Source organism: Halalkalibacter oceani, assembly GCF_023715705.1.
GTDB lineage: Bacteria > Bacillota > Bacilli > Bacillales > Bacillaceae_D > Halalkalibacter > Halalkalibacter oceani_A.
The window spans coordinates 1-57671 of sequence record NZ_JAMBOS010000004.1; the positions used below are offsets into that span (position 1 = coordinate 1).

General features: G+C 48.6%; 52 protein-coding genes, 1 pseudogene and 2 riboswitches (1 of these 55 running past the window's edge). Of the genes and pseudogenes, 13 read left to right on the forward strand and 40 right to left on the reverse strand.

Annotated features, from left to right (window positions below; all coding sequences use genetic code 11):
* Positions 1–299: 299 nt before the first annotated feature.
* Positions 300–452, reverse strand: a riboswitch (FMN riboswitch).
* A gap of 111 nt (positions 453–563) precedes the next feature.
* The 16 genes and pseudogenes from M3212_RS05060 to M3212_RS05135 form a co-directional block, all read right to left on the reverse strand.
* A complete protein-coding gene (locus tag M3212_RS05060) occupies positions 564–710 on the reverse strand; it encodes a YycC family protein (protein ID WP_251192874.1) in 147 nt (48 codons plus the stop codon).
* The gene (locus M3212_RS05065; protein ID WP_251192875.1) at positions 707–1213 is read right to left on the reverse strand and encodes an SMI1/KNR4 family protein; all 507 of its coding nucleotides are present in this window, start codon (positions 1211–1213) and stop codon (positions 707–709) included. Before M3212_RS05065 ends, M3212_RS05060 begins: the two co-directional genes overlap by 4 nt.
* Before the next feature lie 54 nt (positions 1214–1267).
* Positions 1268–1999, reverse strand: coding sequence for a P-II family nitrogen regulator (locus M3212_RS05070; RefSeq protein ID WP_251192876.1), 732 nt, complete (start codon positions 1997–1999; stop codon positions 1268–1270).
* Positions 1977–2723: a DUF1538 domain-containing protein gene (locus tag M3212_RS05075; RefSeq protein ID WP_251192877.1), complete on the reverse strand. Its 747-nt coding sequence runs from the start codon at positions 2721–2723 to the stop codon at positions 1977–1979. The genes M3212_RS05070 and M3212_RS05075 overlap by 23 nt, the downstream gene beginning before the upstream one ends.
* A pseudogene (locus tag M3212_RS05080) lies at positions 2720–3412 on the reverse strand (DUF1538 domain-containing protein). The gene M3212_RS05075 and the pseudogene M3212_RS05080 overlap by 4 nt, the downstream one beginning before the upstream one ends.
* Positions 3413–3616: 204 nt before the next feature.
* Entirely contained in the window at positions 3617–4387 is a 771-nt protein-coding gene (locus tag M3212_RS05085) for a class I SAM-dependent methyltransferase (protein ID WP_251192878.1), read from the reverse strand.
* Between the two features lie 105 nt (positions 4388–4492).
* Positions 4493–5476: an aldo/keto reductase gene (locus tag M3212_RS05090; protein WP_251192879.1), complete on the reverse strand. Its 984-nt coding sequence runs from the start codon at positions 5474–5476 to the stop codon at positions 4493–4495.
* A gap of 66 nt (positions 5477–5542) precedes the next feature.
* Positions 5543–6655, reverse strand: coding sequence for a PQQ-dependent sugar dehydrogenase (locus M3212_RS05095; RefSeq protein WP_251192880.1), 1113 nt, complete (start codon positions 6653–6655; stop codon positions 5543–5545).
* Positions 6656–6850: 195 nt separating this feature from the next.
* Positions 6851–7888, reverse strand: a complete 1038-nt coding sequence (locus tag M3212_RS05100) for an ABC transporter substrate-binding protein (protein WP_251192881.1) — start codon at positions 7886–7888, stop codon at positions 6851–6853.
* 21 nt (positions 7889–7909) lie between these two features.
* Complete coding sequence (locus M3212_RS05105; RefSeq protein WP_251192882.1) at positions 7910–9181, reverse strand: acetylornithine deacetylase; 1272 nt, start codon at positions 9179–9181, stop codon at positions 7910–7912.
* A 99-nt stretch (positions 9182–9280) separates the two neighbouring features.
* Positions 9281–9385: riboswitch (TPP riboswitch) on the reverse strand.
* Positions 9386–9464: 79 nt separating this feature from the next.
* Entirely contained in the window at positions 9465–10550 is a 1086-nt protein-coding gene (locus M3212_RS05110) for an FUSC family protein (RefSeq protein WP_285874083.1), read from the reverse strand.
* A gap of 148 nt (positions 10551–10698) precedes the next feature.
* Positions 10699–11802, reverse strand: coding sequence for a mandelate racemase/muconate lactonizing enzyme family protein (locus M3212_RS05115; protein ID WP_251192884.1), 1104 nt, complete (start codon positions 11800–11802; stop codon positions 10699–10701).
* 196 nt (positions 11803–11998) lie between these two features.
* Positions 11999–13384 (reverse strand): dihydropyrimidinase, encoded by a 1386-nt coding sequence (hydA, locus tag M3212_RS05120; protein ID WP_251192885.1) that lies wholly within the window; start codon positions 13382–13384, stop codon positions 11999–12001.
* A gap of 11 nt (positions 13385–13395) precedes the next feature.
* The gene (locus M3212_RS05125) at positions 13396–14628 is read right to left on the reverse strand and encodes a M20 family metallo-hydrolase (RefSeq protein ID WP_251192886.1); all 1233 of its coding nucleotides are present in this window, start codon (positions 14626–14628) and stop codon (positions 13396–13398) included.
* Between the two features lie 292 nt (positions 14629–14920).
* On the reverse strand, positions 14921–15685 hold the full coding sequence (locus M3212_RS05130; protein ID WP_285874084.1) for an SDR family NAD(P)-dependent oxidoreductase: 765 nt from the start codon (positions 15683–15685) through the stop codon (positions 14921–14923).
* Between the two features lie 194 nt (positions 15686–15879).
* The gene (locus tag M3212_RS05135) at positions 15880–16875 is read right to left on the reverse strand and encodes an LLM class flavin-dependent oxidoreductase (protein ID WP_251192887.1); all 996 of its coding nucleotides are present in this window, start codon (positions 16873–16875) and stop codon (positions 15880–15882) included.
* Between the two features lie 121 nt (positions 16876–16996).
* On the opposite strand from M3212_RS05135, the gene M3212_RS05140 reads away from it, so the two are divergent.
* Positions 16997–17137, forward strand: a complete 141-nt coding sequence (locus tag M3212_RS05140; protein WP_251192888.1) for a hypothetical protein — start codon at positions 16997–16999, stop codon at positions 17135–17137.
* Positions 17138–17384: 247 nt separating this feature from the next.
* Here the strand turns inward: M3212_RS05140 and M3212_RS05145 are convergent, their stop codons facing one another.
* The 3 genes from M3212_RS05145 to M3212_RS05155 form a co-directional block, all read right to left on the reverse strand.
* Positions 17385–17720: a hypothetical protein gene (locus M3212_RS05145; protein WP_251192889.1), complete on the reverse strand. Its 336-nt coding sequence runs from the start codon at positions 17718–17720 to the stop codon at positions 17385–17387.
* Positions 17721–18287 carry an NADPH-dependent FMN reductase gene (gene ssuE / locus M3212_RS05150; protein ID WP_251192890.1) on the reverse strand — a complete coding sequence of 189 codons (567 nt, stop codon included), beginning with the start codon at positions 18285–18287 and terminating at the stop codon, positions 17721–17723.
* Positions 18288–18527: 240 nt separating this feature from the next.
* Positions 18528–18803, reverse strand: coding sequence for a DUF2325 domain-containing protein (locus tag M3212_RS05155; RefSeq protein ID WP_251192891.1), 276 nt, complete (start codon positions 18801–18803; stop codon positions 18528–18530).
* A gap of 444 nt (positions 18804–19247) precedes the next feature.
* On the opposite strand from M3212_RS05155, the gene M3212_RS05160 reads away from it, so the two are divergent.
* The 8 genes from M3212_RS05160 (at position 19248) to M3212_RS05195 (ending at position 27325) form a co-directional block, all read left to right on the forward strand.
* Entirely contained in the window at positions 19248–19412 is a 165-nt protein-coding gene (locus tag M3212_RS05160) for a YezD family protein (RefSeq protein ID WP_251192892.1), read from the forward strand.
* Between the two features lie 91 nt (positions 19413–19503).
* Positions 19504–20562, forward strand: coding sequence for a sulfate ABC transporter substrate-binding protein (locus M3212_RS05165; RefSeq protein WP_251192893.1), 1059 nt, complete (start codon positions 19504–19506; stop codon positions 20560–20562).
* A 132-nt stretch (positions 20563–20694) separates the two neighbouring features.
* A complete protein-coding gene (gene cysT / locus M3212_RS05170; RefSeq protein ID WP_251192894.1) occupies positions 20695–21534 on the forward strand; it encodes a sulfate ABC transporter permease subunit CysT in 840 nt (279 codons plus the stop codon).
* 14 nt (positions 21535–21548) lie between these two features.
* The gene (cysW, locus tag M3212_RS05175) at positions 21549–22424 is read left to right on the forward strand and encodes a sulfate ABC transporter permease subunit CysW (protein WP_251192895.1); all 876 of its coding nucleotides are present in this window, start codon (positions 21549–21551) and stop codon (positions 22422–22424) included.
* A complete protein-coding gene (locus tag M3212_RS05180; protein ID WP_251192896.1) occupies positions 22414–23484 on the forward strand; it encodes a sulfate/molybdate ABC transporter ATP-binding protein in 1071 nt (356 codons plus the stop codon). The genes cysW and M3212_RS05180 overlap by 11 nt, the downstream gene beginning before the upstream one ends.
* A gap of 283 nt (positions 23485–23767) precedes the next feature.
* Entirely contained in the window at positions 23768–25297 is a 1530-nt protein-coding gene (locus M3212_RS05185; RefSeq protein ID WP_251192897.1) for a flotillin family protein, read from the forward strand.
* Positions 25298–25595: 298 nt separating this feature from the next.
* Positions 25596–26006: a hypothetical protein gene (locus M3212_RS05190; protein WP_251192898.1), complete on the forward strand. Its 411-nt coding sequence runs from the start codon at positions 25596–25598 to the stop codon at positions 26004–26006.
* Between the two features lie 206 nt (positions 26007–26212).
* Positions 26213–27325: a metallophosphoesterase gene (locus M3212_RS05195; protein WP_251192899.1), complete on the forward strand. Its 1113-nt coding sequence runs from the start codon at positions 26213–26215 to the stop codon at positions 27323–27325.
* Between the two features lie 125 nt (positions 27326–27450).
* Here M3212_RS05195 and M3212_RS05200 read toward each other — a convergent pair whose 3' ends face one another.
* The 8 genes from M3212_RS05200 to M3212_RS05235 form a co-directional block, all read right to left on the reverse strand.
* Complete coding sequence (locus M3212_RS05200) at positions 27451–28392, reverse strand: acetamidase/formamidase family protein (protein ID WP_251192900.1); 942 nt, start codon at positions 28390–28392, stop codon at positions 27451–27453.
* 111 nt (positions 28393–28503) lie between these two features.
* Positions 28504–28914 carry a gamma-glutamylcyclotransferase family protein gene (locus tag M3212_RS05205; protein WP_251192901.1) on the reverse strand — a complete coding sequence of 137 codons (411 nt, stop codon included), beginning with the start codon at positions 28912–28914 and terminating at the stop codon, positions 28504–28506.
* 94 nt (positions 28915–29008) lie between these two features.
* The gene (locus tag M3212_RS05210) at positions 29009–29881 is read right to left on the reverse strand and encodes an SMP-30/gluconolactonase/LRE family protein (protein WP_251192902.1); all 873 of its coding nucleotides are present in this window, start codon (positions 29879–29881) and stop codon (positions 29009–29011) included.
* A gap of 24 nt (positions 29882–29905) precedes the next feature.
* Positions 29906–30955 (reverse strand): zinc-dependent alcohol dehydrogenase, encoded by a 1050-nt coding sequence (locus M3212_RS05215; protein ID WP_251192903.1) that lies wholly within the window; start codon positions 30953–30955, stop codon positions 29906–29908.
* Positions 30952–31947: a Gfo/Idh/MocA family protein gene (locus M3212_RS05220; RefSeq protein WP_251192904.1), complete on the reverse strand. Its 996-nt coding sequence runs from the start codon at positions 31945–31947 to the stop codon at positions 30952–30954. The genes M3212_RS05215 and M3212_RS05220 overlap by 4 nt, the downstream gene beginning before the upstream one ends.
* Before the next feature lie 16 nt (positions 31948–31963).
* On the reverse strand, positions 31964–32995 hold the full coding sequence (locus tag M3212_RS05225) for an ABC transporter permease (RefSeq protein WP_251192905.1): 1032 nt from the start codon (positions 32993–32995) through the stop codon (positions 31964–31966).
* Positions 32996–33000: 5 nt separating this feature from the next.
* Positions 33001–34527, reverse strand: a complete 1527-nt coding sequence (locus tag M3212_RS05230) for a sugar ABC transporter ATP-binding protein (RefSeq protein WP_251192906.1) — start codon at positions 34525–34527, stop codon at positions 33001–33003.
* Positions 34528–34599: 72 nt separating this feature from the next.
* Entirely contained in the window at positions 34600–35604 is a 1005-nt protein-coding gene (locus tag M3212_RS05235; RefSeq protein WP_251192907.1) for a substrate-binding domain-containing protein, read from the reverse strand.
* Positions 35605–35854: 250 nt separating this feature from the next.
* Between M3212_RS05235 and M3212_RS05240 the strand changes: the two genes are divergently transcribed.
* On the forward strand, positions 35855–36736 hold the full coding sequence (locus M3212_RS05240) for an AraC family transcriptional regulator (protein ID WP_251192908.1): 882 nt from the start codon (positions 35855–35857) through the stop codon (positions 36734–36736).
* Positions 36737–36831: 95 nt separating this feature from the next.
* On the opposite strand, the gene ybaK is transcribed toward M3212_RS05240, so the two are convergent.
* The 3 genes from ybaK to minD form a co-directional block, all read right to left on the reverse strand.
* Positions 36832–37302 (reverse strand): Cys-tRNA(Pro) deacylase, encoded by a 471-nt coding sequence (gene ybaK, locus M3212_RS05245; protein WP_251192909.1) that lies wholly within the window; start codon positions 37300–37302, stop codon positions 36832–36834.
* A gap of 7 nt (positions 37303–37309) precedes the next feature.
* Positions 37310–38539: a multidrug effflux MFS transporter gene (locus M3212_RS05250; protein WP_251192910.1), complete on the reverse strand. Its 1230-nt coding sequence runs from the start codon at positions 38537–38539 to the stop codon at positions 37310–37312.
* 190 nt (positions 38540–38729) lie between these two features.
* Positions 38730–39545: a septum site-determining protein MinD gene (gene minD / locus M3212_RS05255; RefSeq protein WP_251192911.1), complete on the reverse strand. Its 816-nt coding sequence runs from the start codon at positions 39543–39545 to the stop codon at positions 38730–38732.
* Positions 39546–39942: 397 nt separating this feature from the next.
* Here minD and M3212_RS05260 point away from each other — a divergent pair, with 397 nt between their 5' ends.
* Positions 39943–41046 (forward strand): response regulator, encoded by a 1104-nt coding sequence (locus M3212_RS05260; RefSeq protein ID WP_251192912.1) that lies wholly within the window; start codon positions 39943–39945, stop codon positions 41044–41046.
* A 56-nt stretch (positions 41047–41102) separates the two neighbouring features.
* Here M3212_RS05260 and M3212_RS05265 read toward each other — a convergent pair whose 3' ends face one another.
* The 6 genes from M3212_RS05265 to M3212_RS05290 form a co-directional block, all read right to left on the reverse strand.
* On the reverse strand, positions 41103–41840 hold the full coding sequence (locus M3212_RS05265) for an aspartate/glutamate racemase family protein (RefSeq protein ID WP_251192913.1): 738 nt from the start codon (positions 41838–41840) through the stop codon (positions 41103–41105).
* 1 nt (position 41841) lies between these two features.
* Positions 41842–43272, reverse strand: coding sequence for a cytosine permease (locus tag M3212_RS05270; protein WP_251192914.1), 1431 nt, complete (start codon positions 43270–43272; stop codon positions 41842–41844).
* Positions 43273–43300: 28 nt separating this feature from the next.
* Positions 43301–44551: a M20 family metallo-hydrolase gene (locus tag M3212_RS05275; protein WP_251192915.1), complete on the reverse strand. Its 1251-nt coding sequence runs from the start codon at positions 44549–44551 to the stop codon at positions 43301–43303.
* A gap of 49 nt (positions 44552–44600) precedes the next feature.
* Positions 44601–46367, reverse strand: coding sequence for a hydantoinase B/oxoprolinase family protein (locus M3212_RS05280; RefSeq protein WP_251192916.1), 1767 nt, complete (start codon positions 46365–46367; stop codon positions 44601–44603).
* Complete coding sequence (locus M3212_RS05285) at positions 46364–48445, reverse strand: hydantoinase/oxoprolinase family protein (RefSeq protein WP_251192917.1); 2082 nt, start codon at positions 48443–48445, stop codon at positions 46364–46366. The genes M3212_RS05280 and M3212_RS05285 overlap by 4 nt, the downstream gene beginning before the upstream one ends.
* 210 nt (positions 48446–48655) lie before the next feature.
* The gene (locus M3212_RS05290) at positions 48656–50359 is read right to left on the reverse strand and encodes a sigma 54-interacting transcriptional regulator (protein WP_251192918.1); all 1704 of its coding nucleotides are present in this window, start codon (positions 50357–50359) and stop codon (positions 48656–48658) included.
* Positions 50360–50573: 214 nt separating this feature from the next.
* Between M3212_RS05290 and nfsA the strand changes: the two genes are divergently transcribed.
* On the forward strand, positions 50574–51302 hold the full coding sequence (gene nfsA / locus M3212_RS05295) for an oxygen-insensitive NADPH nitroreductase (RefSeq protein ID WP_251193132.1): 729 nt from the start codon (positions 50574–50576) through the stop codon (positions 51300–51302).
* 87 nt (positions 51303–51389) lie between these two features.
* On the opposite strand, the gene M3212_RS05300 is transcribed toward nfsA, so the two are convergent.
* The 4 genes from M3212_RS05300 to M3212_RS05315 all read right to left on the reverse strand — a co-directional run bounded on the left by M3212_RS05300 (position 51390) and on the right by M3212_RS05315 (position 56687).
* Positions 51390–52757: an MFS transporter gene (locus tag M3212_RS05300; protein WP_251192919.1), complete on the reverse strand. Its 1368-nt coding sequence runs from the start codon at positions 52755–52757 to the stop codon at positions 51390–51392.
* Positions 52758–53092: 335 nt separating this feature from the next.
* Positions 53093–54049 (reverse strand): glycerophosphodiester phosphodiesterase family protein, encoded by a 957-nt coding sequence (locus M3212_RS05305; RefSeq protein WP_251192920.1) that lies wholly within the window; start codon positions 54047–54049, stop codon positions 53093–53095.
* Between the two features lie 197 nt (positions 54050–54246).
* Positions 54247–54948, reverse strand: coding sequence for a response regulator transcription factor (locus M3212_RS05310; protein WP_349774171.1), 702 nt, complete (start codon positions 54946–54948; stop codon positions 54247–54249).
* Between the two features lie 347 nt (positions 54949–55295).
* Positions 55296–56687, reverse strand: coding sequence for a hypothetical protein (locus M3212_RS05315; RefSeq protein WP_251192922.1), 1392 nt, complete (start codon positions 56685–56687; stop codon positions 55296–55298).
* 382 nt (positions 56688–57069) lie between these two features.
* Between M3212_RS05315 and M3212_RS05320 the strand changes: the two genes are divergently transcribed.
* On the forward strand, positions 57070–57671 hold the 5' portion of the coding sequence (locus tag M3212_RS05320) for an SIMPL domain-containing protein (RefSeq protein ID WP_251192923.1). Its footprint extends 157 nt past the window's final position; the window shows 602 of its 759 coding nt (coding positions 1–602); its start codon is at positions 57070–57072; its stop codon lies off the right edge, out of view.

Sequence of the window (57671 nt, forward strand, 5' to 3'; positions counted from 1 at the left end):
CTTCGATGATGAGATGAAGTGGTCGGGAAACCAACTTTATCCTATCATGAAGTGAGGTTTTTTTAATACCACGCTAGAAGCTCTTTTGAACCCCCGGCATAGCCAGGGGTTTTCTAAACCACTAAAAGAAAAAACCGCCCTTGATCCAAATCAGGGCGGTTTTGAGATAACGAAATAAACGTACAATTGTGAAAAATTGTCGTCCTATCATGTGCAGCTGCTAAAAAAGGACACACTTCTCCCGTGGAAAATAAGCTCTTTAAAAAAAGCTTACACAGCCTGCCTACAGCGGCACACGTTCGTTCCTTCTCCCATCCAGACTTTCACTGTCGGTCCCGGAGTTTCACCAGGTCCACCGTATCTGATTTACGAGATACGGGTCACGGACTAAGAAGCAGCATTTGCGCTTCATCACCGCCGGTCGGGATTTTCACCCGGCCCCGAAGGAATCGACCAATACGTGGTCTTATTCAACTAATGTTTAAATTGTATCTTTCCAAAATGGTTTCGTCAACTATTTCGATTTCAGAATAATAAATTCTGCGTTAATTTATTTGCCGGATCTATTCATCCTTCTTCTCTTTCTTCTCCAGCTCAGCCAGTTTGGCCAGCAAAATATGCTGCGGCATGTGCATGATTTGTTCGATCGGAACCTGTAGCGATTCCGCCAACTTTTGCGCGGTTTCTGCTGAAATCTGCAATGGTCTCATTCGGCTGTCCCTCCCTTCTTTTCCTTTTTTGATGGCGCGCGCTGAAACAGCTTGGCGGTGAAGTCTTCAAAGCTCGCGGCAAGACGGTACTCCTTCCATTCTGCTGAAACAGAGTCCCCTTCATTTGTCATGTAGATCACTTCCGGCTCTGCCAGATGTCGGTAATCGAGAGCAAGCCATGAATCAAAGTCTCCTGTCAACAAAACAAGTCCTTTCGGCAACCCGAATTGTTCCAGGAACAGTGGTGACATCCCGACTCCGCCCGCTGTATCCATTTCGTACAAATACGGAATAATCGCCGCCTCCCCATCATCAAACAATACATAACGATAGGCCAGTTCGCCGCCATTTTGCTCAAGCATATAGCGGACATACGTATCGGGCAGAGACACACCGAGAAGCTGTTCAACCTCGGTGATCCGCTGAGGCGTCAATGGAACGCCCGGTTTATATTCGGATGGGCTCTTCCAAAATGGGCCACCCTGATAAAAATCTAAGCTCATCTGAACGCTCCTTTCCTGCTCTCCCTTAGTATAGCGGAAAAAGCAAGAGCCGCGCTATTCTTCCTTCCGATTTATCCGCTCCTCCTGACGGATTTCCTCAATGAGATGATTGATGCCGATTACGCGCTCGACATCGATGATAAAGGCGATGCCTTTGCCGGATTGATTTAGCTCGACCCCCGTTTCAATCGCTTCGGCGACATGTTTCGTCAGCTGATGATGAATTAATGTCAGAACTATTTCCTTTTCAGGCTCGATTTGAATATTGAATAGCTTTGCTTTTTCGTGGATGCCGGAGCCGCGACCGGAAAGTATCGTCGCTCCTTCGGCACCAGCTTCCAGTGAGGAGTCAACCACTTTACTCGCATCTCCGCGGTTGACAATCGTCACAATCAGATCAAATCTTTTAGCTGGATCTGTCATTATTTGCTCCTCCTCCACTTGTTCATCCACCTTACTCCCCGGGGCGAGAGTAACGATCCCCAATACGTTTTCCACATTGATGATCATCCCGATCCCTTTGCCGGACTGATTCAACTGGACTCTCTTCATGACGCTGTCGGCAATCGTTTCCATCACCGGACCTGGAGCAATCGTTAAGACGACTTCCTTTTCATAACTTAGCGGGATTCCGAAAAAGCTTTTTTTCTCATGAATGCCGCTTCCCTTCGCTAATAACACAGTCGCTCCCCGCGCCCCCGCCTCTTTCGTAGCACGGACGACCTGTTTTCCGTCGCTTTTTTTGACGATCGTGATTAATAATTTATGACCCTGACTCGGCTTCATCTTTACCCCTGCCTTTCCGTTCATAAAGTATTCCTAACAGTAGCACTGACAAAATAGGCGCTAATGCGACCAACGCGATCATGCCAAAGCCATCCAATAACGGGTCTCTTCCTTCAATTGCTGAGGCTACACCAACGGCAATCGCCAAAATAAAGGTGACCGTCATCGGACCAGTAGCGACGCCGCCTGAATCAAAGGCGATCGCAATAAATGTTTTTGATACGAGCAGCATCAAAATCAGCACGAGCGCATAGCCAGGTATGAGATAATACCATAACGAAAAACCGAGGAGAATCCGCAGCATCGACAAGGCAATCGATACGCCAACACCGATTGACAATGTATAAAGCATCACTTTCTCTGAAATGTACCCACCCGAAATCTGTTCGACCTGTTCATTCATAATGCGAACGGCAGGCTCGGCAAAGGTCGCCACAAAACCGAGGACAAAGCCGATCGGCACAAGCACCCAGTTAAAGGACAGTCCGCCGAGATTCTCTCCTATCACCTCTCCGGCTGGAAAAAAGCCGACATGAACACCTTGCAGAAAGAGAGCTAAGCCGAGAAAGGAGAGCAACATCCCAATTAAAATATGGAGGATGCGCTTTTTTTCCAGCTTCAGAAAAAGCAACTGAAACACGATAAAAAAGATCAGCAACGGCAATAAAGCGAATGTTACTTCAAGCAGCACATGATGAAACCCTTCGAAAATGGTGACGTTCATCCATAAATCACCCCTAACACAAGAACGGCCAATATCGGTCCGATTGAGGCCAGGGCTACGAGTCCAAAGCTGTCGCTCGATGAACTTTTTCCACGCAGCACCGAGGTGACACCTACTCCTAGCGCTAAAATAAACGGGACTGTCATCGGTCCTGTTGTCACGCCGCCCGCATCGAAGGAAATAGGAACAAAATCGTCGGCTGTAAACGCGGCCAGGATGAAGACAGCCGCATATCCGCCAAGCAGGAGCCACTTCAATTCAATGCCGAAAATGATCCGCAGCATCGCCAGCGCGACAAAAATTGCCACCCCAATCGCCACAGCATAGATCAGCACCATTTGCGAAATACCACCGCCGGATACAGTCTCAATCTAACTGGACAGCACGCGGACATCAGGCTCGGCTATCGTCACAACGAATCCTACTATAAAGCCGACCAGAATAATCAGCCATACTTTATTTGTTTTCGACAACGTTGAGCCAATCATTTCCCCGATCGGCAGCAGCCCGATATGTACCCCGATTAAAAACAAAAATAATCCTGAGCTGACGAGGATCACACCGATTAGAAATTGGAGAAAGACATCCAGTGGCAGAGAGATTAACGTAAACTGTAAAACAATAATCACGGCTGTGATCGGTATTATTGCAAATACGACTTCTTTAAACGTGTCTTTTATGTCTTGCATCCATTTTCCCCTCCGGTCTTTCTTGGCCCTTTTTATCCTTCATTCCCATTTAGCGGCCTGTTTGAAACAAATGGACATGTAAAGCGCATTCAAAAAAGAAGAGACTGCTGAAAAAGTACGATTTTCACTCTTTCAGCAGCCTTTTCCTAATGAACGTAGCCACGAAAAAGGAAGTTTTTCAACGCCTCCCTTGATGCTGTTTTATCAGGTTTTTTCAGCCATAAGCATCAGTTCGTCAACCGTGACAGCATGAATCGTCCCGCCTGCTTCCTGCACGTGATAATAGGACTTACAAACCGGATCCGCTGACTCGATATAACGGTTGACCTCATATACTTGCTCGGCGTTCTCTGTCGTTCTTTTCACCCATACAGGATAGTCATATGTTTTCTTTTTCAGCTCTTTGCGCGTAACAACGAGCTGTCCGCCGCCAATCAGGCTGCTCCATTCTTTCTCAGACAAACAGCGGACATGGCTGTGATCGCGCTTTTTTTCAAATGTGTTCATGAAGGTTGCCAGCTGATCATCCTCCGGCACTACATTGTCGATAAGCAAAAAGCGCCCACCCGGCTTCAGCACTCGTGCCGCTTCCCTCACAAAGGCTTCCGGATCCGGAAAATGATGCGGAGCGATCCGGCATGTCACAATGTCGAAGCTCTGTTCCAAAAACGGTAGCGCTTCGGCATCGGCCAGCACGTAGAAAATATTTCCGATCTGCTGTAAATGCTGTCTCGTATTGGCGAGCATTTCCTTTGTCAGATCGGTGGCGACTACCTGTTTCACTGCCGTCGCCAGTTTTTTCGCCACATGGCCGCCACCTGTCGCAATATCCAATGCGATCTCGGCGTCATCTGGCTGAAGCCATTCAAGCAATTGATCGAGATCGCTGCTTTGGGCATGTGACCGGCTCTTCACATATTCATTCGCATTACGGCTGAATTGCTGTTTTACCCTGTTTTTTGCTTCTTCGCTCATCATTACCATCCTTTCTTCATAGCTGGCCCTACCATTACTTAATCTATATGTAGAAAGACTAAAAAACAGTAAGAATAGAACGATCACTGCTGAGAGCCTGCCAGTTTAGCGGGCGAATTTTTCAAGAAAACGCTGAGGATATTCACTTGGCAGCTTACTGACGTCATCAAGCTTCTGCCATTGTTCAGAAGTGAGCTGCCAGCCGGTACTGCCGAGGTTTTCTTCAAATTGCTCAAAGCTTGTCGCCCCGAAAATAGGGGAAGTGATCTCTTCCTTTTGCAGCAGCCAGTTAAGCGCAATCTGCCCTGGCGTTTTACCACTCTCGTCAGCTACGTCATATACCGCTTCAAGGATCGCAAAGTTTTTCTCAAGAGCGCGCTTCTCCCAGCTCGATTCGCCCACCCCTCTCGACAGCCGGCCGGATTGTGGGGTTTCTCCCTTTTGATATTTCCCAGTCAAAAAGCCGCCGCCGAGCGGCGCCCATGGAAGCACACCGACGTTTTCCTCTTTGCAAAGCGGAAGCATCTCCCGGTCCATTTCGCGGTTGATCAGGCTGTATTGCGGCTGAATCGAAATGAAGCGGGCCAGGTGGTGAAATTCGCTATACGACAAAGCTTTCATCATCTGCCACGCCAAAAAATTAGAGCAGCCGATATAGCGCACTTTCCCGGCACGGACAAGATCATCAAGGGCGCGGACCGCTTCTTCAATCGGCGTTATATTATCCCATACATGGAGCTGGTAAAGGTCAATATAGTCCGTTCCGAGCCGCCTAAGGCTCTGGTCAACTCCTTCCATGATCCGGTGACGGGAATAACCGAAATCATTCGGACCTTTACCAACTCGCATCCTGACCTTTGTCGCCAGCACGACTTCACTGCGTCTGTCTTTGATCGCTTTGCCAACAATACGCTCTGATTCTCCTTTGACATACACATCGGCCGTATCAAGAAAATTGCCGCCACGATCAAGAAAACGATGGATCATTTCAATCGAATCAGCCTCATTGACCTCATTGCCGAACGTCATCGTCCCTAGACAGAGCTCAGACACTAACAGACCGCTTTTCCCCAACTGATTATATCGCATCATAACCTCTCCTTTTCCTTCTTCTCCACTCCTTTTTAGCATAGTTGATTTTTCTACCTATTGCATCTATCTTTCTTGCTGTTCAAGATCGACTTTTATTAGATAATCGTCAGAATCTTGTGGAACCCCTCTTCCATCACGATTATTCGTGATAAAATACAGCGATTGCCCATCAACAAAAAGGTCACGAATTCTGCCGAACCCTTCGAGCCATGTGACAAATTCAGACGTTTGCAAGTTAAGCGCATAAATCGCTTCGCCCCGCAGTCCCGCCACATACAACACGTCTTTTGCAACCGCCGCTCCCGAAGGTGCCCATGTGTCCTCGCCAGAATGGATCAAGGGAGCGCTCAAGCCCTCTTCCGTCTCATCCCCTCTGACGATCGGCCAGCCATAATTCACGCCCGCTTCAATTAGATTGATTTCATCGTACGCGCTTGAGCCGTGCTCACTGCTGTATAGAGTGCCGTCCTCATCCCAGGCCAGCCCTTGCGGATTACGGTGCCCGTATGAATAGACGTAGGAATCCTCCCAAGGGTTATCATCAGGAACCGTTCCATCAAGCTCAAGCCGGAGTATCGTTCCCGCCATTGCCTCACGCTCCTGAGCCAGCTCCTCGATCCCGGCGTCTCCGGTTGTTGCGTACAGCTTTTCATCTGGTCCCATTGCCAGTCTGCCTCCATTGTGAATTCTCCCCCCAGGGATCCCGGCAAGCACTTCCTCCTCTTCTATCCATTGTCCGTCATCATCCGACTGGCTGATGACCGCGATCCGATTTAAGATTTGACCTTCTTCCTGATATGTGTGATAGACAAAAGCACGGCCATCCTCGGCGTAATCCGGCGACAGCACAAAGCCAAGCAGGCCGCCTTCTCCTTCAGCCAGTTCGTCATGCTCAAGCACAACCTCCGCTCTCGTATCACGTCCCTCTTCAATCGTCACAATGCTTCCATTCCGCTCGGTAATGAAGAGCGTTTCTCCTGATTTCTCAATCGCCCACGGCACCTCCAGCTGCTCGGTGACAACCTCAATCGGCTCCGGCTCTTCAGCTTGTCCAGCCTCCCCGTCAGTTGTTTCAGTCGCTCCCTCCTGAATCGGTTCCTCGAGGCTTTCTTCTGGTCCATCATCCGAGCAGGCCGCCAATCCAGCAATCAGTGCCATTATTAACAAATATTTCATTTTAAACACCTCCATTACGCTTATTCACCGCCAACCGGCTTGTTAAACGTCTTGAGTCCAGACGCAGCCGAAACAATGTGCAGGGGCATTCCTTATCAACTTCTTTGAAAAAAGCGCCAAAAGGCTGCTCCAAAAGGTTCATCTCCCTTTTGAAACAGCCCCGGCGCTTGTCCATGGTCCGTTAAACTCCCGGCATCACTCTTCTGCCAGATTTACATAGATATCAGCAAGCTCTGGAGCCTGTTCAATCAACTCATAATCGAGCATCCAGTCAATCGTTTCCTGCCATGCGGCTTCGTCCTGGCTGCCGAAGCCTGAGTCAGAGGCCATTTTCGGTAAAAGAATGTCGAGGCTTTCCTGCTCGACTTCCTCAATTAAAGGAAAATTTGCTTCATCCTGTTCAGCGAAGAGAATCGCTAACGCTTCATCCGGCTGCTCGGTCATAAATTGATACCCTTTTGTTGCGGCGCGCCAGAAAGCAGCAATATCCGCCTCGCGCTCCTGCCAGGTCTCATCGTTCGTGACGACAACAAGCTCATAATAGCTTGGCACTCCGTAGTCGACCGGATTAAAATAGCGGGTTTCATAGCCATTATGCCGCAGCACGGGCACTTCATGATTGATGTATGCCCCAAGGACAGCGTCAACCTGACCGCTTACAATCGATGACCCTAATTCAAAACCGACATCAATCATTTGCACCTCATCGGGATTTCCGCCATCATGCTGAACAATTGTTTTTAAAATTGATTCATTCAACGGAATACCTGGATAACCAACCTGCTTCCCCTCCAAATCCTTCGGCGACTGAATACTGCTATCCTCTAAAAAGACAGCATGATTAAGCGGTGAGCGGACAATCGCCGCCACAGACTTGACCGGAACATCCTGCGTTGCGCGGGCGACAACAACATCCGGTTGATAGGTGATCCCAAGAGTCATTTGTCCAGCAGCCGCTAAATTGATCGGATCGGTCGGGTTCGTCGGAAAATGAATCTCGACATCGAGACCTTCCTCCGCAAAGAATCCCTGTTCCTGGGCGACATAGAGGAAGCTGTGCACCGCATTCGGATACCAGTCGAGCATAATATCAATTTTGGCAAGCTCAGCTTCCTGCCCAGCTTCCGAATTTTGCCCCTCAGCCGCCTCCTCAGTTGGCGCCTGCTCTTCTCCGCACGCCGTTACCATCGCCATACTTACTGTAAACAAACCAGCTATAATCCATTTTTTCATCGTCTTCTCCCCATTTCTAGCTTACTTCTTCTGATGTGTCCATTGATAGATAAATTGCAAAAGAACCTTCGTATAGTTGACGAGCTGTTCAACCGCGACGCTTTCGTTAACAGCATGCGCATTCAGCAGATCTCCCGGGCCATAAATGACAGTTGGAATCCCCGCCTCGCCAAGCCAACCTCCATCTGTCACCGTTGGGCTGACATCAATTTCCGCTTCACGGCCCATGATCGTTTGATGCGAAGCGGCGAGCAGCCTAACGCCGGGGTCCGCTGGGTCGATTTCAAGCGAAGGAAAAATTTCGCCACGGTCTTCAATCATTGAGCTGCCGCCCCACGAAAAAGTCGGCGGGTGATCGCGCAGCCAGACATCTCCACTTGCAACCTTTAACAGATGCTCTTCAATCTCACGTGCCACCTCTTCGTGAGTTTCATCCGGATAGAAATGGACCGTAATCCAAAGCCGGCATTCATCGGCAATAAAAGCAGCATGCCGCCCTCCTTCAATCACAGCCGGGTTAATCGTGTTTGAGCCGGGCGCGAAGCCGGGATAGCTTTTCGTAATTGCCCAATGTCGCTCCAGCTCCTGCAAACCGCCAATGAGCTTCATCATTTTTTCGATTGCGCTTGCAGCGACAACCTGTCCGCCGGCATGAATCATTTGCCGCCGTGTTGCATCGTGATAGGTCTTTTCACTTTTCACCGTGATCCAGCCGGTAATCACGCCACCCTGGCCTTGAATATGGAGGTCGCTCGTATCAACTACAACCGCAAAGTCCGCCGTGCTGCCACGCTTGCAGCATTCCAGCGTCCCCGCTTCACCAACCTCCTCACCGATCACCGATTGAAAAATCAAGTCGCCCGGCAAGGCGATCCCAGCCTGATCAAGCAAAGAAACCGCGAATAACGCTCCGGCCAGACCGCCCTTCATATCTGCCGCTCCCCGGCCATATAAGCGTCCATTGCGGACAAATGGCGTGAACGGATCAAGCTCCCATTTTTCATCAGGACTGATCTCGGCGACATCAATATGACCGTTTACAATTAAGCTCTTGTGCGTCTTTGATTCTGTCCCTTTTCGAATTCCAATGACATTTGGATCGCCCGGATAGACGTCCCACATCTCAATCGCAAAGCCGTGTTTTTCCAAAAAACGGGCAACGAATGCCTGCGCCTCTTGTGTATTGCGCGCCGGCGGTGCCGGTGTCTGAAATGAAATGAGTGTTTTTGCTAGGTCGATCAGCTCCTCTTGCCGCTCCTCCACTTTGCTGAGCAGTTCAGTGATCGTTGTCACATCATCCCCTCCTTTTCGTGTAGACAAAACAAAAAACCACCCCCTGACAAGAGAAGTGGTTCACGTCTATATAGGACAGAGTAACACTCTGTCTAAAGAGCTGGTTCCACACTTCTTCCCTCCGCTAGTACGAACTAGATCAGGTTATAAGGGTTAAGACATTCGTCTCTCTCAGCTTTATAAAAAGCACCCCTAGCAGTGATGATATATGTAATTATTTTGCCTACAAGTAGTTGTACCATACTGCATGAAAAAAGGCAATCAGAAAATTCCAACAGCTCGGCTAGCTGTCCTCAGCTGAAAACGCCTGTAGCTCTTCTCTGTTTCGTTTCTCTGCTTTGCGCGCCATCCGCTCCAGCTCTTCCAAGACATCATGAATCGAGAGAATCACATACAGCAAAATCGTCTCCGCAGAAAAATGATGATGAAAAGCCTTTGCCAGCGGGACAGCCGCTTCGTGTTTTGAATACCAAAAGTGCTGGTCGAGCTGCTCGATCAGCTCGAAATGCTCTTTAGGAATATGATGATCCCTCGCCCGCAAAATAGCGACGGTTGACTCAATCGTCTGCCGCAAAAGCTGCTTTTTCGCCGGCGAAAAAGCCAGGTTGCCAAGCGGCAGCGAGAGGACATTTGCCAAATGAAACTGAATTTGCTGGAGGTGTTCCAGCTTGCGATATTCATGAAAGAACATCCGCAGTTCCCCCGTTTTGCAGCGATGGTATTTCCATTCTTCACGCTGATACTGGCACAGCTGAAAGGACTTCCCCAACTCACTTGTCAGTTGGCGGTGCATCTTCTGACTGTCTTTTGACGAACTGCGCTGCCTATCAATCACTTCTTTACAGCGCAGCTCCAAAAGCCTCGCTGTTTCGTTAAATAACTTCTCGTTGCGCATTTTGATTTCCGTAACATAATTCGCCGGCAGAATGAGAAAATTAACGAGTGTCGAGACCGTTAGCCCGATCGTTGTCGTTCCCGCCCGCTCAAAGAAGGCAAGCAAATATTGATCCTGCGTGATCGGAATCATCGCCAGCGCTGTGACAGTCGCAATCAAAGTGCCGGCCTGAAGCCTTAATTTGTGACAAATAAAAATCGTGCTGACTGTAGCCAGTGTATAGGTAAGTGCACTATAACCGAATACATAGACGAAGGTCATCGCCAGGCTTGCTCCTATCAGTGCCGCCGGGAAACGGACGATCCCTTTTTTGATCGAAGCCGACACTGTCGGCTCGATCGTGACAATCGCGATAATGACGGCAAATACAGACGGCAACCCGAACAGCTGGCACAGACTGGCGGCGGCAAACACCGCAATTCCGGTTTTGATCAACCTTCCACCTATAAACTTAAATCGTCTTAGTTGTTTCATAATTGATCACTGTCTTTCCTGATGACATCACGAACGAGTCAGCCGTTAACTCCGCTTCTATTGGCAATCAGTTCAATCCATTTTGGCACTCCCTGCCCCAAGCAGGACGGTTCCAACGTTTTGGCGGTCTCTTCCGCGAAGCGTATGATTAAAACGTCCGGCGGTAATCCTTAAGAAGATCCCAGTCAAATTCCACCCCTGTCCCGACTGTATCCGGCGCGACGGCCCGGCCATTTTCCAGCACGAGCGGCCTTGTTGTATACTGGTCAATCGGAAAGCTGTGGACCTCCATATAGGAAGCGTGCGGGATCGCGGCCATTAAGCTGACATGCAGCTCCTGCATCCCGTGCGTACAGACAGGCAAATTATGAGCATAGGCGAGATTGGCAACCTTTAGCCAGCCCGTAATCCCGCCGATATTTGACGCGTCAGGCTGAGGAAAATCAATCTGCCCTCTCGTGATCATCTGTTGAAACTCATAAACAGTATGTAAATTTTCTCCGGCGGCAATCGCCATTTCTCCTCCCTGAGAAATTCGTCTATAACCTTCATAGTCGTCTGGAATCGTTGGTTCCTCAAGCCAGAGCAGGTCATACGCAGCGAGTTCCTTTGTTGCTTTTATCGCTTTTTCCACAGACCATTTCATATTGGCGTCGACCATAAACTCGATATCAGGTCCAATCAGTTCCCGTACAGCGGCGACCCTGTCAATGTCCTCAGCCAATGTCGCTTGCCCCAGTTTTATTTTGACCGCCGAGAAGCCCTGCTCTAAATAGCCTTTTATATTCTCCAACAGCCGTTCCTTCGTGAAGTTCAAATCAATCGCGCCGGCGTAGCAAGCCGTGCTGTCGGAATGACCGCCCAACAGCTTATAGAGCGGCATGCCGGCCCGTTTTGCCCGGATGTCCCACAGCGCGATATCAATGGCCGACATCGCAAATGAGGCGATTCCGCCCCGGCCGACGTAATGAATTTTCCAATTCATTTCTTCCCATATTTTCTCAACGCAGCTCGCATCCCGTCCGATGAGAAAAGGTCGTAAATCATGCTCAATCATCGCGCAGATTGCCCGGCCGCCAACTCCTCCCGTATAGGTGTATCCGACTCCCTCGTAGCCGTCCTCAAGTTTAATTTTGACGACCGGAAGCTCGAAATGGGTATGGATGCCGTGCATCGCATCACCAAGCGGCTCCGCTAAAGGCACTTGATAATATTCGGTGATGATGTCGACAATTTTCGTGAAGTATGTCATCGGTATCTCCTCGATTCTTTTCTTTCATTGTATATGGACGTATTTCCACCGTCAATTTAATTTTGTTTACGCTTTCATAAATCAGCCGTCCTATTCCTGCATCCTGAAAGCCGCGTTTCAGGTCAGGAATAGGACGGCAGGTTCGGGCTTGGGGCAAAAGGGGACACTACTCTTTTTTTCCAAAGCCCCGACTCTATCATTTGTAACATAGTCCGTATGGTTTGCGCTTCTGATAACGCCCATCTCCGAGCGAACCGATGTAAGCACCGTCTTTGACAATTTGCTTTCCCCGGAGAAACACATCTTTCACCCTGCCTTTAAGCGGGAAGCCTTCAAACATATCATAATCAATTCCCTGGTGCGACGTTTCGAATTGGATCGTGCTCTCTGCTTCTGGATCAAAGATCAGCAGATCGGCATCGCAGCCGACAGCAATCGTTCCTTTTTCAGGATATAAGCCCATCACTTTCGCCGGATTCGTCGCCAGCAATTCGACCGACTTCTCCAGTGACAGCCTCCCTTCCGCCACCCCGTATGTATAAAGCAGGGAGAAGCGATGCTCAATCCCGTTTCCACCATTCGGTATTTTCGTGAAATCATCCTTTCCCAGCTCTTTTTGTCCTTTAAACGAGAAGGCGCAATGATCAGAGCCAATCGATTGCAACGTATCGTCCTGCAACGCTTTCCAGAGGGCATCATGATGTTTCTCTTCCCTGAGCGGCGGCGAGCAGACAAACTTCGCTCCTTCAAAGCCCGGTCTTTTCAATTCCTCTTCTGTTAAAAGCAAATAATGAGGACATGTTTCCGCAAAAACCGGCAGTCCTTTCGCCCGCGCTTCACGAATGCGCTGCGCCGGCCCTTCTCCACTGACATGAACGATGAACAACGGGGCGCCGACCACCTCGGCAATCGAAATCGCCCGGCTCGTCGCTTCCGTTTCAACTTCGATTGGGCGGCTGACGGCATGATAATAAGGCTCTGTTTGCCCATTTTCCAAGCATTTTTTCTGCAGAAGATCTATGATCGCGCCATTTTCAGCATGGACCATCACAAGAGCGCCTACACTTTTTGCACGATCAAGCGTTTGATAAAGTGTCGCGTCTTCGACCATCAGATCCCCTTTGTACGCCATAAATAATTTCAGTGTTGAAACCCCTTCTTCGACCAGTGCCGGGATTTCTTCAATCACTTCCTGGCGAAGATCGGTCACGCCGATATGAAAGCCGTAATCAATTGCTGAACGCCCAGCGGCCCTTTGTTTCCACTGTTCGACACCTGCTCTTAACGATTCTCCCCGGCTTTGCAAGGCAAAATCGACAATCGTTGTCGTTCCTCCAAGCGCGGCAGCGACACTTTCTGTATGCCACGGAGCAGTAATTGTCCCGCCAAACGGGCTTTCGACATGAGTATGCTGATCAACCATTCCTGGCAGGACATACATCCCTTTCGCATCAACAACTTCGCTCGCCGCATCCTTTATGCTATCACCAATCAGGACAACCTTTCCGTTTTCCACTAAGATATCGGCTTCATATCGATCTGAACTTGTGACAATCATCCCGTTTTTGATTAACGTTTTCATTTTAGCCCTCCTTATTCGTTTGTCAGGACTTGTAAAGCTTCTGCCAGCAGTCTAATTCCTTTTTCAATATCCAGGACATCGGTAAATTCAGATGGAGCATGACTAATGCCATCCTTGCTTGGTATGAAAATCATATTGCATGGCACCTTCTCCGACATAATCATTGCATCGTGATAAGCGCCGCTCGACATAATTTTGTAAGGCAGACTAAGAGCAGTGGCACAGCGTTCAAGCTCCTTCAGCACGCGTTGATCCATTTCTGAGGGGCTGTCATCGCTTTTGATCTTCCACTCTGCGCGCAAATTTCGCCGTTCGAGTAGCTTGCCGGCTTCCTCCTCCAGCACTTGCAGGATTTTATCCTTTTTTTCTTTCCAGCTGTCTCTCATATCAATTGTAAATTCGACTGATTCGGCGATAACGTTGCTCGCGCCCGGATGAAGCTGCATTTTGCCGACCGTGCCGACAGCCGATTCACTGTACGTCTGAACAACCTCCTCCACTTTCAATATCAGTTCCGCTACGGCCGGTACAGGATCCTTTCGAAGCTTCATCGGTGTGGTGCCGGCATGGCGCTGTTCACCAAAAACCTGTACTTGTATTTCCGTCGGTGCAGCAATACGGTTGACAAGGCCGATCGGCAAACCTTCGTTTTCCAGCACCGCCCCCTGTTCGATATGTAATTCAAGAAATCCTTTGACCATCGAAGGATCAAGCTGTTCTAAAAGAACTTTTTCCGGATTTTTCCCGCGCTGCTCCAAGATTGTCCGTAGCGATTGCCCTGCTTCATCCCGCCATTCATCTAAATCACGGCTCCGCAACTTGCCGGTTAACGCCCGGCTGCCGAGACAGCCCATCCCAAAACGAGTCGGCTCCTCCGCGGCGAAGATGACCATCACAAGGTCGCGTTCCGGCTCGAAGCCTTTTTGCTGGAGGAGCCGGACAGCCTCAAGTGCACCGAACACCCCGACTACTCCGTCATAGTTTCCGCCATGTGTCGGAGCGTCAAGATGAGACCCCGTCCAAACTTGCGCAAATCCCCATTTTTTTCCTTTCCACGTTGCAAAGATATTGCCAATTTCATCTTCGGAAATCGTTAATCCAAGCTGTTCTGCTTCAGCTTTCATATAATCCTTAGCCTGCCGGTCCTCTTCCGTATACACCACTCTTGTGACCCCGGCGCCAGGAGTTGAGGTAAAGGCCGCCAATGTTTCAATATGCTTATGAATACGCTCGGTTATCCTCACTTTTCTTCCCCTCTCATTCGTCAGCTGCCTCTGACTGTATTGTAAAAGTTATACAGCTACCACTTCAGCTTATTTGTCATAAGATCTGACGGACAATCGCCAGAGCTGACATTAACGTTTCCTCTGCCCTCTCATTTGATCCTGGGTCTAAACATGACGGCAACGGCTGTAACGGAATGCTCATTCACCTTTGCCGGCACAGCCTGAAATCAGGTACGACTAATGAAAAAGCCTGTGACAAAAGGTTGGTTATTCCCTTTCCCACAGGCTCCGAAAAGACAGCTCCTATCATTTAATCCATCAATTGTCCGCCGTTCACTTCAACCATTTCTCCCAACACATAAGAGCTTAATGGCGAAACAAGATAAAGTGCGGCATCCGCGACCTCCAATGGGTCTCCCTCCCTGCCAAGCGGAATCACTTTTTTGAAATTCTCACGCGCTTCACTGCTTGTGAAACGGTCGTGGAATGGTGTCGTAATGACCCCTGGAGCAATGCCGTTCACTAAAATCCCATCATCGCACAATTCCTTTGCCAGTCCTTTCGTAAATGTGCTGACAGCGCCCTTCGCCGTCGCATACATCACAGCACCTCCGCCGCCGCCGTTACGTGCGGCAACAGACGATACATTGACAATCCGACCGTACTGCTTCTCCTTCATAAACGGGATCACATATTTTGTCACAAGAAACACGCTCTTGACATTAACATTGATGATCCGTTCCCATAAATCAGTTGGCATTTCCGCCACCGGACAGCGCTCTATCAGCGATCCGGCATTGTTGATCAGAATGTCAATCCCGCCATAGTCGGCGCCGATCTTCGCCACCATCTCCTTTACCTGCTCTTCATCGGTCACGTCGCATTGATAGGCTGTTGCCACGCCGCCCTTTCCATTGATCTCAGCGACGACCGCTTCCGCCGCTTCCTTGCTGCTGTTATAATTGACAATAACTTTCGCCCCTGCTTCCGCCAACCGAAGGGCAATCGCTTTTCCGATCCCCGTCCCTGCTCCCGTGACAAGCGCAACCTGATTTTCAAGATTAATTGTGATCAACTTGTTCAGCTCCTTTTATGTATATGCAAGACTCACTTCCAATCCAAGAAAGCGCTATCATTTTTTAAAAGAAAAATAGATTGGAAATGATTCCTATTATAAATTCAACAACGATATCCGTCAACAAAGTTGTGGCAATTTTCTTTTTCTTTCAGGTGTGGCAAAAGGATGCGGACCTTTTGCCACACCACCTGCTAGATTTTCAACGCTTCGGCGATTAGCTGATAGGATTTCAGCCGATCCGCCAGCCTGTCTGTTATCGTATTGATCATCACTTCCTCTGTTCGGTAAAACTCCTTCAGCCCGCGCAGCCTGTCTCTTACCTCAAGCGGATTGCCGATAATCATTTTTTCTTTCATTTGCTCTATTTTTGCACGGTCCTCTGCAGAATAGTCGTAACGTCGGACCCGGGACGAAGTGGGAATTCCTTCATTGATGCCTTTTTCCTGCAAAAGCCGCCACAATAGCTGCCTTTCGGCTATCTCCTCTGCCTCGGCGGTCGTTTCGGCACAGATAACGGCGACAGCAACAAGGGCATGTCCCTCACCTTCCTGATCTGTCCGCCTATGTTCCTGCCGGTAAGTCTCAAGCAAAGCCGGACCGTCCTTCTCGCTCATAAAATGACCAAACGCATAATTCATTCCCATTTCAGCTGCAAGGCGCGCGCTTTTTTCACTCGTCCCGAGCAGCCATAGCTGAGGCGGAACAGCCGGAACTGGAGCGGCGTTCAGATTTCGGTAAAGATGCCCGTCCGGAAATGTGTGTCGCAAAAAATGGAGCAGCTCTTTCAGCTTATCCGGCAGCTCGCGCACCTGCTGCAAATAATTGCCGGACAAAGCAATAGCGGCCTCCGCTGATCCTCCCGGTGCTCTCCCGATGCCGAGGTCGATGCGGCCAGGATATAAGGTCGCAAGCAGATGGAACGTTTCGGCCACTTTATAGGGCCGGTAATGCGGCAGAAGAATTGCGCCGGCGCCAAGACGAATGCGGTGTGTCTGCGCGCCGATCGCGCTAATCATGATTTCGGGTGCCGGACACGCCAGCCCGGGAAAGTCATGATGTTCGGCGATCCAGTATCTCGTATAGCCGAGCGCTTCACCGTGCTGCGCTAACCTGACTGCATTAGCCAACGCTTCCCTCGCTGTTTCTCCTGTTCTGATTGGTGCCTGATCAAGAATGCTCACTTTCACGTTTGTCCACTCCTTTTCAAAAACAGCATATCATCAGGCTAACTGTTATGCCAGTCACCGAGATGTTACGCGGATATTCTCCGCTCCAGCTGCCATACTAGTGAAAAAAGGAGGATTAGCAATGGAAACACGCAGAAAAACGACGATAGCCGGAACAGACATCGAGGAAGTGAAACGCCTCAATGCCCGCTCCGGCTTGACCTACAACGAAGCCAAACTGATCCTGGCCCAGTCCTATCGCGCAAAGAAAAGAATGAACTAATCCGGTTCGCTGTGACGCAGCAATACGCTTCTATGTACTCAAGTAGACTCAGGTTTGTGGGCAAAGTACTTTCCCCTTCGCGCACAAACCTTTTTATGATTCCATTGAAAAGCTGCCCGGATCTAAACAGACATACGCAGCAAACCGCTTTTCGAGACCGGGATGATCAAGCTCCTTTTTGACCAAATAAAGTCCTTCATAGACATGCTTCACTTTGAGAGAGTAAAATAACGGCCGTAAACTGTGCTCAATCACAATGAATTGGGCAAGGCTCCCCGCCGATGACGCGCCGATGACGATCGGGAAGAGGATGAGACAAAATTAGAGGCTGGGGAAAAGGTAAAAACAACCTTTTTCCCAGCCCCTTCATCTCCCGATACGTCTCTTCCGGCTCTGAAATCATGATGACCACAACCGAAGCATCTTTTAAAGCGTCACCCTGCTCTTCTTCGATCCGGACCGTCTCCAATTGCAGCTCCTCGCTTTTGAGCGCCGCTGTAAAGACTTCTTTCAAGATCTTCTCCAGTCGATCAACGTGCTTCCCTTCCAACCTTCTCCCGGCGACGACCGCTATTTTTTCCATTTATCCCTCCAGCGTTTTGCTCGCCTGTCCTGCCAGTCGCAGCTGAGCTTCCTGTCTAAGACGGTCAAGGGCCCGGATGAGGCGCTCCTCCGTCGCCTGATCGAATTCCACTTTGCCGGCTTGCCCCCAGCTGATGCCGCTATCAACAAGATAAACCCCCGGAAGAACAACATCAGCGCCCAGAACGGTCAGAACCGGCTTAAAGCTGTACTCAATCGTCAGCAAATGGGCAACTGAACCAGCGAGTACAAGTGGAAAAACAATTTTATTTTCGAATGCTTTTTGCGGCAATAAATCGAGATAGGTTTTCAGTACACCCGTGAAAGACGCTTTATAAACCTGACTGGAAACAATAATGACATCTGCTTCTTCCACCTTTTTATTCGCCGCCAGTACGGCCTCGCTCTGAAACTTGGCAAAAATCAAATCCTCCGGCGGCAAATCAATGACCGGGAGCACTTCCACCTCTAAATCACTGGCTTGTAAATAGTCACTTGCATATTGAATGACCCCGTTTAATCTTGATTGACTCGTCGGACTCCCTGAAATGAACAGAACCTTTGTCATCACTCAACACTCCTTTACTTCGAATTAAAAAGCTGAAATGATTTTCTGCCGGGTCTTGAAGTAACACGTCTAAAGTTTACCCGAACTGAACAAAATCTTTCCTTTCTTTTACCTAATTAAAAACAGTTGTTTAATCGGATTTATAGTGTGTTTTACAGAAATGAAGGGACATATTCCGAGCCAACATGTAAGCTCATCCAGTATTATCGTATGAGTCATTGTTTCTGTTTGCCAATCGTTTCACGCTCTCAATGACTGTTCAATATAAGACCAGGACCGCTTCGCGAAATAGACGGGAATCTTTTGGCTTGCGGCTTGCTTCTTGATCGAATGCAGCATGTTATGGTTTATATAATCGGTTAGAATTAAGATTGAGTTTGTCTCATAGGGAATTTGCTTTTTGACCATCTTCACTTTCCTGCCGGAAATATGATTAATCTTTGTATAGCCAAAGGCCCTTAGCTTTTCCGGGATAACCCCTAACCGGTCCCCGCCAACGATAAGTATCGAAGACATTCCAATTCTCCTCTCCTTCAAGCCATTATGTAAGAAAAGGCTCTCACCTTCCGTTTCAGAAGATAAGAGCCTCTAGAGGTCTAGTCGGACTACTGTAATTCAATTGATGGTTCCAACTTTAGCACAAGAATTATAAGTTTACAAGTATGTTTAATTGGTTTTTTACAAAAACTAAGTTAACATATAATTCTTATCGTCATACTATACTATTAATCAAAAATGTAATACGATCCGGTTGATCGGTCATCCGAAAACAAGGTCTGTTACGATCTTTTTTGAAAGGAGGAGGTAGGTAAGCCCAGCTGTTGAGGCCACTGAAAAACTTCCTTTCTCGTAACTCGAAGAAGAGTAATGGTGACTTTCATTACTAAAAAGCTGTTCCATGTCTTTTCATTTCAGGTTTCCTTGTCTACCCATTTCATTTACTAAAGGGAGGTATTCGGCATGAGCCATCTCGAACCCGAGAAATTGGAAAAAATCAAAAATGCCCTGGAAAGAATTAAATTTGGTTCAGTCCTGCTAACGATCCACGATGGTCAATTAACGCAAATTGATGCTACCGAAAAAGTCCGCTTCCCGCAAAAGAAAAGCAGTCAAACAAAAAAATAATGAAGTCTATCGGACAACCGAAGACTTCTCATTCACCGGCTTGGGGTGAAATGGGAAGTTTTTTTTATTGCCAATAGAAGGAGAGAGAAAAATGACGAAAAAAAGAGAATCGATCAAACAAGGCATAGCGGCGGCGGCCATCCTGTTTGTAATAAGCGCCTGCAATGGAAACACCTCTACAGGAACCGATCAGGCTGGGGAGCCTTCTGAACGAGGAGGCTCAATTGAACTGCTGAATGTTTCCTATGACCCGACCCGGGAGCTGTACCAGGATTTCAACAAAGAATTCGCCTCATTTTGGGAGGAAGAAAGCGGAGAAACTATCACCTTCCAGCAATCCCATGGAGGCTCCGGCAGCCAGGCCAGGTCGATTGTTGACGGTCTCGAAGCTGATGTTGCCACGCTTGCGCTCGCTTATGACATCGACATGCTTCACGAAACACGTCAGCTGATCCCTGCGGATTGGCAACAGCGCTTACCGGATAATTCAACCCCATATACGTCAACGATTGTTTTTCTTGTCCGCAAAGGCAACCCGTTGAATATTCAGGACTGGGAGGACATTGTTAAGGAAGATGTTTCCGTGATTACGCCGAATCCGAAGACATCCGGAGGTGCACGTTGGAATTATTTGGCTGCCTGGGGCTATGCGCTCGATAAATACGGCAGTAAAGAAACAGCAAAAGAGTTCGTCACTAAGCTGTATCAAAACGTTGCCGTGCTCGATTCGGGAGCGCGCGGAGCGACGACGACCTTTGTCGAGCGCGGCATTGGCGATGTCTTTCTTTCGTGGGAAAATGAAGCGTTTCTTGCGATTAATGAACTTGGAGAGGATGAATTTGAAATCATCTTTCCTTCGATCAGCATATTAGCCGAGCCACCTGTGACGGTAGTCGATGCGGTCGTTGACAAAAAAGGAACGCGGGAAGTTGCCGAGGCCTATTTAGAATTTCTTTATTCCGATACAGGACAGACGCTGGCAGCCGAACATTATTACCGCCCGCGCAATCAGGAAATTTTAGCCGAGTATGGCGATCTCTTCCCCGAAATTGATCTCTTCACGATTGATGATATCTTTGGCGGCTGGACGCAGGCCCAACAGGAGCACTTTGCCGATGGCGGAATCTTTGATGAGATTTACCAGCCGTAAATTGCCATTATGAGCGTACGACAAAACTATTTAGCAGCAATGACTCCACTCGTCACAGGTTCGTGGCAGTGCAGCTCATTGCTCAGGGGCTGATACATCTTTCGTACAGCCCCATATGAAAGGAGTAAGACGATGGGAAAATCACACCGTTGGAAAGCGCACAGCATTATCCCAGGCTTCGGTTTATCACTGGGTTTCACGATGATGTATGTCGGTCTGCTGGTCCTTCTGCCGCTGGCAATGGTCTTTATTAACACATCCACGATGGGCTGGCAGCAATTTTGGGCAACGGTCACGGAGCCGCGCGTTGTTGCCTCCTATCGCTTAAGCTTCGGAGCGGCCTTTATCGCCGCCTGCATGAATGCCGTTTTCGGCCTGCTCATTGCCTGGGTGCTCGTCCGCTATGACTTTAAAGGCAAACGGCTGATTGACGGTCTCGTTGACCTGCCTTTTGCTCTGCCGACAGCGGTTGCCGGAATTGCGCTTACAACTCTCTATGCATCAACGGGATGGGTCGGCCAGCACTTGGAGGTGCTTGGCATCCGAGTAGCCTTTACCCCGTTAGGTGTGATTGTCGCGTTGACATTTATCGGCCTGCCTTTTGTTGTCAGAATGGTACAACCTGTACTGCAGGATTTGGAGAAGGAATTAGAAGAAGCATCAGCGAGCCTCGGCGCAAACCGGTTTCATACCTTCACCAAAGTCATCCTGCCGATTTTGCTGCCTGCCTTACTGACCGGATTTGCGCTCGCCTTTGCCAGAGCCTTAGGTGAATACGGCTCTGTCGTGTTTATCTCCGGCAACCTGCCGATGCAAACGGAAATCACCCCGCTATTGATTATGACAAAGCTGGAGCAATTTGACTATGCCGGCGCTACCGCCCTTGCCGCTGTGATGCTCGTCATCTCCTTTGTGATGCTGCTGGTGATCAATATGTTGCAATGGTGGGCACAAAGCAGACAAACGACCTAGGAGGTGCTTCATCTATGGCCCAAATATCAACCGATCCGACGCCGGTCAACCGGACAGCGGCGACCAATGAATCCCGCTTCGTCCGCTACAGCTTAATCGGCTTGGCTTTGTTATTTTTACTGCTCTTTTTGTTTTTGCCGCTCGTGGCGATTTTTTTGAAAGCTTTTGAACAGGGGCTTCATGTCTACTTCGCTTCGATTACTGAAGCCGATGCGTTATCGGCGATTAAACTCACTCTTCTTGTCGTCGTAATCGCCGTTCCACTTAATACGATTTTCGGCATCGCCGCGGCCTGGGCAATCGGAAAATTTCGCTTTCGCGGCAGAAACCTGCTGACAACCTTGATCGATCTTCCCTTTTCGGTTTCACCGGTCATTGCCGGGCTTGTCTTTGTCCTGCTGTTTAGCGCCCATGGCGTCTTTGGGCCGTGGCTGCTGGAGAGAGGCATCCAGATTATTTTTTCAGTTCCGGGGATTGTCCTGGCAACATTATTTGTCACCGTCCCGTTTGTCGCGAGGGAACTGATACCCGTCATGCATGCCCAGGGAACCGCTGAGGAAGAGGCGTCTTTGACGCTCGGGGCAAATGGCTGGCGAACATTTTGGCATGTCACCCTGCCTAATGTAAAATGGGCGCTCCTGTACGGGATCATTCTTTGTAATGCCCGAACAATCGGCGAGTTCGGCGCCGTCTCGGTCGTGTCCGGCCATATTCGCGGACTCACCAACACAATGCCCCTGCATGTCGAGATTTTGTATAACGAATATCAATTTACCGCTGCTTTTGCCATCGCATCCCTAATGTCGATTTTAGCAATATTGACCCTTATTTTGAAAAACGTTATTGAATGGAAGGGCGCAGCCGAGAGGAGGAACGAACATGTCCATTAAAATCCAAAACATCAGTAAAGCATTCGGCACATTTCAAGCTTTAACCGAGATTAACCTTTCAATCGAAACAGGTGAGCTTGTCGCGCTTCTAGGCCCGTCCGGCTCAGGTAAAACTTCTTTATTGCGCATTATCGCCGGTCTTGAAGCAGCCGATCAGGGCACTGTTTATTTTGATGGTGAAAACATGACCGAGGTTACGACCTCGTCGCGCCAGGTCGGCTTCGTCTTTCAGCATTATGCGTTATTTAACCATATGACCGTAGAAGATAACATCTCCTACGGCCTACGCGTCAAGCCAAAAAAGCAGCGCCCGTCAAAATCGGAAATTGCCGAACAGGTGCGAGAATTGCTTGAGCTCGTCAAGCTTGAAGGACTGGCAAAACGCTTTCCATCACAGCTTTCCGGTGGACAGCGGCAACGGGTCGCTCTCGCCAGAGCGCTGGCCATCAAACCGAAAGTGCTGTTACTTGATGAACCATTTGGCGCGCTGGATGCTAAAGTGAGAAAGGATTTGCGCAGATGGCTACGTAACCTTCATAATGAATTTCCGATCACGAGCGTTTTCGTCACCCATGATCAGGAGGAAGCGCTCGATGTAGCCGACCGGATCGTCGTGATGCACCAAGGGAAGATCGAGCAGGTCGGCAGCCCGGAGGAAGTCTATGAACAGCCAAGAAGCCCTTTTGTCTATGACTTTTTAGGAAATGTTAATGTGTTTAAAGGCCGGCTCCACCAGGGAATGCTTCAGTTTGATAAGCATCAAATTGCCACCCTGGCGTACCCCAGCAGCACTAACAAAGAGGCCGTCGCCTATGCCCGCCCGCATCACATGGACATTACCCGCGAAAAAAGCGAGCAGGCGATTCCGGCCATTGTTCATCACATACACGCCGTCGGGCCGCTCGTTTTCATTGAATTGAAATGGAAAAACAATACTGAGCTGCTCCAAATCGAATTATCGAGAGAGCGGTTTGAAGAGCTTCACCTGACGTTACACGAGCAGGTTTATGTCTCCCCGAACCATGTCACGGTTTTCCTCCCTGAGGAATTTTCAATCTGATCCGTCCGCCATGAGGCTGGGACCGGGCTAAAAGGTGATTTTTCCCCTTTGGCCCGGCCCTTAAAAAATGCGCAGAACGACCACGACCTTTTCCATCCCGCTATGAGTGGAGCCTTACTGCTCCATGCTAACTAGCTTTGTCTCCATATTAGTCCCTTTTTCTTCACTTTCAGACTAAATCTTCTAAAAATATCTATAATTTGAAACATTCCTCCGCTTCATCCGTATAAATAGGTGAGCAGGAAACTCATCTTGCTACACGATTACATAGGAGCGTGAAAACATGACATCATTTATTTGGTTTATTGTTCTCGGGGTTTTATTTTTCTTATTATTGGTTGGCAGCGCGATCGGCTTCTTCCTTTTTAAAAGAAGATACCGGACGGCAAGCTCGAATGAGGCCTTAATCATCACCGGTCCTAATTTAGGCAACCCTGAAGATGATCAGCGAATTTTCAATGATGAAAATGGCAGAAGCTTAAAAATCATCCGTGGAGGCGGCGTCCGTCTCAAGTTCTTTCAAACATGCACACCGGTCGATCTTAATTCCTTTCAAATTAAATTGACAACGCCAAAAGTGTACACCGTTCAAGGAGTTCCGGTGATCGCCGACGCCGTCACCTCGGTCAAAATTTCCGATTCCTTAATTGGAATTGCCAACTATGCCGAACAGTTCCTCGGCAAAAAACAGTCAGAAATTGAAGAAGAAGTATCCAAAGTACTCGGCACCAACCTACGAGCGATTTTATCAAAGCTGACCGTCGAGGAAATCAATAATGACCGTGAATCTTTCAATCATCAGGTTCAGGATATTGCCCAAAAAGAATTGGATAATATGGGCTTCAAAATTACCTCATTCGGGTTGGACGATTTACGTGATGCCGACGAGGAAAATGGCTATTTAGATAATCTTGGGCGTCCGCGTATCGCTGAAATCCGCAAAAAGGCGGAAATGGCTGAATCCGATGCGGAAAAAGAAACGAGAATGTACCGTGCGCGAAATGATCAGGAAGCACAGGATGAGGAGAATATCCGCTTAAGCGCGATTGCCGAATCACGCAAGGAAAAAGATATTAAAGAAGCGCAGATCAAAGAAGAAACAGAGCGGGCCCGCGCCAAATCTGAGCAGGCCTATGAGCTCGAAAAAGCGCGCCTTGCCCAACAGGTAAAGGAAGAAGAAATGAAAATCCAATTTATTGAGCGCCAGCGCCAGGTAGAGCTTGAACAGGAGGAGCAAAAGCGCCGGAAAGCCCAGGCTGACGCCGATGCTTATGATATTAAAGCCCGCTCGGAAGCAGAGGCGGAGAAATACCGGATTGACGGGGAAGCAAAAGCAGCCGTCGAACGCGAAAAAGGGCTTGCCGAAGCGTCCGTCATCCGCGAACGGGGAACGGCTGAGGCTGAAGCGAAGCGCCAGATGGCAGAGGCGATGGAGAAGTACGGAGATGCCGCCGTCCTTGAAATGTTTATCAATATGCTTCCGAAATACGCCCACGAAATTGCCCAGCCGCTTTCCAAAATCGAGCAGATGAAAGTAATTGATATGGGAGGCGCCGATTCTGCGGGCGGAGCTTCAAAAATTACAAACAATGTCACGAGAACAATGCTCGGCCTTCAGGAAAGCCTGAAGGAAAGCACCGGCATGGATTTAAAAGCAATGCTGGAAAGCTATGTTTCACGAGGCAGAACCAATTATTTCGGTCAGATGCAGGAAGCCGCTTCAGCAGCAGAACAGCCTGAGACTGAACAAAACCCGGAATCATCCCCTCTTCAGGAAACAAATGAAGAGGATGAGCAGCAAAGCGGGAAGTAAGCCCTGCTTCATCGTAACTTGACCGGCATGAATAACGTTCTTGAAAAGGGTTGTCTGACTCAGGCAACCCTCTTTTCTCCACCTCTCCTCCCCTACTTTGATCCCAAATATCCACTCAAAATGATTTGATTGTATCTATTCTTTTAAACCATTAACAGTCCTCCCACCGCATGATATAATTGACTTAGCTGTACACAAATAAAAAAGAATAGAGAGGTGCTTTAACTTGGAAGGTATCGATTTAATTTTAAAGGAGTTACAAACATTAAACCAACGAGTACAAAAACTAGAGCTAAATATGGCTACCAAAGATGATATCGCTAATATGGCTACGAAAAGCGATATTGCCAACATGGCTACGAAAAGCGATATTGCCAACATGGCTACGAAAAGCGATATTGCCAACATGGCTACGAAAAGCGATATTGCCAACATGGCTACGAAAGACGATATTGCCAACATGGCTACGAAAAGCGATATTGCCAACATGGCTACGAAAGACGATATTGCCAACATGGCTACCAAAGATGATATTGCTAATATGGCTACGAAAGGCGATATTGATCAATTAAATAAAAAGCTCGATGCCATTACGACCCAAGTTGCCCATAATACAGAACAGGAAATCATCTTGAACGACCTTTCCCAAAAAGTGAATGACCACGAAATGGATATCCGCTTACTCAAACGAATGATCGCTACGAATTAAGTTTATCAAAGCCACTTCTTTTTCCCCTGTCATCAGTTTCTTCAATTGCATCACAATCAAACTTCCTTTCGATTTTCTTCTTTATTCCAAGTTCTGTCTAGCTATCTAATAAAACACTGTTCAGGTGATAGAAATAGAAATTCACCATTTTTCATGATACGATGTCGAATAGAAAGATATAGAACAGGAATGGAGACGGAGATTGAATGAAACGAAGAGCGCTTATATCGCTATCATTGTTTTTGCTTGTCTATAGTGGCTTGGTCATCTATATCGGTTGGAACGGCTGGGTTTGGCTGCAATCCGTCTTTCAGCTGGAAAATGGTCTGATCTATACAGCGGCCATCACCCTCGCCGCATTCTCGTATTTTATCAGCCGCGTAAGCTCGCTTTCTATTTTTAGAATAATTGGCGCGTACTGGCTTGGTATTTTTCAATATGCGCTTTTGCTTATCCCTCTGGCAAATCTCGCTTATGCGATTCTTTCCTTGTTTCCACTTGATCAACAGATGCTGCTTTTTTCGCTTGGGTTGATTGTTATTACCGCCGTGATCGCAATGATCGCCTATGGCTCCTTTCAGGCATATAGTCCAGTGATCCGCCCCTATCAGCTCCACATCGCCAAAAAAGCTGAGAATCACAAAAGCCTTCGGATCGCGGTCGCCTCTGATATGCATTTTGGAACATTATCAGGAAAAGCTCACGCCCGCCGGCTCGTCTCGTTGATTCATCAGATTAACCCAGATCTTATTCTCTTACCGGGCGACATCGTTGATGACGATCCTGATGTTTTCAAAAAGAAAAAAATGGGCGAGGAATTGAGTCGACTCAATGCCCCACTCGGCGTCTATGCCGTATTAGGCAACCATGAATATTACGGTAAAAAGATTCCGGAGTTTATCGAGGAAATGGCAGAATGCGGCGTTACCGTCCTGCTCGATGAAACAGTGGAGGTTGACGGTAGCTTTTACCTGCTTGGCCGCAAAGATCGAACTGATCACACGCGAGCTTCTGTTGCGGAGCTGACGCAATCACTTGACCAGTCAAAACCTGTGCTGATGCTCGACCATCAGCCATATGAATTGGAAAAAGCCGAAAAAGCAGGTGTCGACTTACTGCTTTCCGGTCACACCCATCGTGGTCAGCTTGCCCCCAATCATCTGTTTACAAAAAGACTTTTTGAGATTGACTGGGGCTACCACCGGAGAAAAACGCTCCATACGATTGTTTCATCCGGCTTCGGCTTTTGGGGGCCGCCCCTCAGAATCGGTAGCCGTTCGGAAATTGTTCAAATTGATCTGACGTTTGAGTCATCATAGAGAATAAAGCCTACCCAAGTGATGAATCCGTCGCTTTATCGGTTTCTCCTGACTAAAAACGGGTAGCATCGTCTCCCGTTAACACCAACAACAGCTGCCCCGACCTTGGGGCAGCTGTTGTTATCTCAAGAACGCTCGGTAAAAATAGCCAACGGCAAGAGCGCACTGACGACGTATTGACCTGCATCGACAATTTCCGAAATTTTCAGGTCGACGCAAAGACTTGATAAAAGGTAGGCGTCCACTTTCGAAAGCTTATATGTTTCGGCCAGATATTCGACCATTGAACGGATCGCGTCCTGAGCGGCTGTCATTAGGTCAGGGCCAACCCCTGTTGTTCCGTAAAAGCCTCTGTCATTTACTTTAGGGGTGAGCGGGCCATTCGTCTGAAATTGTGGCGAAGGAATCGACTTCCCTTTTAACAGAGTGAATTTCAGGCTTGAATACATCGGGCATTCTAATGCCGATACACAAACCTCACCATCCCCCTGCGCCGCGTGCCCGTCTCCGCAGCTGAAAAGCGCGCCTTTTTCCTGAATCGGCAAATACAGAGTGGTCCCGATTGTCAGCTGCCTCGTGTCCATATTGCCGCCAAACGTTCCGGGCGGCATAATCGGACTTCCGTCTGCGTCTTTCGGACAGACGCCCATCGTCCCGAGAAACGGCTCTATCGGCACTTTAATATCATCTCTGAAATGAATGTATGCTCCATCCGATAAATCAAATGTACGTAAATAAGCATCTGGAAAATCGTCCGGCAACAATCCAAGGCCCGGTAAAACAGCTGTCCAGCCCCAGCCCTTTGGCTTTAAATCAAGAATGTCAATCGCCAGCGTATCACCAGGCTCCGCATCTTTGATGTAGACAGGGCCGGCAAGCGGGTATACACGGTTCCAGTCAAGACCGGCAATCGCGTCAGTCGTCGATTCAAGCGAAAACTGATTATCAGTTACTTCCCGTGTTTCAAATATAACCGTATCCCCACTATCAATCGTTAAAGCAGGCTGATGCCGCTTGTCCCACGTAAAATGAACAACATCGTTCGGAAAGAAGTGCGTTTTTACCATATGAAACCTCCTTTACTTGATTACATTCACTATAGCAAATAAAGCGAATATTCAAAAGAAACTATACTTTTCTTTCTTCGTATGTCACCCGCTTCACCGATATCCGCCCGCTTATGCTCCTTCTTCCTTACCGCTGTCCGGATTGGAAAAAGTGAACCAATCACCACTGCTTATTTCAGCCTCAAGATTGAGCAACGGCTTTCCTGCGATATAGACATATGCCTCATGCTGGCGTTTTCCAAAAACCGTCTGGCGAATCCGCTCGTATAAATTATTGTCACCGTTTACGACATAATCCTCAAGCTCGTCTATGTTCGCCAACATCGCCGCATCAACAGCATACAGTTCGCCGACTACACGTTTCTTCGGATGCTGCTTCAATACCGGGTAACCCGCACCTGTATCATGCAGTTCTCCGGCTGTCCAGCAGCTCCGTTCGATACAGACTGCCCGCTCCAAATAATGATCATTTTCTCCGCCGGCCCGTAATGTTCCATAAACAAAAAGTAAATCAGTCGTCATTGCTCCATTCCACCTCATTCGTTTCTACTACAAGGAATAGGTCCACGTGGAGAAAAGGACAGACAGCTCGCAAACTGCCTCTCCTCTTTTGTCTCTATCCCTTAAATAAATAAGACGGCGCCCCTTTCACTCCCGGTTTAAGATGGAAGACTCCGCCCGAATGCGGGTAGCGCTGTAATTCTTCTGCACTAAGCCCTCTTCTCGCCGTCGTAATAAACAATTCGTCAAGCTGTTCGCCGCCAAAGCAGCAGGATGTCACCTGCTTCGCCGGAACAGCGACTTCACCAATTTTCTCCCCTGTTCGCGGGTTCCAGCGGGACACTTTGTAGCCGCCCCATTGCGCCACCCAAAGCATGTCATCCTGATCAATTGTCATCCCGTCTGGAATTCCCTCGCCTTCCGGGATCGTGACGACAACACGTTTGTTTGTAATTTCCCCTGTTGCCAGCTCATAATCAAAGGCAACGACCTGCTTCGTCGGTGAATCGATGTAATACATCGTTTGATGATCGCCCGACCAGGCCAGCCCGTTTGAAATCGTAATATCGCCCAGCTTTTGCTCGACTGTCCGGTCCGGATGAAGAACATAGAGGGAACCGCTCGGCTTCTGCTCCTCAACGTCCATCGTCCCTGCCCAAAAACGGCCCGCCGGATCACATTTTCCATCATTAAAACGGTTGTCAATCAATTCCGGTTCCGGATCGCTGATCAGCTCAGCTTCACCAGTCGCTTCGTCAAGCGCGTAAAAACCAGTTTGAGTGGCGACGAGCAGGCCGCCCTGCTCCCTGACGACGACCGCTCCGACAAGATCCCCAACCTCAATCACCTCCGTGGTCTCCGTCTCCGGCTGAAAGCTGTGAACCGTCTTCCCCAGTATATCGACCCAGTAAAAGCGCTGTGATTTGATGTCCCAGCACGGGCCCTCTCCAAGCTGTAATTTGGCATCGATTCGTAACGTCGCCTTCATTTCACTTCCTCCTTTAATTCTTTTTTAGCAAATTTGGATGACAATTTTAATAATCGACGGGTCCTTGCGCTCCATTAATGAAAAAGCCTGCTCTAGTTCATGAAGCGAAAAGCGGTGCGTCACGAGACTCGCTGTGTCCAGCTTGTTCGTTTCAAGTAATTCGACGACACTCTCCCAAACTCCTGGGCTTCCCAAGGAACCACAAATGTCGAGATCACTGGTGACAATTGTATCGAGATCAATTTTCGCCTGCTTCCCTCCACATAAGCCAAGCAGGACGATGCGGCTGCCGGCCGCGGCGATTTGCGTCATGCTTTCGATCGCCGCCGGACTCCCGCTCGCTTCGATAATCCGTGTAAACATTTCACCATTGGTAAGAGCGGCTGCCCGTTCAATCAGATTCTCGCGGGAGAGATCAATGATTTCATCAGAGCCAAGCTCAAGCCCTTGCCGGAGCCGCGTCTCTCTCATATCGATCAGGACTACCTTTTTTGCCCCATAGGCTTTTGCCGCTTGAACAGCCAACAGGCCGACCGGTCCCGCTCCAATAATCGCCACGCTGTCCTCCGGCGTTACCTCCAGCCGCTTGATTCCGCGCAAGGAAACAGCCGCCGGTTCAAGCAGGCAAGCCTGCTCATAGGAAATTGACGGATCGAACACATGAAGGGCATGAGCCGGATAAATCATGTATTCCGCGCAGGCTCCATCTTTTTTGAGCACACCGTTCTCTACCCGGTTCGGGCAGAGATTGTAGCTGCCTGCAAGGCATTTGCGGCACCTCCCGCAGGAAATCGTCGTTTCCCCGACGACACGGTCGCCAACCTTGACCTGCGTGACGTTGCGGCCGATAGCAACCACTTCACCCGACCACTCATGTCCTGGAATAATCGGATAGCACGCCTCGCCATTGAGAAAATAGATCATTTCGCCCTGGTAAATCTCCAAGTCCGTCGCGCAGACACCGACACAATGCACTTTGACAACGACGTCATTCTCTTTGCAAGTTGGCCGTTCGACTTCCAAATAGCGTAGTGATCGCGCCCCAGTCAGCTGCATTGCCTTCATCGTCTTCATCTGCTGCCGTCACGCTCCTTTTGATCAGCCCGATACGAAACAAATGATGTTCCTTGATGCTGCTCGGCAAGCTCAACCAGCTCCTGCACCGCTTTCGCATCCGCCAACGTAGAAAGCGGCGGCTTTCCGGCAGCAATACATTCCTCTATAACATACTTCGCCTCAAAATAGAATAAATCCTCGTAGCGCGGGTACGCTTTATTCAATGTTCCAATCGACCGCTCATAGATGACATCCTGCCAATTATGGACCGCTCCGCCGTTTGAGCCGAGAATTTTCACCATATACGTCCATGGGTTTGTCGTTTTGTCATCGCAGGCAAAGCTGGAAAAAAGCACGACCTGCGCCCCGTTTTCCATCCCAAGGACGATAATCGACTGATCCTCCTGATCCAGCTTTTCATAATGCAACTTCGTCGTATGACAGCCGATCGTTTTCGGCAGCCCGAGGAGATAGAGCGTCGTATAAAGATGATGGGTCATGATCTGGCGGTTGACCCCCGGGTAATGAGACGCCAGCTCCTCGCTATGAAAGAGATTGAACGTCATCCAGACACTGCAAATTTGACCGAAGACCCCTTCTTCAATATGCCGGCGGAAACGAATGATTTCCGGATGGTAAATATAATTATGAGCAGGAAAGCACACCTTACCGGCTTTCTTTGCCGCTTGCTCCAGCTTTTCGATCTCGGCTACATTCATCGCAACCGGTTTTTCGACAAGAACATGCTTTCCAGCCTCGAGCGCCCTTGTCGCATGTTCGACATGGAGCTCGACCGGTGAAAGCACATAAATCAGCTCGATCTCCTCTTGCTCAAGCAATTCAGCCAAAGTCGGATAGGCGATTGCGCCCCATTCGTGCGCGCGCTTTGCCGCCAGTTGCCCGTTCGGCTCGTAAAATCCGCTCACCTCAGCAGCCTCGATTTGCTGCAACGCCTGATAATGCACTTCAGAAATCGCTCCTGCCCCGATAAAACCAATTTTCATTGTCATCCATGCCTCCATTTTTTTACCGTCTAATCGAACTCATCACATTCGCCGCAACCGCAATGAGCAGCACGAGTCCGATCGCCAGATTTTGTCCGTCCGAGCCGATTCCAAGTAAATTCAGCCCATTGACGAGTACGCCCATCAGAAACACGCCGACCAAGGTCCGCCACATACTACCCGACCCGCCAAACAGCGCCGTTCCTCCGAGAATAACAGCAGCAATCGGCGGCAGCATCAGTCCGACCCCGGCAGTGACCTGCGCGCTGCCGACCCGGCCGAGCATCATGATCCCGGCGAGAGCCGCACAGCCGCCGCTGATCATCAGCACAATGATCTTATGCTTCGCCACGTGAATGCCGGACATTTTCGCTGCTTCCTTGTTGCCACCAATCGCGTATAAATTGCGACCAAAAACGGTTTTGCTTAAGACGATGTGGCTGATAATAAAGACAAACGCGAAGACGAGGATGATCACCGGAATGCCGAACAGCGTGCCGGAGCCAAACCATTGGAGGCTGTCGGGAATGCCGTATAATGGCTGCGCCCCTGATAAGAACAAATAAGCCCCTTCGGCAATATACATCATTGCCAATGTCGCCATAAAAGACGGAACCATCAGCTTCGCGTTGAAAAACCCGGCGATCGCGCCAATCCCCGCGCCGGCGAGAATCGTCACGATAAAGGCGAGCCAGACCGGGAGCTGAAAGCCGATGTCATAGCCTCCCGTTGCCAGCGCCCCGGCCAGCAGGCCGCATAACGTCATAATATGGGCGATACTTAAATCGATCTCGGCCGAAATGATAACGAAGGTCACGCCGACCGCCATGACGCCGATGATCGAGACCTGGCGCAAAATATTGATAATATTGCCGTATGTTAAAAAGTGCGGCGATAAAATCGAAAAGACGATAATCGCTAAAATCAAGCCGACGATCGGCCCGACGACGGCGTAGTTGACATTCCTCAGCCTAGCTTTCCATTGGGCTTTTCCACTTTCTTCATCGAGCACAGCCCCTGTTTGCGGCTCGAGTGGACTATTTTGTTGCGTCATCGGAATCACTCCTCTTGATTTTCAAAAATACTGTTCATGATTTTCTCTTTCGTAACCTCGCCTTCCCTAAGCTCCTTAACAATTCGTCCTTCGTGCATGACAAGACAGCGATTGGACAGACCGATCAGCTCCGGAAATTCTGAAGAAATAAACAAAATCGCCGCTCCTTGGTGAGCCATCGCCTTCATGATCCGGTAGATTTCCGACTTGGCATTAACGTCGACGCCCCTCGTCGGCTCATCGAAGATCAGCACGCGTCCCTTTGCCGCCAGCCACTTTGCCAGCACGACCTTTTGCTGATTGCCACCGCTCAAATGAAGAATGAGCGCATCCTCTGCCGGGGTTTTCACATTGAGCATCTCAATATATGTCCGCGCCTTTAGACGCTCAAGCTTGTCACTGATCAGCCCTCTTCTGACCGTATCCTTCACCGTCGTCAGGTTAATATTTTCCTTGACGCCGAGCGTGCCAACAAAGCCTTCCTTTTTACGATCCTCTGTTATCAGCCCGATTCCGTGCCTGATCGCCTGGGCCGGACTTTTGACTTCAATTTCCCTGCCTCCAAGCAAAAGTCGGCCGCTATCCTTTGGGTCAGCGCCAAAAATCGCCCGCGCCAACTCTGTCCTGCCTGCGCCCTTCAATCCGGCCAAGCCGACGATTTCGCCCTTTCTGATTTGCAATGAAACATCGGCAAAGCGGCCGGCCGAGCTGAAGTTCTCGACCTCAAGCAGCACCTCGCCAAACGTCTCCGTCTTTGGCGGGTAAAGCTCGGTCAGCTCATCCTGATCGGTCCCGGTCATCAAGGAAATGAAATACTTTTCCAATTCGTCCTTCTTTCCATTTACACTCATCGTTTCAATCAATTCACCGTCACGCAACACAGTCAGCCGGTCAGAAATCGCAAAGATCTCCTCGAATTTATGCGTAATAAAAATGATCGCCTTCTCCTGGCGTTTCAGCCTGCGAATCGTCGCAAACAGCCGCTGGACTTCACTTTCACTGAGAGCCGAGGTCGGCTCATCAAGCAAAATGATCTCAGCATTCTGGCTCAGCACTTTCGCGATTTCAATCATTTGCTGGTCGGCAATACTGAGCTGGCCGACAAGCTGATGCGGAGACACCGCCATTTCAAGCTCCGCCAGAATCTGTCTGCTGTCACGAATCAGCTTCTTTCGATTGACGAAACCCGCTTTATTGCGCGGCAGACGTCCGAGATAAATATTTTCCGCCACACTCAGCTCCGGAACGAGACTCAGCTCCTGATGAACCATGCCAATCCCGAGCTTTCTTGCCTCTTCGGTATTGGCCGGCTTCACCTGCTCGCCATGAAGATAAAGCTCTCCATCATAATCAGTATGAATGCCGTCGATAATTTTGATTAAGGTGCTTTTCCCGGCTCCATTCGCACCGAGCAGCGTATGGACCTCGCCTTTGCGGAATGTGATCGAGATATCGCGTAACACCGGAATGCCGCCGAACTGCTTGCCTATGTTTTTCGCAGTCAAAATCGGGATCTCAGCGGAAGCCGTCATCTTCCTTCCCCCCCTTGCGATTCTATTTGTGTTAAGCGGCGAGCCACCATCGGTGTTACTCGCCGCCACCCGTTACCATGCTTTCGTTTCAAGCATTTCCTCTGCATTTTCCTGATAAATAAGCTCTGTCGGCACCCAAACATTCTCCTCGACTTCTTCCCCGTTTAAATGGGCGAGCGCTGCTTTCATTCCGTCACCAAGCATGCTCGGCAGCTGTAGCGACGTTCCGTAAATTTCTCCGGTAATAATCTTCTCCACCGTCGAAACCTGGCCATCCATTCCGAACAGGACCAGGTCTTCCGCCCGTCCTGCCGCATTTGCCGCCTGAAGCGCGCCCTCGATCATCATGTCGTTATGAGAGATGAAGCCATGCAGCTCCGAATTCGCTGTTAAAATATCCTCCGCGACCCCAAGTGCCACCGTCGAGGAAAATTCTCCGGTGAGGCTTGTGACGATTTCAACCCGCTCATCCGCTTCAAGCACATTATGAATCCCTCTTCCCCGTTCGATTGCCGCCGAGGACCCCGGTGTTCCTTCAAGCTCAGCAACCTTCCACGTTTCGGCGTCCGGATGCTTTTCTTCGAGCCCTTCAAGAAACTTCTGCGCTGCGCTTTCCCCCATTTCGACATGATTCGTGCCGATGTGAGCGACAATATCGACGCTGTCTCCCTCAACCGAGCGGTCGACTGTAAAGACAGGAATGCCCTGCTCATTCGCATGGCGGATAGCCGGAATTACCCCTTCCGTCGTGATCGGAATAATGACGAGGGCATCGACCCCTCTCGTCACCATGTCTTCAATATCCTGATTTTGCTTTGATTGATTATCCTCCGCATTAAAAAATAACGCCTCGACTCCTAGTTCTTTAGCTGTCGCTTCCCATGACTTTTGCGCGGCGACAAAAAAGGTGAACTCCAATGAAGGAACAGATGTCCCGATCACGATGTTATCGCTTTCATTCGTAGCCTCGCCATTCTCCGTTCCACCTTCAGCCTCTGTGCCTGTATCCTGTGAGCAAGCTGCCATCACACAGCAAAGAACGATGATCAACATAAGATATAACTGCGCTTTTCTCATTTTTCTTCCTCCTTTGTCTCTCGTACTCTCTTTGACCCCTTGGACCGTTCCGACTCTTCTTTCCTATCACGCCTCCCTGCCAGTCTCTTTCTTCCATTCGAAGAAAGTTATTGTATTATATACGGGTAACCGCCTTGATAGTCGTACAATATCATGCACACATTGGTGATCTTCTCAGCTTTTTTACTAATTTTCTGTGTGAAGTCTCATAGAATAGAAGCAGGACAACAAGTAGGAAGGGAGAATCAACATGGTTCAGCTTTCGTTCGACGCCCAGCGGTCAGCTGAAGAGGATCTGCTGTCTAAAAAAACGCCCAGTCTATGCTATGTCGGCCTGTTGGATAATCAGCCGCACTGGTATTTTCCGAGTCATAAGCATGATGACCTGAGTGAAGTGATTTATATTGCCGACGGGGAAGGAACATTTAAGATAAACAATCAGACCTACAGCGGGAAAAAAGGAGATCTTCTTATTTATAACAAAGGGGTGATCCATGAGGAGTTTTCCAATCCGGACGCTCCGGTCAAGCTTTACTTTCTCGGCATTGGGAACCTGGCGATTTCCGGTTTGGCAGAAGGGGATATCATCCCGGCAACGGTTGAGCCTGTATTGAAAAAAAACGAATGCTCGCCTTATATCGAGGCATGTATGAAGAGGTTGTTTCAGGAAAATCAGGACAAGCAGCCGGGCTTCGCCTCTATTTGCCACCATTTGATGCTGATCATTTTACTCTTCATCCAACGGATCACAGCCGCTCAAAAAGAAGCGGCCCATCCCAGCCGCGCGCCATCGCTAAGTCTACGGATAAAGACGTATATTGAAGAAAATTATATGAAATCGATAACGCTGCAACAGATCGCCGATCATTTTTTTATTAGTCCGAGTTATGTCTGCCATATTTTCAAGAAAGATATTGGCTATTCCCCGATGCATTATTTACTTCGCTGCCGGGTCGGTGAAGCAAAGCGTCTGCTCCTGACGACGGATTTGCGTGTTTACGAGATTGCCAGACTCGTCGGCTACGAGAACCCGAATTATTTTACGATGATGTTCAAGGAGATGACAAAGGAAACACCGACACAGTTCAAACGAAACAATACACACATAAAAGGACTTGCCGCGGAAGGTTGATCTTTCACCTTTCCGCGACAAGTCCGAAGTCAAATAGGTAGTTCTGCTTCTTTCAACATACAAATTGGTAACGACCAAGACGCTGGGGTCAACGTTCACTTCGTCAGCTCCATAAAAGCCGCGCCGGTCAGCTGCTGCAAATCGCCTGTTTGCAGTTCAAGCTGGAGTCCAATTTTCCCGGCACTGACGATCAACGATGGCTGCCGCCGGGCGCTGCTGTCAATAAAGGTCGGGAAGTGCTTTTTCATTGCAATCGGCGAACAGCCTCCCCGCACATAGCCGGTAACGCTCAGTAAATCCTTGACCGCAAGCATTTCCACTTTTTTCTCCTGACAGGCTTTAGCGGCCTTCTTCAAATCAAGTTCCTCCGCCACCGGGATCAGAAATACATAATAAGCGTTTTTCGCTCCCTGGGCGACGAGTGTTTTGTAAACCGTTTCTACGTCCTTGCCAATTTTGCCGGCAACCGAGACACCGTCAACTTTCCCATCATTCGTTTCATAGCTGATCATTTGATAATCAACCCGTTCTTTGTCCAACAGCCTCATCGCATTTGTTTTTTTCATCGTTCCCTCACATCACTTTTTTCGTCTGAAGCGCACTGGCCGCGACTGTTTTTCGCAAACCAAACAGATACAAAAACAATGCCGCCGCGCTGGACAGCAAAATAATCAAGCCCATTGGCAATGCACTAGACCCTCCGATTCCTACTAATGGAGCCATCGCCCCGCCAATGCTGAACTGGACAAGACCAAGTAAGGCAGAAGCACTTCCGGCATGGCTTCCCTGACTCTTCATCGCCAGGGAGACCCCGCTCGGATTAATGAAGCCGATGCTGGAAACCGTGAGAAACAGCGCCAGTAAAAGCGGGACTAAGCCGGCCTCCAGCAAAATCACAACCGAGAGGATCAGACCGCCGCTAACGAGCAGCAATAAGCCGAGAAAAAGAAAGCGGATCTCCGGGATCCGGCCGGCGAAGCGGCCTGTTAGTTGTGAGGCGATAATCAAGCCGAGCGCATTCACCCCGAAAATGATGCTGTACATTTGCGGTGACACCTGGAACATCTCCTGAAGAACAAAAGGAGATCCCGCAATATAGGAAAACATCCCTCCCGAGGCGAGACCGACAATCAAAGCATAACTCATAAAAAGCCGATCCTTCAACAATCGTTTGAAAATTGTCACCGCTTCATTGAACCCACCTGTAGAACGACTTTCTTCAGCCAACGTTTCGGGCAAGCGCCAAGTGATGAGAAAAAACATCACGACCCCCAACACACTAAGGGTAACGAATATTCCGCGCCACGAAACATATTGCAGCAAAAATCCGCCTAAAATCGGTGCAAAGATCGGCGCCACTCCCATAATAAGCACGAGCAGCGAAAATATTTTCGTCATTTCAGAACCAGAATAGCGATCGCGGACACAGGCACGTGAAATGACCATTCCCGCAGCACCGGCAGCCCCTTGAACAAAACGCAGCAGCACGAGCATCCAGATAGACGGCGCGAACGCACATAGAATAGACGCAAAAGCATACACGGCCAAAGCAATAATCAATGGTTTCCGGCGCCCATGAATGTCGCTAAGCGGTCCGACAATCATCTGGCCAAGCGCCAAGCCAAGCAAACATGCCGTTAAGCTGAGCTGAATCGTTGAGGCCGGCGTTTGGAGATGTTCAGCCATTGCCGGAAAAGCAGGCAAATACATATCGATCGTTAAGGGACCAAACGCTGACAACGCCCCTAGCATCACAATAAAGATTCCCCTGCTCATTCGGCTCCCAGCAGATTCCTTTTCCATCTTTCTATCTCCTCTCCTTAAGACCCTTTGATTGTAAACAGTTTCCAATGAGAGGTCAAGAGAAGAAATCGGAATCACAGTGGCGTTACTCAAAAATGACATCATCAAAAAAAAGCCGGCTGGCGGCTCTTTCAGCTTCGTTCAAATGTACAACCCTCGTGCGTATGTTTGCCGGAGTGCGGTTGCTTTTTTAATGGGCAATGCCTCTCACGAAAGAAAGCGGCATGAAGTGGGCTCTCTTGTTCACGCTCTTAATCGACTGGTACGCTTTTGTTTCCTGTTTTACTATATTTCTACCTATATGGCGGAATCTCATCCCGTTTTCCAGCTCCGGTTGCAGCGTAATCACCTTGCCACGTTGAACGGAAGTAATGATCGCTTCATCCTCCAAAATCGCACCAAGTAACGGAATCGCCAACGTTTGCAACACTTCCTCGATACTGAGTCTTCCACCTTTTCCGCCTTCTTTTTCATTGTACCAATTAATGACCAGGGAAGAAGATGAGCGCAGAGTTTCTTCCAGAATACCGATTACTCTGTCAGCATCACGTAATGCGATTAAGTCTGGTGTCGTGACGATAATCGCTTCATCTGAAGACTGGATGACCGTCTCGAATCCTTTTTCAATCCCCGCAGGTGAATCGATCAACACATAATCAAATTGTCCGCTTTCACGAAGGTCGGAAATCGCCTGATGAAATAAAACAGGATCACATTCTGTAAATGAGCCGTTTTTATGCCCGGGAAGCAAATAAAGATTTGGTACATATTTATCCTTCACTAGCACACTCTTCATTGGAAGAGAGGCGTGGTTGAAATAATCAAACAAATCAAAAATAATGCGATTCGTCAACCCAAGAGGAATGTCCAAATTACACAAACCGAAATCAGCATCTACGACACATACCTTTTTCCCCATTAGAGCCAGAGCCGCCCCGACGTTCGCCCTTACCGTCGTTTTACCGACGCCTCCTTTACCTGAGGTGATCGCAATTACTTTTGTCATAGACAGTTCCCCTTTCATTCATTCGTTCTGAGCGAATCAATCAACCGTTGCTTGATTCGCTGTTTTTTTCGATAGATTTTCCGTTTTCTTTTATAGAAAAACGCTATTTTTGCTGTTACTAGAATTAAAATCAGACAAATAAAAAATGCCAATATTCGCCCTTCCCTTCTCGGAAAATGACTCATTCATTCAATTTGCGCCAAGTAGGCTCATCATACTACAGCACCACTTAAAAAAAACTGAAATTTGTTGTTTCTTGTCAGAAAGTTTGATTTTTATAGGTATAATGAAGTATTATGTCGCTGGGGTGGTAGGAAATTGGGATGGATAGATTTTGTTTTTGAGCTTAATTTGATACGATAGCTACTAACAGAGAGAAGGAGAGGAGGCAAGCGCATTGCTTAATGTCATCATTATCGACGATGAAATACACGCGATAAAATTAGTCGAACATTATTTAAACGAAATTGCTCAAGTACATATATTGGCGCGCTTCCAGGACCCGTTACAAGTCTTCACTATCGATGACCTGTCGAAAATTGATGTCATTTTTCTCGATATTGAAATGCCGGGTGTGAATGGATTTGAATTTGCCAAGGAAATCAGTGAACACCACGAGAAAATAAAGATTGTGTTTGTCACCGCTTTCAGCCAATATGCCGTTGGCGCCTTTGAGCTCGATACAGTTGTCGATTATTTAGTAAAGCCGATTAGCAAGGAGCGGCTGCTGAAAACAATGAACCGGCTGATCAAGTCTGACAAGACATGTGATTCAGATCTGGCTATTTCTTGTTTCGGAGCTTTTGAGGCGTATTATAAAGGAGAGCCGATTGCCTGGAAAACGTATAAAGTGAAGGAGCTTTTCGCTTATTTGCTTCACCAGCACACCCCGGTGGACAGGCTGAAAATCTTTGATGACCTTTGGCCAGAGTTACCCGACGAGAAAGCAAAAGTAAATTTCCACACTTGTATTTCGCTGCTGCGTAAAGCATTTCGCGAAATGGGCTATGATCATGTTATTAAAAGAACCGGAAGTCAGTATCAATTTACGCTGACCACCTATCAATCTGACATTCAGACGATTGAATGGGCTCTGGCTGAGCTTCAGCAGGAACCTCCAGTTAATTCAGAAACAAACTATGAGACGATTCTTTCTTTGTACAAAGGAGCATACCTGGAAAGAGAAGACTACCATTGGAGCTTTCATAAACGTGAGGAACTTCAACAGAGCGTCCATACCTGCCTCTTAACGAGAGCGTCTCAATTCATGAAAAGCGGTAGCCTTGAGCAGGCCGTTCTCTACTTTCAAAAAATGATTGAAGTCAACCCAACGGTCGAGGAGACATATTACCAATTAATGAATCTTTACTTGCAATTGGATAAGAAGATAGAAGCACTGAAGCTTTATTCACGTCTTGAAGCGACATTGGAGGAATTTGGCCTGGAACCATCTTCAAGCTCGAAGACACTATATAAGGAGCTTATGAGGAAAAAGAGTTAGACTTACCCGAAAAGGCAACCATTCAACCTTTTCGGGACAAGCCTCTGCGTCAACGGTTACGACTTGCTTCCAAACGGGGCGAGCATACCGGTAAATTGTTTTGTTTCAGGTGCTTTGTAGGTTTTTAGCTTGCTCGTCGTTTTTCCAAGGTCGACGATCGCTTCGGCGAACTTCACTGCGGCAACAACACCGTCAATGACCGGCACCTGTAATTCCTCTTCTAACTCATTGGCAAACTCGGCCATCCCCGCGCACCCGAGCAGAATTGCCTCGGCATTCTCCTCTTCGACAGCTTTACGCCCCTCCTGCCGCAAGAGTTCCATTCCTCTCTCCGGATCGCGCTCAAAATCAAGAACGCACATCGGCGTCGTCCGGATGTTCAGTACACGCCGGCTCATGCCATAGCTGTCAACCAGCTCCTCAAGCATCGTCTTAATTCTTGGCAGCACCGTCACAATTGAAAAGCGGGCAGCAAGCATCGATGCCATATACATGGAAGCTTCCGCGATGCCGATCACAGGTGCTTCCGTCACCTCCCGCGCCGCCTGCAGACCAGGATCTCCGTAGCAGGCAATTACATAAGCATCGACGCCTTCCTCCTCGCCTTTTTTTACCTCTTCAAGCACGCCGGGAATACTCAAATATTCATCATAAAAGGATTCAATCGAGGCCGGGCCAATTTCCGGACTGACGGCGATAATTTCCGTATCCGGACGCTTGACACTTTCTGCGGCACCGGCGATCCCCTTTGTCATTTCCCACGTCGTATTCGGATTGATGACTTTTATTTTCATGTTAAATCGCCTCCTTCTCTTCAACAGGCTGCTGCTGTGCCAGCGAATGCTGAACTTCGATTTTCCCGAAAATTTCCGGCTGATAGTACTTCTTTGCAATCCAGAATTTCATCAGCGGGTAATAGAGGGCGTTTGAAATAAGGAAGGCAGTAAAGAATCCATAGTCAGGAAAGAAGAAAACAGAGAGACCTGCCGGGACATAGGCAATCAGCGCGGCCGGATTTACATTATTCCAATATTCATACTGTCCTCCGGATTGATAGAGCTCCTCGATATTCAGCTGGCGTTTGCGGAGGAAGTAATAGTCGCAAAACATAATTCCGGCAATCGGTGATAAGAGAGCGGAGATGATGATCAAAATTTGCGGCAGGGCATCGGCGAATGCCCATGGCTGCATCACTAAGCCGATCGTGCCGGCAATGATCGCCCCGGTGGCGAATGTAATCTTTTTCGGAAAATAATTGACAATAATGTAGCCCGGCGGCAGCAGGTTCGCGCTGATGTTCGTCGACCATTGGGCCAGAATAACAAACGCGAGGCAAAGCACAAGCACAAGCGGGCTGCCTTCGCCGAGGACGGCCGTCATCGTCTCAATCGGATTCCAGTTGCCTGTCGCCACGCCGCTTGTCATACCGATAATCGTGAAGAGAATCATTGAGCTTAATAAGCCTAACACCTGACTCACGCCACTTCCTTTATTCGCTTTAAACCACGAGCCTTTCTTATCCGCACTCTTCACTTTTAAAAACCTGGTGAAATCAGATGCGTTAAGCGCCATCGTGATGTACATTCCCATGAACACAACGATGCCGTATCCAAGGGAAAGACCTCCATCTCCTTCAAGAGCGAAAAGCGAGCTGAACGTGATATCAAATTGCGTCATAATTAAATACTGCAAATAGATCCCGATAATTAAAATGCTTGGAGCCGCCAAAATTTCAAACTTCTTAATCGCATCGATGCCCATTGCTGTATTAATAATCTGGATTGCCCCAAATAAGATAATCAACAAGGTCAAATTGGAATAATCAAAAAGGATGATTGTAATTTCATTTAAGGCGAAGGCCCCCATCCATGTTTGAAAGCCAAACCAGAATATCGCCGGAATCGCCCGGACGGTAGCGGGAATATGCGTCCCCAAATAACCGAAGCACGCCCGAATATATACGGCGTACGGAATCCCGTATTTAATCCCGAAGTCACCGAGCAGTACCAGCAGCGCGGCAACCACTAAATTTCCCAACAGCGCCGCGGTTACGATCTGACCTGGAGATAAGGAGGGATAAAGCTGGGCTGCCGTAGTAAAAGTCGCAAGCTGTACGGCAATCCCTACCCATAAGAAGAAGAAGCCGAAAGTCGAAATATTTCTTTCCTTGTCTAAAGTAGGCATAATATCTTTTCCCTGTAAACTTACTTCTCTTTTCTGACTCATCGTATAAACTCCCTCCATACTGCTTATTTTATTGGTAAGCGAGATAGTGCAATGTCGTTTCCAGCAGGATCGAGGCTCCCTTGGAGATGTCCTCAATCTCCGCCCACTCCTTCGGGTTGTGACTGATTCCATCCTGGCAGCGAACAAAAATCATCCCAATATCTGTGATTTCTTTCATCATCATTGCATCATGGCCGGCACCACTTATCATCAGCGGCGGCGCGAACCCGAGTGACTTCGCCGCTGCCTGCATTCTGGCCCGCACATGCCCGGCGCATTCAACCGGCGGCTGAATAAGATGGCAAATGAACTCGTGCTGTAAACCGCGCTTTTCTGCAATGGCCTGCGCCGCTACTTTCAATTCCTCAATTCGCGCCGTTCTTCTCTGCAAATCGGTATCGCGAACATCAAGGCTGAACTGGACTTCTTCGGCAATAACATTCGCTCCACCGGGAAATGCCCTAATCTTTCCGACAGTCGCGACGGTCGCCGCCTCCGCCTCCTGCGAACAAATCTGCTCAATTCTGGCAATCAGCTCGGCCGCGCCGGCGACGGGATCAATCCGCAATGACATCGGAACCGTACCGGCATGCCCGGCTTCTCCGCGTAATTTCACCGTAAACCAGGCAGGACCGGCAATTCCTGTCACAATTCCGACCGGCTCGTTTACCGCCTGTAAATAAGGCCCTTGCTCAATATGCATTTCAAGATAAACTTTCACCTCGCCCTGTCCACGCACACTTTGCCGGCATTTTTCAGGCTCCAGGTTGAAGGAGCGCATCGCTTCAAGGCGGCTTACTCCCGCTTCATCCGTTTTCCATAATTCCTCCGGTCCGACTTTTCCGACCATCCCACGGCTGCCAAACAAGCCCCCGGAAAATCGGGTTCCTTCCTCGTCAAGAAAAGCAACGACCTCGAGCGGATGATCATGAGTGACCGCCGCTTCCTTTAAAATTTGTGCGATTTCAATGCCGGCGATCACCCCGACGGTGCCATCAAACATCCCTCCATTCGGAACAGTATCAATATGCGAGCCGATCATCACCGCCGGTGCCTGCCGATTGTTCCCATTTTTCCGACCGATTAAGTTGCCAAAATGATCGTGATAAACGATTAACCCCGCTTCTTCCATCCATTTCGCCACCTGCATTTGGGCCTGTCGGTCTTCGATTGTTAACGCCTCGCGCGTCACCCCCCCTTCGGCTGTTCTGCCTATCTCCGCCAATTGCTCTAACCGTTTCATCATGCGTTGACTATTAACCCGAAATAATTGTTTCATCCTACGCCCTTTCCTGTTTCTGTCGTTGTTGTCTTATCAGTAAGGAAGCTTAAGCTCCACGGATTGCTCTCGTTTTCGCTTCATTGATTTGGCCGTTCTCGATTACGACACCATATTGCTTTTCCGCCATTTCGACTGTGATGTATTCGTCGATGACATCCTCTAGCACCTGCTCCGGCAGACGCTCATATGGATCGCCATATCCTCCGCCGCTTGGCCCGATCAGCTGAATGGTATCTCCCTGCCTCATGCGCGTGTTCGGAATTTTTGAAGGCAAATGACGTTCTCGCTCTGTGTTTGGATGTAAAATCACTCCGCCCACATAGCCATCAGCCCCTCCGAGAAATCCCCACGGTGCAAATTGATGACCGTCGGCTTCAATCGACAAGCTGCCGTCCTCTAAAAAGGTAACCTCTTTTACCGAACCGATTCCGCCGCGGTCTTTGCCGGCAGCGCATGCTTCCTCCCGCAGCTCATAGCGGTTGACGAGCAGTGGATAGTGCGATTCAATGTCCTCAATCGGGTTATTACGGGTGTTGGCATACAAGGTGTCGACGGCATCCATTCCTTTTTGTCCGTTTCTTCCGCCGTAACTGCCTTCCATGATGTCCATGAACACCCAATAATTTTCTTCATTTAATCCGCTGTAGGAAATAACCTGTAAATTTCCGACTCCGGCGCTGACCTGATGCGGAACGACTTCACCAAGTGCCTTCATCAGCGTGTCGGCGACGATGTTTCCCGGGCAAAAACGGGCAATCGTCGGCGCCGGAAAAATTGGGTTGCATAATGTTCCTTTCGGAGCGAAGATCTCTATCGGTCGAATCAGCCCGGCATTTTGCGGAATATGCCCGTACGTTTCCGAGTCTAAGAGGATCGATCGCAGCGTTAAATAAATCGCGCAGTCAACCGTTCCCTCAAACGGCATATTGATCGGCTTGTTAATTTGCGGAGAGGTTCCCGTTAAATCGATTTTGATGCTGCTTCCTTCCACTGTAAGCGCCACGGCGATTTTTAAGTTTTTCTCAGCCGGATCATCGCTGTCGAGGTACCCGTCTAAAAAGCCCTCTGCCTGATAAGTGCCATCCGGTAGATTTTCAATCGCATTGCGCAGCATCGTTTCCGAATACTTCATTAAATCCTCACTTGCGGCAAGCACCGTCTCAATTCCATATTTCTTAATGATGTCAATGTACCGTTCGGCGCCAATCCGGGCAGCGGCAATTTGAGCCTCAATGTCACCGACCACCATCGGCGAAGCGCGGATATTATCCTTTAGAATGCTCCAGACCTGCTCATTTTTTTGACCTTTTTCATAGACTTTGATCGCCTTGAACTGCAAGCCTTCCGCATAAGCATCGACGGCATCGACAATCCCGCAACTGCCCGGTGTTAATGCTCCAATATCGAGATGGTGCGCCGTCGTCACCGAAAAACCGATCAGCTCACCTTCATAAAAGACCGGAATGCAAATCCCGATATCCGGCCCGTGCGAGGCGCCGTGATAGGTGGAATTGTGCATGATGATATCGCCCGGGGCAAATTCCTGTCCCCTTTCCGCGAAGATTTTTTTAATCCCACGCACATAACCGGGGATCGGACCGGACTGCAATGGTGTACTTTGCGTTGATTCACAAAGCTGCTGCATATTCATATCGACGAGGGCGCAGCCAAAGTCCTCAGATTCACGAATAATGCTGGAATAGGACATCCGCGCCAGCTTGTGGCCCATCTCAATTGCGATGTTTTCCAACGCTCCCTGGATGACCTGTGAGGTGATCGGATCAATCGCTGCCTTGCTTTCTGTTACGCTCATTCTGCATATCCTCCTAACGTAATCGTAATGTTTCCATTTTCCTCGACGAACGCTTTGCAGTCGGGCGGCATAATCGTTGTCGTATCCTTTTGAAAAATAATCGCCGGACCGGCAATTTCAGCGCCTGCCGGCAGCTTTTCCCGCTGATAGAAGCCCGTTTCTACTTCTCTCAACCCGCCATCCGTGCGAAAAACCGTTTTTCCCTTTTTTATTAACGCCTCTTCGACCGTATAATCGCTCGATACGCTCGGTGGCTGGATCTTCGGCATCGCTCCTCTGCCAGTTACGCGGACGTTGACGATTTCAATCGGACTTTCCTCGAAAAAGTGACCATACTCCGCCTGGTGAAGCTGATGAAAAGCAGTCCATGTTTCTCCAATGTTCGCCGCTGTTCGTTCACCTTGCGGCAGGGCGACGCGTAATTCATAGCCTTGACCGACATAGCGGCAATCGGCAGTAAAAGTAAGCTCGATCTCGTTGGCGCTTAAGCCGTCTGCTTTTAATTGCCCGATAATTTGCTTCATTAATAAGTCAAGATCTGCGTTCAGCTTTGCTATATCCAGTTCCGGACTGCGCATGAATTCTGTTTTGATCAAATCATATTTCAAATCAGTCGTCAGCAGCCCTGTCGCCGAGGTGATCCCCGGATGCGGTGGAATAATCACCTCCGGGATATTGAGAATGCGTGCGACCTCAACCGCATGGAGCGGTCCCGCCCCGCCAAAGGCGACGAGCGTAAATTCACGCGGATCGTGGCCTTTTTGAATCGTCTTTTCGCGGATCGCATTGGCCATGTTGTTGTTGACGATCGTCAAAATTCCTTCAGCTGTTTCATTGACGGACAGGTTCAGCTGTACAGCGAGCTCTTCCATTACGCGAAAGCCTTCCTGGGCGTAAATCTTCATCGAGCCGCCGAGAAAATTGCTTTCATCGAGGCGGCCAAGGACCACATTGGCGTCGGTTACTGTCGGCTTCGTGCCGCCATGCCCGTAGCTGGCCGGGCCTGGTCTGGATCCGGCGCTGCGCGGTCCGACTTTAAAGGCACCTCCCTGATCAACATAGGCGATGCTGCCGCCGCCCGCGCCGATTGTATGAATGTCGATCATCGGCACCATCACCGGGTAGCCGGCAATCCACGTATCTCTTGCCGAGGATTCATCAATGCCCTGCTCGGTTATGATGCCGATATCAGCACTTGTACCGCCAACATCAAACGTAATCAGCTTTTGCTTCTGTGACAGTTCGCCGGACCAGCTTCCGCCAAGCACTCCGGCGGCCGGTCCTGAAAGCAATGTATTAACTGGCTTGGCAGCAACGGTTTCCGCGGTTCCGACCCCGCCATTCGAACACATAATATGGAGGTCTGCCGTCAGGTCCGCGCTTTTCAATCCTGTTTTCAGGTTGTCGATATATCTCTTTACCTTCGGCCCGACAAAGCCGTTAATCGACGCTGTCGTAAAGCGTTCAAACTCGCGAAACTGCGGCGAGACATCGGCCGAGGTCGTCACAAATGCCTCCGGATACTCTTCTTTGATGATTTCTTTCACCCGCTCTTCATGTACCGGATTAATATAGGAGAATAAGAAGCAAACAACAATCGATTCCACCCCTTCCTCCTTTAGCTCCTGGACAGCAGCCCGGACTTCTTCTTCATTCAGCGGCGTCATAATCTCTCCCATCGGTGAGACGAGGCGCTCACTGACAACCTTCCGATGTCTCCGTGCGACAAGCGGACGGTCCTGCCACGGAATTTCCTGCATAATCGAATAATTTTGCGGTCGCTGATGGCGGCCGATATGCGTAATATCGCGAAACCCCTTTGTCGTCACCATTCCGGTAACCGCGCCATCATTTTCTAAAATGGCGTTGGTCGCAATTGTCGTACCATGAAACACATGGTCGATTTCGTTTCTGTCAATTCCCTCACGCTCGCATAATTCAATAATTCCCCGGACGACCCCGATCGAGGGATCTTCCAATGTAGTAGGAACCTTGTTGATCCACGTCAGGTTCGCGATAGTATCTGTGTACATAATATCTGTGAATGTTCCTCCGACATCGACGCCGACTAATTTCATCTGCCTACACTCCTTGTTTTAAAAATCTTCTTTTCTTGAGGATGATTGTACTGAATAAGTTTCAAGAATCTTCAGACTATGTCAGATCTTTTGCCACTAATCTTTTTCCAAATTTGTGGAGATTGCAAGTTTGCAAGATACCCTTATTAAAATCTGCCCTTATCGCTATTCCTTCCCCTACTCACAAAAAAATTGCAGAATCGCAATTTATCATTGCGATTCTGCAATTTTGAGCTTGAATTTCTGCACTTTTCTCGTAAGTGTTGAGGCATCAATGCCTAATACGATACTTGCTTCCTTAAGCGTCCTCGATCTTTTTAATGTCTTCTCAATTACATGTTTCTCAAATTCCTCGACCGCCGTTTTTAAGGTGTGCCCGGACAATTCTTCATTCGTAAAGGTTGCGTTTTTGATCTTGTCAGGAAGCTGATCAAATGTGATCTCATCATCAGCCGAGGTGACGACGACTGTTTCAATCACATTTTGCAATTCACGAATGTTTCCTGCCCAATCATTTTTCAAAAAGGCGCGGATCACCTCTTTATCTAACTTTTTCGCATAATGATATTTCCGGTTGTAATGCTCGAGAAACGACTGAATAAAAAATGGCAGCTCTTCTTTACGCTCGCGTAATGGCGGAATGATGATCGGTACGGTGTTTATTAAATAATACAGCTCTCGCCGAAACCGGTGCGCCCGGACCCTTTCCTCCAAATCCTGCTCGGTTGCCGCGATGATCCGGACATCGACGTCAACAGCGGCGGTGCCGCCTATTGGAGTCACCTTTTTCTCCTCCAATACTTTCAGTAGCTTCACCTGCACAGGAAGAGACAATTCGTCAATATCGTTCAGGAAAAGCGTTCCTTGATCCGCCTCTCTTATGCAGCCTTGTCTGATAACCTGCTTTCCTTCCCCGGTCGTTTCCACCTGACCAAATAATTCAGCTTCGATCAGTGCTTCCGGAATCGTCCCGCAATTGATTTCGACAAACGGATGGCTTTTTCTTACCTTTGAGGTCGAATGAATGTACGTCGCCAGCGTCCTTTTTCCGACGCCTGCTTCACCGAGCAGCAGGACAGTTGAATCCAGATCCTGAATCCGCTCCGCCAAATCATAAACAGCCTTTAGCTGCTGTGACTTAATAAGTGGCTTTTGTCCATTTCTCTCTTTTTTAGTAAGCTCACTTTCATAATAATCAATCAATTTTTTCGTTTCCTGTAGTTCCTTTGAAATCAGGTCGGTCTCGGTAATATCTTTGGAAATATTGATCACCTTTGTCAGCTTGCCCTCTTCATTAAAAATCGGATGGCCGGTTACGAGAAGCCTTCTTCCGGATTTCGTCGTCTGGGTCATCGTGATCTTTCTTCCTTCTTTGATCACTTGTTTCGTCGAAGAATGACTGACGATCTTTTCTTTTTCGAGAAATTCCATTGGTTTGCCGATGAAATCCTTTTTAGCAACGCCCATCATCCGCTCACATGCTTCGTTGACCTTTAAAATGGTTCCTTTTTGGTCGGTAATCGTCACTAATTCACCAACTAAACTCATAATCAATTGCAGTTCCTGCTTCATTTCGTTGATTTTGTCAACGAAATAAGCCATATGCTCAACAAAGCTGCTGTGAAACAGCAGTGTCACGCCCGCTTTTTGCCCGTCCGATTCAATGGGATATTCATACAGTATTTTCAGATTCTTTTTATTCGAGTTTGCAAGGGAAAGCGAAGGCTGCGCCTTCTTGATCGTCTTGATAATGTTGCTTTCCGGGATCACTTGACAGATTGGGCATCCGATCAGGGTTTCATGCTGACCGGCTATCATATTGAACGCCAGGTCATTATGATAGATAATAGCGCCGTGATCACCGGTTATGACAAGGCCAACCGGAAGCTGTTTTACCAGTTCATCGAGATTCACGATTATCCCCTCCATACATAGTGCACCTTTTCTAGTGAGAAACCTTTCAAAAGTGGTTTAATCATAGCAAACAGATCCGTGCTTTCACAACACGTCCGCCGTTTTTCCTCAAATTAGTATGGAAGAAAACCTGACAGAATCAACCAACGTTCTGATGGCTTCCTTCTATAATAAGCGATAGAAAATCAAGAGGAGGAGAAGGCGGTTGAATGAAGTGACCCAGTTATTACAAAGCCATCGCTCGATCAGAAGATACACAGATGAAAGCATACCGGAAGCGGTCCTCGATGATATTCTCCGCTCCGGCCAATGGGCGCCATCAAGCCACAATGTCCAGGCATACAGCATCATCACCGTGAAGGACCCGGAAAAAAAGCAAGCGTTGTCCACCGTATGCGCCGGGCAAAAATATGTAGCGACCTGTCCCGTTTTTCTCGTTCTTTGCGTTGACTACTACCGTCTCTATCAAGCTGGGGTGATGAATGATCTGCCGTTGAATATTGAAGAGACGAACGATCTAGTTGTCGGCGCTGTCGACACCGCCCTGGTCGGGGAAAATATTTTGATCGCCGCCAGATCACACGGCCTCGGCGGGGTGATGATTGGCGAAATCCGCAATAACTTTGATGAGGTGGCTGCGCTGTTAAAGCTGCCTCCTTACACCTTCCCTTTATTTGGTATGTGTCTCGGCTATCCTGCCGAAATCCCCGAGCAGAAACCGCGGCTGCCGGCCAACGTCGTCATTCACGAAGAAACCTACCGGACTGAGCGTATTCCCGCAGGATTGGAGGAATATGAAAAACAATCAGCCGCCTATTACACGAAACGGACGAATGGCAGAAAGACAACCGGCTGGACGAAGCAAATCTCAGATTATATGAGCAGACAGCGCGGGATTAAATTAAAAGAATTTATCGTAAAACAAGGCTATGGGCTAAAATAAGAAGATGACCAGCGAATGATTACGGTAAAACAGAAACTCCCGATTGCGTGATAGCAACGGGAGTTTCTGTTTAGCGCGAAGGCTTTGCTATGAATCTAGTTTCATTTTATCCGCCCGCGGCAGGCGCATCGTCAAGATGAACATCACCAGCCCCAGTCCAGCGCAAACCCACGCCATGCTGTGCATATTCCCGGTCGTGATCGTTTGTCCGAAAAGCGCCGCCAGCAGACTGGAAGATAAAATCGTGCCAATAAAGCGCGAGGTCATGAACAGCCCGGAAGCGATACCGGTTTCCTTCTTCGAGACAAAATCATACAACGCTGTCTGCATCCCGAGGTTGTTGAAACCGTTGGCGATACCAAGCACACAAAGCACAAGAAAAATAACGGCGACGCTCGTGTGATCACGAATAATGAGCAGCAGCATGCTTCCTGCTACGACGGAAGCCGTACCGACGATCAGCGACGGCCGCGAGCCGCTCCGTTCGATCCAACGGCCGACAAGCGGCGTGACCAGTACGCTGAAGCCGGCAATCGACAGCATGACAAGCCCCGTCTTTTGCGGATCCATTCCCTGCGCCTGCTGCAAGTAAGACGGGACGCCGAACATGATCGAATAAAACGCCATATTGGTCAAAATATACTGGGCATAAATCAGCGTTACATTCCTATTTTTTTTCAAAAATCCGACATTGATAAACGGCTCGCTCCTCCCTAGTTCATAGCGGTAGAGGATTAGCGATAAGCCCGCGCTGAGCGCAAGCAGCCAGAGGCTGAATCCTTCGGCAAGCTCAAGGAAAAACAGCAGCCATACGAAGATCGCCGCAGAAAACAGCGCTACCCCGCCCCAGTCCATCCGTGCCGCGCCGACGGACGGCTTCGGGTCGCTCGGGAACAAGCACCAGGCGAGCAAGAAGGAGGCGATAATAAAGGGGAAATTGCATAAAAAAATAAGGGGCCAATCCCCGTAATGCAGCAAAAGTCCACCGAGAGAAGGACCGAAAGCCGCCGAGGTGCTGGAAAAGACCGAAATGATGACGAGCGCTTTCGCCTGATGTGCTGTAATCCGGTTCCGAATAATTCCCATGCCAGCCGGAAACAGGGCCGAGCTGCCAAACGCCTGGATAATGCGAAAGCCGATCAGCCAGCCGAAGCTCGGTGACAACGGAGCCAGAGCCGAAGCCAATGTCACAAGCAGCAAGCCGATCATAAATACTTTTTTGCAGCCGTATAAATCACTCCATTTGCCAAGCAGCGGCTGGCCAATCGCACTTACTAAATAATACGTCGAAATCAGCCACGTCACATCGGCAAATGTCAGATGAAACTCTTCCTGCAGGCGGACCAGGGCAACGGAGATCATCGTTGTGTTGAGCGGATTAAGCAGAATACCTAGTGCGACAGCGGTCACAAGCAATGTTTCTTTCGTTTTCAGCGGAGCCGATTGGTGCGTCATAAGGTCACCTCATTTTACTATCTCCAATTTTACTAAAGGACGTTCCGGCTTGACAAGATGAAACTGGCAAAGACTTCCACGCATTCACATAAGAAAACCGCGTAGCGGCTTTTCTTAGAAGCGGTGTGCGGAGCCGTTACCATCTTTTAAGGATGGCTGAAATCGGGCTTTTTTCAGCCATCTGCGTAACGTGCGAAGCCGCCGCCCTTCCTCGAATCCACCCGAAACTTCTATCCTTTCTTAATCATTTAAAAAAGAGAATGACCCGAACTTCGAGCCATCCTCCAGCGTCTTGGCGAAAGGTAGAAAAACACCCTTAGCCCCGCCCCTCATTTTTATTCAGCGACTAATTTGTCAATCCGGTTCGTCCATATCCCACCGTGGTAATCAGCCGGAATACGCTCTGCATCCTCTTTTGAGTCAAAGCCCTCGGAAAAGCCGCCATCTCCAGCGACAAGGATCACCCTTGTGCCGGCAGCCTCCATCCGGTTAACAAATTTCGTCGGCCAGCCCCAAAGCCATTTCGCAATCGTCTCAGGAAGATGGAGCTGTGTATTTTCGCAGGCAGCCGGCATGTAACCTGTCCAGCCGGTAGCCAAATATGGAATAAGACAGTCTTTCATCGTTTCTTTTGACATCACCCGCACATCCGGCAGCAGCTCCTTCAAGCGGGCAACCGGCTCATCTCCGCCATACACAGTAACCGTATCGAGGTCTCTTCCGTTCTCCAGTAAATAATCAGCAAGCATTTCTCCCTCCGCCGGATCATTGCTTTTTATATGAATCAGAAGTTCCTGTTCCGGGAACGTGTCCATCACTTCCTCCAATGTCGGGATCTGCCCTGGTTCCTGCCCGCGAAAAGGGAAGGTTTCCCCACCATCGACTGTATAGCCGTAGCCGATATCGAGCTGCTCCAGCTCTGCCATCGTCATTTCCCTTGTGACACCCGACCCGTCCGTCCGACAGTCAACGGTCCAATCATGAAAAACAGCAAACTCTTCATCCAGAGTCGGCTGAATATCAAGTTCGACGATATCGGCTCCTAATTCAAATGCAGCCTCCATCGAAGGGATCGTATTTTCAAGATACGGGTGCTCTGGCTCATATATCCGCTCCGCCGTACACGTATCATTTTCAACTCCCTCCAGCGGGAACGTTTGACCAAGACCGCGATGAGCGAGCAAAAGCGGCTCTGATGAGGTGGGACTTACCAAAAGCGAACTGTTATTAAAAAACATAAATACGAGTAAAATAGCAATTGCAATAGCCGTTCGTTTAAATATCTTTTTCATGTATGCTCCTCTTTTCAATCGGGTTGTCCAAAAATACGAAGAACTTTGAAACAACTCCGATGCAGCGTGTTAACCTGCGCAACGGCTACAATGTCAGAAAGGCTCCAGCTTTGAAGTTCACCGGCAGCTTCCAGTCACCTTATCGCGCAGATTACCGCTCCTTAAAGTAGCATGATTTTTTCATAAAAGCAAACAGCCTATGGTGCTTCAAATTTATAGCCGACACCCCAAACAGTATGTATCGCTTCACAGTTTACTTTTTCAAATTTCGCTCTGATTTTTTTAATATGGGTATCAACCGTGCGAATGTCCCCGAGGAAATCATAGCCCCATACCTGTTCAAGCAGCACTTCCCTCGTATAAACATTTCCCGGATTTTTCGCCAGATGAACGAGCAGGTCGAATTCCTTAGGGCGGAGAGAAATCTTTTGTCCTTTTACAACCACTTCCCGCCGATCAATATCGATCGCAATCTGACCGTAATCATAAGTAGCCGCTTGTTCGGACGATGGGTGATAGCTGTGCGGCGTTCGTTCCACTCTTCGTAAAATCGCTTTAATCCGGGCAACAAGCTCACGTGGACTGAACGGCTTTGTCATATAATCGTCCGCCCCCAATTCCAAACCGAGCACACGGTCGAATTCATCACCGCTTGCCGTCAGCATAATAATCGGTGTCTCTGAGCGTCGTCTGATTTCACGGCACACATCGTAGCCATCCATTTCGGGCATCAGTAAATCCAGCACAACAAGATCGGGACTCTCATTTATGGCTAATTCAAGCGCAGCTTTTCCATTATCGGCATGAAGGACATTCATGCACTGCTTTTCTAAATAATGAAGGATAATATTACGGATGTTCATATCATCGTCTGCTACCAGAATTTTTAGCATACCGATCACTCCCTTACAAGCAAACCTGTTTTTCTTTTCGCCTTTTTAAGATAGACAATTTAAAAAACGACAACAAGAGTCGATTGATATAGGTCTTCCTGCAAACAAGCCAAATCTATCTTATCTTTCCCGCTTTTCAGGATACTGAACCTTCACAAAAAAAGATTCTAGCAAAAGCCTTGCAGCTTACGAGAATGATGTACCGGAAAATACAGGCCTCAATAAACGAGGAAAGAAAGAGCAGTCACTAAATCTTCCGCTCTCCTTGCCACGCTTGCAACACAGTCAAAAAAGCCCCCGAAAGAGCAGACCATATTCCGTGTCTTCTCTACCGGGGGCTGACCGTCCGTCCTTTATTTTAGAAAAGAGATAAAGTTGGAGTACGCTGTTTTTAGCTCTTGGTAATAATCAACCAATTTGTCCAACGTAGTAACCGGAGCTTCTACTTCTTCCTCTTCTTGCTCAGAAGCGTCCTCTTCTGCCGGTGCTTCCTCGTTACCTTCTTCTACCGGTGCTTCTGGTGCTTCCTCGCTACCTTCTTCTACCGGTGTTTCTGGCGCTTCCTCATTTCCTTCTTCTACCGGAGTTTCTGGCGCTTCTTCATTACCTTCTTCTACCGGAGTTTCTGGCGCTTCCTCGTTACCTTCTTCTACCGGTGTTTCTGGTGCTTCTTCATTACCTTCTTCTACCGGTGTTTCTGGTGCTTCTTCATTACCTTCTTCTACCGGTGTTTCTGGCGCTTCCTCGTTACCTTCTTCTATCGGGGCTTCTGGCGCTTCCTCGCTACCTTCTTCTGTCGGAACTTCAACAGGGTCTTCTGTTACTTCTTCTACTGGAACTTCAGGTGCTTCCCCGGCTCCGTCTTCAGCCGATCCGTTCTCAGCAAAAAGGTTCTGGATATAGAGCCCTTGAAATTGGATCAAATCTGCATAACTATTAAAAATTGAGGCATAAGTATCATAAATAAGAGTCTCAAACTGATCTGTTTCCTCTTCTGTTTGAGCATCTTCATCAATTGGTGCTTCTACTTCGTCCTCTGTTTGACCGTCTTCGTCAACCGGTGCTTCTACTTCCTCTTCCGTTTGACCGTCTTCGTCAACCGGCGCTTCTACTTCTTCTTCCGTTTGACCGTCTTCGTCAACCGGCGCTTCTACTTCTTCTGTTTGACCATCTTCGTCAATTGGTGCTTCTACTTCTTCTTCCGTTTGACCGTCTTCGTCAATCGGTGCTTCTACTTCTTCTTCTGTTTGACCATCTTCGTCAATTGGTGCTTCTACTTCTTCTTCCGTTTGACCGTCTTCGTCAACCGGCGCTTCTACTTCTTCTTCCGTTTGACCGTCTTCGTCAACCGGCGCTTCTACTTCTTCTTCTGTTTGACCATCTTCGTCAATTGGTGCTTCTACTTCTTCTTCTGTTTGACCGTCTTCGTCAATTGGTGCTTCATCGTCAGCTTGTCCTTCTTCATTTTGTTCATCTTCATTTTTTGGAAATTTATCAGCAAGGTGCTTTTTCTCTTTCGCTATTTCACGAATCAGCTTACCTTTTTCCTTTGAACCGTCTATTTCAACTGCCGCTTCCGAGACGAATTGTCCGTGATTTTTCGCTTTTGCTTCAAGCTCGTCCGCTGATACCGGCGCACCGGCCGCAGCAAATGTTCCAGCTAGCATCGCTGTTGTCACAAGTAGTGGGAATACCTTTTTTGGTTTCTGCTTATTTGACACCTTTTGGTTTGATTTTTTCACCATTTCTATTCCTCCTCAGATCAATTCAATTTATCATTTTCGGCCAAGCAGCTCTGTCAGGATACACCTCCTTTTTTCTAATGACAGTTTTTCTAACTGCCTGGTTCATACACTACTCGACAAAAATGATCATTTTATGATCATTTCAAGAAAGGTTTTTGATCTTTTTTAGAATAAATTGATAGAATATTGTGAAATCCGTGTCCTTAATAAGGGAACTGGTGCTATAATAAGCAGGAATCCTGTTTTAAGAAGGAGTCCCGAAATTTAAAGCGAGAAAGCATGAATGAGACGTCCGAAAAAAATAAATGAGCAAGACGTAACTTTCTTTTCTCTTCGGACGTTTTACCATAAACATCATTTCTTCATAAAGGAGGCTTATTCAATGATAGAAAGGAAAAAAGGCTTACAGATTGGAGGCTTCATCATCGGTGCTGCCGCCCTCGTCCTTGTTGCCCTCAGCTTGTCATCCAATCAGGCAACGACGGCTGAAGCCGTAAGCAATGGTCAACAGGGAACAATTGTTGTCAATAGTGTCGGTGAGGTTAAGGTGGAGCCGGACATGGCCTATGTACATCTTGGAGCGCAGGCACTCGCTGATTCTGCTGAAGAAGCGCAAGAGCAGGTTGGGAAGCGTATGACGGCGGTTCGGCAGGTGTTAAGCGAACATGGAATTAAGGAGGAGGATATTCAAACGGCTCGTTTCAACGTTTATCCGGAACATCAATATTCACCAAACGGCGAAACGACAAATGAACGCTATCGCGCGCAGCATATTTTACGGATTGAATATCATCAGATTGACACGGTTGGCGAACTGATCGATGCTGCTTCAGCAGCGGGAGCGAATCAAATTGAACATACCCAATTTGCGCTGGAAAATCCGGAAGCGGCAGAGCACGAAGCGATGAAGCAAGCGATTGAGAAAACAAGAGCAAAAGCGGATGTAATGGCGGAAAGCGTCGGCAAAGCCCGGGGCGAAGTACT

Coding starts and splice junctions, on each gene's coding strand:
- M3212_RS05315 (WP_251192922.1), bottom strand. CDS start 56,687: ATGGTGAAAAAATCAAACCAAAAGGTGTCAAATAAGCAGAAACCAAAA.
- M3212_RS05235 (WP_251192907.1), bottom strand. CDS start 35,604: ATGAGAAAAGCGCAGTTATATCTTATGTTGATCATCGTTCTTTGCTGT.
- M3212_RS05115 (WP_251192884.1), bottom strand. CDS start 11,802: ATGACATACTTCACGAAAATTGTCGACATCATCACCGAATATTATCAA.
- M3212_RS05085 (WP_251192878.1), bottom strand. CDS start 4,387: ATGAGCGAAGAAGCAAAAAACAGGGTAAAACAGCAATTCAGCCGTAAT.
- M3212_RS05200 (WP_251192900.1), bottom strand. CDS start 28,392: ATGGTAAAAACGCACTTCTTTCCGAACGATGTTGTTCATTTTACGTGG.
- M3212_RS05285 (WP_251192917.1), bottom strand. CDS start 48,445: ATGAAATTAGTCGGCGTCGATGTCGGAGGAACATTCACAGATATTATG.
- M3212_RS05165 (WP_251192893.1), top strand. CDS start 19,504: ATGACGAAAAAAAGAGAATCGATCAAACAAGGCATAGCGGCGGCGGCC.
- M3212_RS05210 (WP_251192902.1), bottom strand. CDS start 29,881: ATGAAGGCGACGTTACGAATCGATGCCAAATTACAGCTTGGAGAGGGC.
- M3212_RS05240 (WP_251192908.1), top strand. CDS start 35,855: ATGGTTCAGCTTTCGTTCGACGCCCAGCGGTCAGCTGAAGAGGATCTG.
- ssuE (WP_251192890.1), bottom strand. CDS start 18,287: ATGACAAAGGTTCTGTTCATTTCAGGGAGTCCGACGAGTCAATCAAGA.
- M3212_RS05230 (WP_251192906.1), bottom strand. CDS start 34,527: ATGACGGCTTCCGCTGAGATCCCGATTTTGACTGCGAAAAACATAGGC.
- M3212_RS05275 (WP_251192915.1), bottom strand. CDS start 44,551: ATGAAACAATTATTTCGGGTTAATAGTCAACGCATGATGAAACGGTTA.
- M3212_RS05220 (WP_251192904.1), bottom strand. CDS start 31,947: ATGACAATGAAAATTGGTTTTATCGGGGCAGGAGCGATTTCTGAAGTG.
- M3212_RS05250 (WP_251192910.1), bottom strand. CDS start 38,539: ATGGAAAAGGAATCTGCTGGGAGCCGAATGAGCAGGGGAATCTTTATT.
- M3212_RS05075 (WP_251192877.1), bottom strand. CDS start 2,723: ATGAACGTCACCATTTTCGAAGGGTTTCATCATGTGCTGCTTGAAGTA.
- cysT (WP_251192894.1), top strand. CDS start 20,695: ATGGGAAAATCACACCGTTGGAAAGCGCACAGCATTATCCCAGGCTTC.
- M3212_RS05300 (WP_251192919.1), bottom strand. CDS start 52,757: ATGACGCACCAATCGGCTCCGCTGAAAACGAAAGAAACATTGCTTGTG.
- cysW (WP_251192895.1), top strand. CDS start 21,549: ATGGCCCAAATATCAACCGATCCGACGCCGGTCAACCGGACAGCGGCG.
- M3212_RS05070 (WP_251192876.1), bottom strand. CDS start 1,999: ATGAAGCCGAGTCAGGGTCATAAATTATTAATCACGATCGTCAAAAAA.
- M3212_RS05195 (WP_251192899.1), top strand. CDS start 26,213: ATGAAACGAAGAGCGCTTATATCGCTATCATTGTTTTTGCTTGTCTAT.
- M3212_RS05305 (WP_251192920.1), bottom strand. CDS start 54,049: ATGAAAAAGATATTTAAACGAACGGCTATTGCAATTGCTATTTTACTC.
- M3212_RS05185 (WP_251192897.1), top strand. CDS start 23,768: ATGACATCATTTATTTGGTTTATTGTTCTCGGGGTTTTATTTTTCTTA.
- M3212_RS05215 (WP_251192903.1), bottom strand. CDS start 30,955: ATGAAGACGATGAAGGCAATGCAGCTGACTGGGGCGCGATCACTACGC.
- hydA (WP_251192885.1), bottom strand. CDS start 13,384: ATGAAAACGTTAATCAAAAACGGGATGATTGTCACAAGTTCAGATCGA.
- M3212_RS05180 (WP_251192896.1), top strand. CDS start 22,414: ATGTCCATTAAAATCCAAAACATCAGTAAAGCATTCGGCACATTTCAA.
- M3212_RS05145 (WP_251192889.1), bottom strand. CDS start 17,720: ATGGAAAAAATAGCGGTCGTCGCCGGGAGAAGGTTGGAAGGGAAGCAC.
- M3212_RS05060 (WP_251192874.1), bottom strand. CDS start 710: ATGAGACCATTGCAGATTTCAGCAGAAACCGCGCAAAAGTTGGCGGAA.
- M3212_RS05265 (WP_251192913.1), bottom strand. CDS start 41,840: ATGAAAATAAAAGTCATCAATCCGAATACGACGTGGGAAATGACAAAG.
- M3212_RS05205 (WP_251192901.1), bottom strand. CDS start 28,914: ATGACGACTGATTTACTTTTTGTTTATGGAACATTACGGGCCGGCGGA.
- M3212_RS05190 (WP_251192898.1), top strand. CDS start 25,596: ATGGCTACCAAAGATGATATCGCTAATATGGCTACGAAAAGCGATATT.
- M3212_RS05280 (WP_251192916.1), bottom strand. CDS start 46,367: ATGAGCGTAACAGAAAGCAAGGCAGCGATTGATCCGATCACCTCACAG.
- M3212_RS05100 (WP_251192881.1), bottom strand. CDS start 7,888: ATGAAAAAATGGATTATAGCTGGTTTGTTTACAGTAAGTATGGCGATG.
- ybaK (WP_251192909.1), bottom strand. CDS start 37,302: ATGAAAAAAACAAATGCGATGAGGCTGTTGGACAAAGAACGGGTTGAT.
- M3212_RS05270 (WP_251192914.1), bottom strand. CDS start 43,272: ATGAGTCAGAAAAGAGAAGTAAGTTTACAGGGAAAAGATATTATGCCT.
- M3212_RS05140 (WP_251192888.1), top strand. CDS start 16,997: ATGGAAACACGCAGAAAAACGACGATAGCCGGAACAGACATCGAGGAA.
- M3212_RS05065 (WP_251192875.1), bottom strand. CDS start 1,213: ATGAGCTTAGATTTTTATCAGGGTGGCCCATTTTGGAAGAGCCCATCC.
- M3212_RS05155 (WP_251192891.1), bottom strand. CDS start 18,803: ATGTCTTCGATACTTATCGTTGGCGGGGACCGGTTAGGGGTTATCCCG.
- M3212_RS05095 (WP_251192880.1), bottom strand. CDS start 6,655: ATGAAATATTTGTTAATAATGGCACTGATTGCTGGATTGGCGGCCTGC.
- M3212_RS05090 (WP_251192879.1), bottom strand. CDS start 5,476: ATGCGATATAATCAGTTGGGGAAAAGCGGTCTGTTAGTGTCTGAGCTC.
- M3212_RS05160 (WP_251192892.1), top strand. CDS start 19,248: ATGAGCCATCTCGAACCCGAGAAATTGGAAAAAATCAAAAATGCCCTG.
- M3212_RS05225 (WP_251192905.1), bottom strand. CDS start 32,995: ATGACGCAACAAAATAGTCCACTCGAGCCGCAAACAGGGGCTGTGCTC.
- M3212_RS05110 (WP_285874083.1), bottom strand. CDS start 10,550: ATGAAACAACTAAGACGATTTAAGTTTATAGGTGGAAGGTTGATCAAA.
- minD (WP_251192911.1), bottom strand. CDS start 39,545: ATGACAAAAGTAATTGCGATCACCTCAGGTAAAGGAGGCGTCGGTAAA.